Here is a 43058-nt window from a genome sequence, read left to right as displayed (position 1 = left end):
ACGGGCGCCTACCTCGTGACCATCGGGGAGGGGCGGCGGCAGGCCCTGCGGATGCTGGTGAAGCGCAAGGCGATCAAGCGGACCCATCCGGTCAAGGTGGTGGTGGACACCCTGAACGACGCCCATGAGATCAGCCTCGACGAGAACATCACCCGCGAGGCCATGCATCCCGCCGACCAGTTCGAAGCCTTCCGCAAGCTGGCGGAGGAAAAGGGCTACGGCCCGGAGGAGATCGGGGCGCGTTTCGGGGTGTCAGCCCATGTGGTGCGGCAGCGCCTGAGGCTGGGCGCTGCGGCTCCGGAACTCATGGCGGCCTACCGCGACGGGACCCTCAATCTGGACCTCCTGACGGCCTTCTGCGTCAGCGAGGATCAGGACCGGCAGCGTCAGGTGCTGGAACAGATGGGGCCCTACACCTCCGTCTTCGCCATTCGGCGCGCCATGACCGAGGCCAAGGTCCGCGCCGACGACCGTCGCGTCGGTTTCGTGGGGCTTGAAGCCTATGAGGCCGAGGGCGGGGCCGTGCTGTGCGACCTCTTCACCGAGGATGGCGGCGGCTGGCTGGAAGACCCTGTCTTGCTGGACCGGTTGGTCAGCGAGAAGTTGACGGTGCTGGCCGAGGAGGCGCGCCAGCGCGAAGGCTGGAAGTGGGCCGAGGCCTGCGCCGAGTTCGCCGACGTGGCCGACTTCGGCCGGGTCTATCCAGTGGCTATTGAACGGTCAGAGGCGGACGCGGCAGAGATGGCGGCCCTGTCGGAGGAATACGACCGGCTGATTTCCGAGACGGATGCGATGGAAGTCCTGCCGCCCGAAACGGACGCCCGGCTCGAGGCGATCGACAAGGCCTTGCAGGCCTATGGACCGGACTATGGCTACACACCTGACGCCAAGGCGCGGGCCGGGGTCATGGTCATGCTCGGCCATGAAGGACTGGCCCGGTTCGAACGCGGTCTGGTCCGCGCCGAGGATGCGGCGCTGGCGCCGCCTCCACCGTGGGACACGGACGAGGCGTCGGAGGGCGACGCGCCTGAGGACGCGGAGGCCGATAACGCCCGCGCGGGCGGGGAGGAGGGGGCGGATGACGGATTGGCGCCCCTGTCCGACCGGCTGCTCATCGACCTGACAGCCCACAGGACCATTGGGCTGCGGGACGCCGTGCAGGCCGATGTCGCCGTCGCCTTGGCGACGGTGGTTCATGCCATGGCGCTGCAGGTCTTCTATCCGGGCTACGGCGACTTCACGCCCTTGCAGTTGCGCCTGTCGGCGGGCGGGCTGGAGCGTCTTGCGCCGGGGGTAGGCGATAGCCCCGCCGGGCGGCGGGTGACGGACCGGCTTGAGGCGTGGGGCGCGCGGCTTCCGGAGCGGGCCGAGGACCTGTGGCTGATATTGGCGGATCTTCACCGCTCCGAGCTTCTGGACCTGTTGGCCTGCTGCGCCGGGGTCGGCCTCCACGCTGTGCGCGATCCGCACGACCGGCGACCCGGCGCATGGGCGCAGGCCGAGGCGCTGGCGACGGCGGTCGGGCTGGACATGACCGGAACATGGTCGGCCACCGCCGCCAGCTACTTCTCCCGCGTCCCCAAGGCGCGGATGCTGGAGGCCGTGACCGAGGCGGTCGGCGCCGAGGAGGCGGGACGGTTGGCAGGATTCAAGAAAGGCGACATGGCCGACGCGGCCGAGCGGTTGCTGGAAGGGAGGGGGTGGTTGCCGCCGGTTCTTCGAACCGCCGAAACCTTGCCGAGGAACCGGCGCAGGAAGGGGACGGCGAGGGTGTTTCCATTCCCTCGGCAGAAGAGGCCCACAGCTTCGCCGCCGAATAGGCCTGCGAGCTGATCGAAACGGACCGCGCGCCCTTTGGGGCGCGCGGTCTATTCTTTGTGCAAAGGCAGTCAGGAAAGGGCCGCGACGGCAATCCGGGCGGATCACGCTGAACCGACATGCCTCCCACTACATGTCTGCACGGTGGCAGCGGGCAGAGGTGGACCGGTTGTCGCTCCAGAAAACTGCGGGTTGCCGTCCGCCCGGTCGGGGCCTTAGATCGACCGATGATCCACTTTCTCAAGCCGGTTCGTTCACGATACAAATCCGCCTCGCTAAGCCTGCGTTCGCCCAGGGCCACGGCGGCGGAACTGTTGGGCTGGGTTTCCGGAATCGCGCTGGGCGCCGTGGTGACGCCTCCGGCGAAGACGGCCATTCTCGACCTTCTGGCCGCCTATCGCTCCACCGCGCTCATCGACGGGATCAATCCGCAGGCTCTGGGAGCGACCGTCTTCGTCCTCGTTTTCTTCGGATGCACGACCCTGCTCGGCCTGGGCCTTGGCGCCCTGCTCAAGGTCACCCTTCTGCGCGAGCGAATACGCCATTCCACGGCCAGCGCCCTCTATCCCGGGCCGGGTCTCAAAGGTCATCCCCGACTGTAGCCTTGGCGAGAGGCGGACGAGCGCCCGTCCGGTGCAGAGCCTCCCATTCGTTGGCACGCGATCTTTTTGTAGGGCTGGTCGGCGCATGAGCGCTCGGCCATCGCCGTGGGGCACGCGCGTTCAGGCCGCCTTGTCGAGGATGATCGCGAGCGCGGACGGCGGCAGGGCGTTCTGGGGAAAGCCCTGCCCAGGATTGCTGACCACATCGATGAAACGTTCGCCGTGATAGAGGCAGATGGTGTCAAAGCCGATCCATTGCTCGGCGACCGATGCGAGGGCGCGTACTGCGGCGGCGTCGTCACGCGCGCTCAGAAACTGAATCTCCCGCGCCGGAACGCCGGGCATATTCACAATACAGTAGTATGAAATCACGCTGCTTGTCCTCGATTGGCGCTCCAAACGAACCGGGCGTCAGTCGGTTCCCACCCTCACCAGATCGTCTTGAAACCTTGTCGCAGGGTGCAGGTTGTCCACAGTCCTGCGGGACCTGTGATCAACCGTCACGTCTCTCTTGTTCTCTTTTTGTTCCAGTGTAGGAGTCGGCTCGGGTCGGTGCTTGAGGAGATGGAAATGAACAGGAAAACCCTGGGGCCCGATGAGGGGTTCGCCCGCGACCTGGAAGATCTGGATCGCGCGCTTGAACAGCGTGAGCGTCCGGATGTCCCGCCGCCCACGGTCGATCTGATCGCCGGGCTCGTCGCCGGGCTGCGGCTCGTGGGGCGCCCCCAATGAGGGACGCGACGCCGACCCCCGTTGAACTGCAGGTGCTCCAACTGGTCGCGCTCTGGCGCCAGGGACCCGCCGTCCGGCATGATCCTGTTCTCGCCAACATGTTCGCCCGCCTCATGGCGGCGCTGAACCGGTCTGCGCCTGGCGTCGCCGCCAGGGTTCTGGGGACGCTCGAGGACATGCAGGCGAGGGGCCTGGGCCTGTTCGCTCGAGGCGATTGAGCATGAGTCGCTACAAGGGGATGTCGTCCAAGGGCTCCCTCACCGTGGAGGACCTGGTCGAACTGGTCGACATCTATCGTCGCCTCCAGGCCATGCACGCCGGACTCAACCCCGTGTCCACCCAGCGCTTTCCCGTCATGGCCGCCGCCGCCACGGTCAAGGCGGCCTGGGCCGAGGTCAGCGGCGCCGAACAGGGATGGAGCTTTCCGGCCGAGTACGTCGTCAAGCCGGGCGAAAGGAAGCCGACCGGCGTCTGAGGCGTTGGAGCGGAACTATGTGCAACAACTACCGCCTGCATGTTCCTGCCAACCAACTGGCCGTGCCCTTCACCGACATCGGCCGGAGGCTCATTCTGCCAGATGGCATACCGAACCTTGAGCCGACCGACTACCGGATCGGCGACCGCGCGCCTGTGGTTCTCGCCGGCGAAGGCGGCCTGCAACTGGTGATGACGCCCTGGGCCTGGAAGGGCCCGACCGGAAAGCCGGTCTTCAACTTCCGGTCCGAGGGCCGATCCTTCGCCGGATCGACCCGCTGCCTGATCCCCGCTGACGGCTTCTATGAGTTCACCGAGCCCAAGGTGGCGGGGAAGAAAACGAAATGGCGCTTCACCCTGATCGACCAGCCCTGGTTCTGGATCGCCGGGGTGGTGAAGGAGGGCGCCTTCGCCATGCTGACGACCGAGCCGGGGCCGGACGTGGCCCCCTATCACGACCGACAGATCGTCGTCCTGCCGCCGGGGGCGGGCGCGCACTGGCTCGACCTTTCCGCACCGGAGGAGCTGATCCTCAGACCCAGCCCCCTGGGCTCGCTCTTCGTCGAGCGGGTTTATCCATAGGCTAGACGACCGGTAGCAACCCGACTCAGCTTAACCGCGGCTCATGACCCCCGATCAATTGACCGCCGCCCTGGACGCCATGCAGCAGGCCGCAGGGGGCGACCCCGAACTCATGCCTGGCCTGATCACGGTGAAAAGTTCGGTGTGGTGCGACAGCCTCTACGCCATCGAACGCATCACCAAGACCCTGGATGAGGGCATTCGGCACCGGGGGATCAAGATCATGGTCTCATCCCTGTTCGAGACCAAGGTCCTGACCCGTGCCGAAGCCGCTGATCGCGGCGCGCCCTACTTTGACCTGACCTCTGGGGGCTGACCCCGGTCGCCCGCCATCGGCCTGCTCGCGCGGCTGGCGGGCAGGTCCTGAAGCCATCGCGTCATCGTCTGCAAACATGCACGCAGGCTGACATGGCGGCCGCCTTGAAAACGGTCTGAAGGGGATGGCGCCGCCGCCTGGGCGTCGTCGCCCGGCGCTCAGTCGCGCCGCGTCGTCAGCAGCGGCGGAGCTCTTCTCGCCATCCGTCGTCGCAGCGGGGCGCCGATGAGGTCCTCTAGAAATCAGATGGTCTGAACCTCAGAGAGGGTGACCCGCGCCAGGCCGGGCTGGTCAGCATTCCGAGCCTCCACCGGCGGCCCCTATCTCTGCAACCGCGAGCCTGGATCGGGCGCCGATCCTCATCACGGCCAGGTCGAACCCTTCTTTCCCAGGGCCTGGCAGGACCGACAGTTGCGGGACGCCTGGGTGAGTTCGGGCTCCGTAGCGGCCGGTCTTCCGGCTTTCGCGCCATCCGGCGCGGCCTCTCGATGTGGCGGATCTGACCGGGACCGGTCGGCTGGCGCAACCGTCGGACCGACTTTCTTCCCCGGCCTGCGGCCTTCCTCACGAAACAAGAAAGTCGCTCCCTCCGGTCCTCCGCTGCGCTGCGGGGTCTCGCTGCGCTCGCCCTGCGTGCCTTCCGGCCCCGGTCTCCCGATCGCCATCGAGGCCGCGACAGGCGTGGCCCGAAGCAAAGGAGAGACTGACATGGCCGCTATTGGAACCTTCATCGCCCAGGGCGACGGCTACACCGGTTCGATCAAGACCCTGACCCTCAACGTGAAGTCGGCGACCTTCAGGCCGAACGAGAAGAGCGACGACAAGGCCCCGGACTATCGGATTTTCTCGGGGACCACGGAGTTCGGCGCGGCCTGGAAAAAGACCAGCCAGCAGAACCGCGACTACCTCTCGGTCAAGCTGGATGATCCGAGCTTCCCGGCGCCGATCTACGCCTCGCTGGTCGAGAGCGACGAGGGGCACAGCCTGATCTGGTCGCGCAACTGAGAGCCCGGCGGCGGCGCCAGGGGCGCCGCCGCCATCCCCTTCAGACCGTCTTTCAAGGAGGCCGCCATGTCGCGCCCCACCGCTTCCGTTCGCCCCGATCCCCATGCCGAGATCACCGCCCTCATCCTCGCCGACCTCGAGACCGGCGTCCGACCCTGGACCCGTCCGTGGACGACACAGGGCGCAGTCTCCCGCCCGCTGCGGCATGACGGACAATCCTATCACGGGGTCAACGTCCTGACGCTCTGGGTCCGGGCCGCCCGCTGCGGCTACGCCCGCCCCGTCTGGATGACCTTCCGTCAGGCCCTGGCGCTCGGCGGTGCGGTTCGAAAAGGCGAAAAGGGCGCCCCCGTCGTCTACGCTGCGCCCATCTCGCTCGCCGATGACAGCGACGATCAGCCGGAAGCGCGGCGCGGCGGGAGCTTCCTGAAGCGTTACACCGTCTTCAACCTGGACCAGATCGAAGGCCTGGACGACCGCTATCCGCCGCCGGTCCGCCCCGATGTCGTCGAGCGGATAGATCATGCGGAACGCTACTTCGCCGCGACCGGCGCCGATGTCCGGGCGGGCGGCGACACCGCCTGCTACCGACCGGACGCTGATGCCGTGCACATGCCGGCCTTCGAGGCTTTCCAGGACCCGGAAGCCTTTTACGCCGTTCTGGCCCACGAACTGGTCCACTGGACGGGCCATCCCTCCCGTCTGGACCGCGATCTCACCCTCGGCCGCTTCGGCGACGAGGCCTATGCCCGCGAAGAACTGGTGGCCGAACTGGGCGCCGCCTTCGTCTGCGCCGACCTCGGCCTGACCCTCGAGCCCCGCCCCGATCACGCCGCCTACATCGCCTCATGGCTGCGCGTCCTGCGCAACGACACCCGCTTCATCGTCGCCGCCGCCGCTCACGCGGAACGCGCCGCCAAGTTCCTGGCCGAAAAGCAGCCGCCGCCCTGATGCGAGCGTCCTGACGTAGAGGGCGTGATGACGCGCGGGCATCGCCTGATGCCCGCGCGCGGACTGCCGCGGACGCCGGTTTGGCGAAATCCTTGGCCTGTCCCGCCGTCTACCGCCGACGGCGTTCCAGCCCCGCAAGGATTGCCGCCATGCACGACGCCCAGACCCCGATGCCGCCGCGCTATCTCCGCACCGCCGAGGCCGCGCGGCATCTCGGCCTGTCCGGCCGCACGCTCGAGAAGCACCGCTGCTACGGCACCGGTCCCCTCTATCGGAAGATCGGCGGACGCGTCGTCTACGCCGTCGGCGACCTCCAGGCCTGGGCGGATCGCGGCGTCAAATCCTCCACTACGGACCCGGGCCACGACAGAATTTCCCCCGCGCGCCGTCCGGATAGGGACGCGGGGCTATGAACGGCCGGGATGACGAGGGCGCTTCGTCGCCGCCCTATCTGGCCTATCACCGCGATCCTGTGGTGGTGATCGGCACCCCGCCGCCTTCCGCCGACCAACTGACCTGGGTCGAACTCGTCTTCGACCCAGGCCGCACGGAGCGCTGGATCCGCTTCGGTCAAGCGGTCGACCAGCGCATCGTCTCGCGCCGGAACCGTTTCGTCGCCTTTCGTCCCGGCGTCGTCTTCGCCTATGTGCGCTGGGCCGCCAACGCCTACGGCACGGTCGTGTCGCGCCTCGACATCCTCCAGGCGGCCGATCCGACCCGCGACCGGATCGCCATCCCCGGCGTCGTTCCCGGCGCCGTCAGCCTGCTTCGGCTGAGCGGCTGGCCGCGGGTTCGGCGCGCCCTTTATCTGATTGACGCGGTTGAGGCCGGCGGCTTCGAACCGGGCGAGGTCGCGCCCGACTACTGGCGCCACGTCCACGCGCGGATGACGGTCAGCCTGCCGCCCCTGGCCTATACCGCCGAGCGCCACCGGGCCTTTCGTCTGCGCCAGCAGGTCGCGTCATGAGGCGGGCGGTCGTGCTGGTATGGGCCGGCCTGGCGCTCGCCGCCCTCGCGCTGGGACCGGTCACGGCCCGCGCGCCGCGCCTGATCTGGAACGCCTCCGCGAGCCTTCCAATCGGTCTTTACCGGCTGGAACCGACGCGCGCGGCCGCCGCAGGCGAGCTTGTCGCCTACCGCCCTGCGCCGGAATGGTCGCGGGCGTTCGCGGCGCGCGGCTATCTGCCGGACGGCGTCCCGCTCCTGAAGCCGGTCGCGGCGACCGCGCCCTCCGTCGTCTGTCGCTGGGAACAAAGCGTCTTCATCGACGGCCGGAAGGTCGCCGACGCGCTGGAAAAGGACCGCGCGGGGCGGCCGCTTCCGCGCTGGAGGGGCTGCATCACCCTGGATCCGGAGGCCGTTTTCCTGCTCGCCCCTGACGTCCCCGACGCGCTGGACAGCCGCTACTTCGGCCCCGTCGACCGCAAGGAATTGCTCGGCCGCATCGTGCCCGTCCGCGTCGGGGAGGGGCGTGGATGAGCGTGCTGTCCTTCCCTGGTAGGCGCGCGAGGCGGGCGGCGGCGCTGGCCCTGGCGCTCGCCGCGACCAGTTTTCCGTGCGTCTCCATCGCGGTTCCGGCGGCTTCTGCACCGCGCCAGCAAGCCCCTGCCAGAAGCGCGATCGATGACCTGATCACCGAGGCGGCGCATCGGTTCGGCCTGCCTCCACACTGGATCCGGGCGGTTATGCAGCAGGAGAGCGGCTTCAATCCTCGCGCTACATCGCGCGCGGGGGCCATGGGTCTGATGCAGGTGATGCCCGCCACCTATGCGGAACTGCGGCGACGGCACGGCCTCGGCCCGGACGCCTACGACCCTCGCGACAACATCATGGCCGGTGCCGCCTATCTGCGCGAACTGCACGACCGGTTCGGCCTGGAGGGCATGTTGCCGGCCTATAACGCGGGGCCAGGGCGATACCTGCAGCATAGAGGTGAAGGGCGGCCCCTGCCTCTGGAGACGCGCGATTACGTCGCCCGGATAGGGCTTCTGGACCGGGCGGCCACCCCCTCTGACAGCGCCCGGATCGCGGCTAAAGAGCCGATCGATCCCTACCGGGGGCCGCTCTTTCCGGACGCTCTGCACCCTTCCGACCCTGCATCTGGCGGATTGTTCGTATTGCTGGTTCCAGCCTCCGACGCCGGTCCGGTTTCGCCCCGATGAGCCCGGTCAAAATACTGCAGAAGAGAGGGCAGGATAAAAGCCGCAAGGTGCGGCGGGGGTGGGGGAAGAATTTCACGCGTCATCTCAAGGGATTGTCGCAAGGTGCAATTCTGCTGCCTACCTTGCGTATTTGCCTATCACCCGGAAATGGCGACGATTTTCGCGCCTTTATCCGTCTGTCATGACCCGTGACGACGATTTTCGGGTCCGACCCGGGCGGATACGCCCCGCCTCGGGGCCGAGTGTCGACACGGCGCTGCGCCAGGTCAGGGTCGCCGTCGCCCGAGCCGGCGGTCCCTCCCAACATGGCGTCGGCAAGGGAGGCGCTCGCCCCAGCACCTTCGGGCGGGGAAGGGCGGCGCTGATCCGCAGTGTGCATGTGGGCGGGTGTCGGTCTGTCATCGTCAAGGCGCGGGTGGTGCGCCGAAGCGCTGGAGGCCTGGCCGCGCACATTGGCTATCTCCAACGCGACGGCGTGACCCGCGACGGCGAAGCGGGGCGGCTCTTCGACGCCCGGAGCGACATGATCGACGCCTCATCCTTCGCGACGCGCGCCCAGGATGATCGTCATCATTTTCGCTTCATCGTCTCGCCGGAGGACGCGGCCGAACTTGCGGACCTTCGCGCCTATACCCGCGATCTCATGGCCGACGTCCAGCGGGACCTGGGCGCGCCGCTCGACTGGGTCGCGGTCGATCATTGGAACACCGCCCATCCCCACATCCATATCATCTTGCGGGGGAGGCTGGATGACGGCGCCGATCTGGTCATCAGCCGGGACTATATCAGCCGGGGTTTCCGCGCGCGCGCCGAGGCCCTGGCGGAGCTTGAACTGGGTCCGCCGAGCCCGCGTGAACGCGCGGCCGCCCTGATGCGGGACGCCGAGGCCCCGGGCTGGACACGCCTCGATCGCGCGCTCGAGCGCTTGGCCGACAGTGAAGGCCATGTCGATCTGCGCCCAGCGAAGGGCCCAGGCGATCTGTTCGGGGCCCAGGCTCTGGTTCACCGGCTCAGGGCCCTCGAACGTCTTGGCCTGACGGATCCGGCAGGGCCCGGCCGATGGCGGCTCGAGAACGGGCTCGGGGAGCGGTTACGCAGGATCGCCCAAGAGACCGAGGTGGCAGGCCGTTTGGCGGCCGCGGTGGAGGCGCGCGGACTCGTCCGGGCTCCCGAACAATGGGCGACCTCGGCCTTGTCCGACGTCCTCGTCGGACGGGTCCTCGCCCGGGGACAAGACGATGAACTGCGCGGCACGGGTTTCGCCGTCATCGACGGGCTGGATGGTCGGGTTCATCACATCACTTTGGCGGACGCCGGCGCGCCCGAGCCCAGGGTCGACGCCATAGTGCGCGCCAGCCCGCCGTCGCGCGGCGCCCACCCGATGACGGTGACGGTGTCCGATCTCGGCCTGACCAGCCAGATCACAGCCAGGGGCGCGACCTGGCTGGATCGTCGCGCGCTGGATCCCAACCCCTTGCCCGAGGCCGGCGGCTTCGCCGGCGAGGTCGCGGTCGCCCGCCAGGCGCGCATTGATCATCTGGTCGCCGAGGGCCTGGCCGAACGGCGCGGCGTCGGCCTGCGCTTCGCGCCCGGCCTGCTGGAAACCCTGAAAGCCCGGGAGGTCGCCGCTGTGGCGGAGCGGGTTCGGAATGAGACCGGCCTCGTCTTCCGCCCGACAGCTGAGGGGGACGCGGTCTCGGGCGTCTACCGCAAACGCCTCGACCTGGCCTCAGGGCGCTTCGCCATGATCGACGACGGGACGGGCTTCTGTCTTGTGCCCTGGCGTCCGCCGCTGGAACGAAACCTGGGCCGCTCGGTCAGCGGTCTGGCCGGCGCCCGTGGCGAGATCGAATGGCGCCCGCCGCGCGCCCTCGGCCGCTGAGCCAGCCATCACAACCTCTCTCTGAACTGGAGGCAGCATGTCCGCTGGAAAGATTCTCTGGGGCCAGATCAGCCTGGTCTTCGGTCTCATCCTCGCCGGCGTCTGGGGCGCGACCCAGTGGACCGCCTGGCGTCTCGCCTATCAGCCGGCGCTCGGCGCGCCCTGGTTCGAGCTCATGGGGCATTCGGTCTACGCCCCGCCGAGCCTCTTCTTCTGGTGGTTCGTCTATGACGCCTACGCGCCGCGCCTCTTCCTCGAAGGCGGCGCGATTGCTGCGGGTTCTGCGCTCGTCGCCATCGGCGTCTCTATTGCTATGGCGGTCTGGCGTTCGCGGGAGGCGGCGTCGGCGACGACCTACGGCACAGCGCGATGGGGCGACGCCCGCGACGCCCGCGCCGCCGGGTTGATGGGCGAGGACGGCGTGTTTCTGGGCGAGATGGACGGCCGGTATCTGCGCCACGACGGACCCGAGCATGTGCTGTGTTTTGCGCCGACCCGTTCGGGCAAGGGTGTCGGTCTGGTGGTGCCGACCCTCCTCACCTGGGGCGGCTCGGCGCTCGTCCATGACATCAAGGGGGAGAACTGGTCCCTGACCGCCGGATGGCGCGCCCGCTTCGGACCCGTCCTGATGTTCGATCCGACCGATGCGCAGAGCGCCGCCTACAATCCCCTGATGGAGGTGCGGCCAGGACCGCTGGAGGTGCGCGACGTCCAGAACATCGCCGACATTCTCGTCGACCCCGAAGGCGCGCTCGAACGCCGGAACCACTGGGAGAAGACCAGCCACGCCCTTCTGGTCGGGGCCATTCTCCATGTCCTGCACGCCGAGCCCGACAAGACCCTGGCCGGGGTGGCTTCCTTCCTGTCCGATCCGGAACGGCCGATCGAGGCCACCCTTCGGCGCATGATGACGACGCCCCATCGCGACGGACGGCCGCATCCGGTGATCGCCGCAGCCGCTCGCGAACTGCTGAACAAGAGCGAGAACGAGCGGTCGGGCGTGCTCTCCACCGCGATGAGCTTCCTCGGCCTCTATCGCGACCCGATCGTCGCGGCGGTGACCGGGCGGTGCGACTGGCGCATCGCCGACCTGGTCGACGGCGAACGGCCCGTCTCCCTCTATCTCGTGGTGCCGCCCTCGGACATCAGCCGCACCAAGCCGCTGATCCGTCTGATCCTGAATCAGATCGGCAGACGCCTGACCGAGGATCTCCAGGCGCGGGCAGGGCGGCGCCGCCTGCTCATGCTGCTCGACGAGTTCCCGGCGCTCGGTCGCCTCGATTTCTTCGAAACCGCCCTGGCCTTCATGGCCGGCTATGGGCTGAAGGCCTTCCTCATCGCCCAGAGCCTCAACCAGATCGAGAAAGCCTACGGGCCCAATAACGCCATCCTCGACAACTGCCATGTCCGGGTCGCCTTCGCGACCAACGACGAGCGCACGGCCAAGCGGATTTCCGAGACCCTGGGAACGGCGACGGAGCTGAGGGCGATGCGGAACTACGCCGGCCATCGTCTATCCCCCTGGCTCGGCCATCTCATGGTGTCGCGCCAGGAGACGGCTCGCCCCCTCCTGACCCCGGGCGAGGTGATGCAACTGCCGTCGACGGACGCCCTGGTGCTGGCGTCGGGATGCGCGCCGCTTCGGGTGAAGAAGGCGCGCTACTATGCGGACCCTCAGCTCAAGGGGCGCGTGTTTCCTCCCCCGGCGTCGCGTGGCGGCATCCCGGGCGGAGCCGATTTGATCTGGACCGTCGCCTCGGCCCCTGCCGCCGCACAAAGACCGGAGCCGGGGGAGGCCGATGACGGCGGCCTGAGACAGGAACAGGATCCTGAAGCGCCGGACGTCCTCGCGCCCACGCCCGTCGTCGAAGACCCGTCGTACGATCCTCTGGGGCCCGACCTCGACGACGACGAGGGCGTCGCGGTTCTTCCGGACGACCTTGAGGCGCGGATGCGGCGCGTCGCGCGCCAGGCGGCGCTCGATCCTGACGACGGCATCGCCCTCTAGGCCGGCGCGATGAAGAAGCCCTTCCTCACCGTCTACCTCACGCCCGAACTGCTCGACCTCCTGGTCGCCCAGGCGAAGCGGCGGGGCGTGCCCAAGTCGACCGTCGCCGAGGCGGCCATCGCCAGCTTCCTTACGCCGGACGCCGCCCAGCAGCAGGAGGCCGCGCTTGGGCGGCGGCTGGACCGGCTCAATCGCCATGCCGATCGGTTGGAACGGGATCTTGAAATCGCCGTCGAGATGCTGGCGCTTTTCGTCCGGACCTGGATGGCCGCGACGCCCTCCCTGCCGGACGCCGCTCAGGCCGCGGCGCGTGTGCGAGGACGGGATCGTTACGAACGCTTCGTCGAAAACCTGGGGCGCCGGCTGGCGTCCGGACGGTCGTTCACGCGCGAGCTGGCGTTCGAGCTCGAAGCCGCGACGCGGGACGATGTCGTTGACCGGGCGTCTGACGTCAGCCGCAGCGACATAGGTGATGCGCGAGAGGAGAAACCGACGTCCTGACCTTCGCCCTGATCGTCCTCGGGCGAGGGGACGAGGTCGGTCATTCCGCCGATCGCCTGTCTTTCTACGCCTCGGCCCTACTACGCCCTTGGCCTTGTTGAACTCCCGCGATTTGCGGTTCTCTTGTCGCCCCCGTCCGGATCGCCCGCCGATCCGTCCTCGCCGACGGGACCTCCATGAGTATGCAAGCGCGCAGCCTGAAAATGCTCCGCACGGCCTTTGGCCCGGCGCTCCTGGCCGCCTTGTCGGATCCGGATGTGGTGGAGGTCATGCTCAATCCGGATGGCCGGGTCTGGCTGGATCGGTTGACGAGCGGGCTTGAACTGACGCCGCATCGCCTGGAGCCCGCCGAGGGCGAGCGGGTCGTCAGACTGGTGGCCCACCACGTCGGACAGGAGGTCGACGAGACCCGTTCCCGTATCTCGGCCGAACTGCCGGAAACCGGGGAGCGGTTCGAAGGCCTCCTTCCGCCCATTGTGCGCGCGCCAGCCTTCGCCATCCGCAAACCGGCCGTCGCCGTCTTCACCCTCGACGACTATGTCGCCGCCGGGATCATGGTCGCCGGGCAGGCGCAGAGCCTCCGCGACGCCGTCGCCCAGCGCCGCAACATCCTCGTGGTCGGGGGCACCTCCAGCGGCAAGACGACCCTGGTCAACGCCCTACTCGCTGAGATGGCGGGGAGCGACGACCGGATCATTCTCATCGAGGACATCCGCGAACTGCAGTGCGCGGCGCCCAATACCGTGGCGCTGCGCACCCGGGAAGGTGCGGTGACCCTGACCGATCTGGTGCGCTCCGCCCTTCGCCTGCGCCCGGACCGCATCCCCATCGGGGAGGTCCGCGGCGCCGAGGCGCTTGATCTGGTGAAGGCCTGGGGCACCGGACATCCGGGCGGCGTCGGCACCCTCCACGCCGGATCCGCGCACGGCGCGCTGCATCGGCTCGAGCAACTCATCCAGGAAGCGGTCCTCGTGCCGCCCCGCGCCCTCATTGCCGAGACCATCCATCTCGTCGCCGTCCTGGCCGGTCGAGGCGCCGAGAGGCGTCTGGTCGAACTCGCCGTCGTCGACGGCCTCGACGCCGACGGCCGGTACCGCCTTTCGTCGGCCCTCTCCTGACCCGCTGTCTTCATCCCCTCTGGAGCACCGTCATGATCGCCTATCAACGCCGCCTTCATCCGGCCGTCCTGCTCGCGCTGGCCGCCGTCTGCGCTTCGCCCGCCCTGGCCGGCGGCTCATCCATGCCCTGGGAGGCGCCGCTCCAGTCCATCCTGGAGTCGATCGAAGGGCCCGTCGCCAAGATCATTGCGGTGATGATCATCATCGTCACCGGCCTGACCCTGGCCTTCGGGGACACGTCAGGTGGCGCGCGTCGGCTGATCCAGATCGTCTTCGGTCTCTCCATCGCCTTTGCGGCCAGTTCCTTCTTCCTCAGCTTCTTTTCCTTCGGCGGCGGCGCGCTGGTCTGATGGCTGACCCGATCCCCGAGGACTTCGTCGCGCCCCTTCATAGGGCCCTGGTGGAGCCGATCCTCCTGGCCGGCGCCCCGCGCGCGCTCGCCATCGTCAACGGCACCATGGCCGCCGCCCTGGGGCTGGGCCTGCGGTTGTGGCTCGCGGGCGTGGCGGTCTGGATCGTCGGGCACGCCCTGGGCGTACTCGCCGCGCGTCACGACCCGGACTTCGTCGAGGTCGCGCGTCGTCACCTGCGCCTTCCGACGCTTTTGGACGTCTGATCATGTTCTCGCTTCAGGAATATCGCGCTCGGCCGCGACAACTCGCCGACTTCCTGCCCTGGGCGGCCCTGATCGCTCCGGGCGTGGTGCTGAACAAGGACGGCAGTCTCCAACGCACCGCCCGTTTCCGTGGCCCCGATCTGGATTCGGCGACCAATGCTGAACTGTCAGGCGTTGCCGGGCGACTGAACAACGCCCTGCGCCGGCTCGGGTCCGGCTGGGCGATCTTCGTCGAGGCCCAGCGCCACGCCTCGGCCGCCTATCCCGAAAGCATCTTCCCCGACCCGGTCTCAGGCCTGGTGGAAGAGGAGCGGCGCGCCGACTTCCAGGCCGACCGGACCCATTTCGAGAGCGCCTATTATCTGACCCTGGTCTGGCTGCCGCCGGCCGAGGATCGCGGCCGCGCCGCGCGCTGGCTCTATGAGGGGGAGGCGGAGAAGGGTGTGGACTGGCCGTCCCAGGTCCGCGGCTTCATCGACCGGACCGATCGGCTCCTCGCTCTCATCGAGGGGCTGATGCCGCAGGCGGCCTGGCTCGACGACGAAGCCACCCTGACCTTCCTTCACGCCACGGTCTCGACCGCGCGCCAATGCGTCCGCCTCCCGGAAACGCCGATGCACCTCGATGTGTTGCTGGCCGACAGGGCTCTGGTCGGCGGCCTGGCTCCGCGCCTCGGGGGCACGCATCTGCGGGTCCTGAGCGTCATCGGCTTTCCGACGTCGACCTGGCCGGGGCTCCTCGACGAACTCAATCGCCTGGCCTTCGACTATCGCTGGACCACGCGGGCGCTCTGCCTGGACAAGACTGACGCCGGGCGGCTGCTCGGCCGCATTCGTCGCCAGTGGTTCGCCAAGCGGAAATCCATCGGCGCCCTCCTCAAGGAGGTGATGACCAATGAGGCCGCCGTCCTGATGGACTCCGACGCCGACAACAAGGCGGCGGACGCTGATCAGGCCCTGCAGGATCTCGGCGCCGACGGCGTGGGCTACGCCCTTGTCACCGCCACCCTGACCGTGTGGGACGAGGATCCGGCGATCGCCGACGCCAAGCTCCGGCAGGCGGAAAAGGTCATTCAGGGACGCGACTTCACCTGTATCGCCGAGAGCCTGAACGCCGTCGAGGCCTGGCTGGGCGGCCTGCCGGGCCACGTCTACGCCAATGCGCGGACGCCGCCGATCTCCACCCTCAACCTCGCCCACATCATGCCGATGTCCGCCGTCTGGGCCGGGCCGGACTGGAACGCCCATCTCGACGGGCCGCCGCTGTTCCATGCGCGCACCGACGGCGCCACGCCCTTCCGCTTCTCTCATCACGTCGGCGATGTCGGTCACACCCTGATGGTCGGGCCAACCGGGGCTGGGAAGAGCGTGCTGCTGGCGCTGATGGCCCTCCAGTTCCGGCGCTATCCGGCATCCCAGGTGTTCGCCTTCGATTTCGGCGGCTCGATCCGCGCGGCGGCCTTGGCCATGGGCGGCGACTTCCACGACCTCGGCGAGGCGATGCTGGGCGGCGAGCGCGGGCTGACCCTGCAGCCTCTCGAAGGGATCGACGATCCGGGCGAACGCGCCTGGGCCCAGGCCTGGCTGATCGACCTCCTCGCCCGGGAAGGCGTGCCGATCGAACCGGAGATCAAGGACCAGGTCTGGTCCGCCCTCACCAGTCTTGCGGGAACCCCCGCCAGCGAGCGTACGCTTTCAGGCTTCGCCGCCCTTGTCCAAAGCACCGCAGTGAAGCGGGCGATGGCGCCTTTCACTCTGGCGGGCCCATGGGGCGGCCTGCTTGATGGGGATCACGAACATCTCGGCGTCGGCGCGGTTCAGGCCTTCGAGACAGAAGGCCTGATCGGATCGGGTGCAGCGCCCGCGGTGCTCGCCCATCTGTTTCACCGGATCGAGGCGCGGCTGGACGGACGACCGACCCTGATCATCGTCGATGAGGGCTGGATCGCCCTCGACGATACCGGCTTCGGTGCCCAGTTGCGCGAGTGGCTGAAGACCCTGCGCAAGAAGAACGCCTCGGTGGTCTTCGCCACCCAGTCGCTTGCGGACATCGACAACAGCGCGATCGCCGCAGCGATCATCGAGAGCTGCCATACCCGTCTCTTCCTGCCGAACGCCCGCGCCCGCGAGCCGCAGATCGCCGCCGTCTACCGCCGCTTCGGATTGAACGATCGCCAGATCGACATCCTCGCCCAGGCGACGCCGAAGCGTGACTACTACTGCCAGTCGCGTGCCGGCGACCGCCTGTTCGAACTCGGTCTCGGTCCGGTCGCCCTGGCCTTCTGCGCCGCCTCCTCGGCGACGGATCAGGCGTCCATCCGGGCGGTTCTCGACGAGGCCGGCCCTGCGGGTTTCGGCGCGGCCTGGCTGCGCCATCGCGGCCTGCCCTGGGCCGCAGACCTCCTTGCGACCGCCCCAAGCCAACCTTCCGGAGACCCGTCATGAAACGCCTGCGTTCGCCGATGGCCTTGTCGGCCGTCCTGCCTGCCGCTGTGGCCGCCGCCGTCCTCCTCTGCGGGGACCTCTCGGTCCAGGCCCAGGTGGTCGTTCATGATCCGACCAACCACATCCAGAACGTCATCCAGGCCGCCCGCGCCCTGGAGCAGATCAACAACCAGATCCAGTCGCTCCAGAATGAAGCCGCCGCTCTGATGAACCAGGCGCGGAACCTGACGAGCCTCCCGTACTCGTCGCTCCAGACCCTGCAGGCGCAAGTCGATAGGACCCGCGGCCTTCTCGCGGAGGCCCAGGCGCTCGCCTATGACGTGCGGGAGATCGAGGCGGCTTTCGACAGCCGCTACGGCGCCGTCCCAATGTCGGCGTCAGAAGGGGATCTGGTCGCGCGCGCTCGCGAGCGCTGGCGGTCGTCGGTCGCAGGCTTCGAGGACGCGATGCGGGTCCAGGCGGGCGTGGTCCAGGGCCTGGGCGCGACGCGGCAGGAAATGGACCGCCTGGTCGGCGCCAGCCAGAGCGCCGCCGGCGCCCTGCAGGCGACGCAGGCCGGCAACCAGTTGCTGGCCCTGCAAACGAGCCAGTTGGTCGAGCTCACGGCGCTGCTCGCCGCCCAGGGGAGAGCGGACGCCCTAGACGCCGCGGATCGGACCGCCGCTCGCGCGGATGCTCAAGCCCGCTTCCGCCGCTTTATGGGCGAACCGGATCAATGAGGGCCCTGTTTCGCCGCGACCCTCTGGGCGTCGCCGCCGTCATCATCGCGATCTGCGCCAGTGGCGCCGCTGTCCTGGCGAGCCCCGGTGCGCCGGCGCCGATCCCGGCGGCGAAACCCGTGACGAACGCGGCCTCGGCGGAACTCGCCCGATGCCGCAGTCTTGGCGAGGCGGGCGGCGCCGATGCGGGTTGCCATGCCGCCTGGGCGGAAAGCCGTCGACGCTTCTTCGGCGGGGGTGACCCGTCATGAACGACACCGGCGTCATCGACCGCTTCTTCGAGGTCTTCAGCCGCTACATCGACAGCGGCTTCGGCCTGCTGGGCGGGGAGGTCGCCTTCGTCGCGACGACCCTGATCGTCATCGACGTCACCCTGGCGGCGCTGTTCTGGGCCTGGGGACCGTCGGACGACATCCTCGCCCGACTGGTCAAGAAGACCCTGTTTGTGGGCTTCTTCGCCTTCCTGATCGGAAACTTTCAGCGGCTCTCGGAGATCGTTTTCGCCAGCTTCGCCGGCCTGGGCCTGAAGGCGTCCGGTTCCAATCTGTCGAGCGAGGACTTCCTGCGGCCGGGCAAGCTGGCCCAGGCCGGCATCGACGCCGGACGGCCGATGCTCAAGGCCGCAGCTGAGATGTCAGGCTTCCCGGGCTTCTTCGAAAACTTCGTCCAGATCGCCATCCTGATGGTCGCCTTCCTGATCGTTCTGATCGCCTTCTTCATCATGGCGGTCCAGCTCTTCGTGACCCTGATCGAGTTCAAGCTGACCAGCCTCGCGGGCTTCGTCCTCATTCCCTTCGGCCTGTTCGGCAAGACCGCCTTCCTGGCCGAACGGGTCCTCGGCAATGTCGTGGCCTCGGGCGTAAAGGTCCTCGTCCTGGCGGTGATCGTCGGCATCGGCTCGACCATGTTCGATACCTTCGTCAGCGACTTCGCCGGCCGGCCTCCCGCCCTGGAAGATGCTCTGGCGACCACCCTGGCCGCGCTCAGTCTGGCCGGACTGGCCATCTTCGGTCCTGGCATCGCATCGGGGTTGATCTCAGGCGCGCCCCAGCTCAGCGCAGGCGCAGCGATCGGAACAGGTCTCGCCGTGGGCGGGGTCGCCATGGCCGGCGCGGCAGGCGCTCGAATGGCCGCCAGCGCGGGCGCTGGGCTCGCGGGACGAGCGGGCACAGCCGTGGCGGCTGCCCGCTCGGGCTCCGCAGCCTCCGGCGCCGCAGGTGCAGCAAGCGGATCACCCGGCGGACGCGGCCCGGGGGGAGGCTCCGGCAACGGCAACGGTAGTGGCGGCAGCGGCGGCAGCGGCAGCGGTGGCGGTGGAGCATCCCCGCCGTCGGGGGGATCCTCGCCCCCGGATCGGTCGTCTGCCTCCCCCGGGACGGAAGCTGCGCCAGGAGCGGAAAGCGCCTCTGCTCCGGCAGGTTCAGAGTCTCAACCCGCGCCGGCTTCATCGTCTCGCGGAGGGCCCGAAAAGCCTGAAGGGGCTGGCGGGTCCAGGGAGGGCAAGCCCCGATGGGCCAGGGAGATGGAGCGCCGACAGGCCGTCGCCCACGGCGTCGCCACTGCCGTTCATGCGGTCCGGTCGGGCGACCACCACGGGGGCTCCGCATCCGTTTCTGTCAGCGAGGACCGTTCATGAACCCCTTCAAACGTCCCGGCGGTCACTATGGGCGTTCGCCGACGCCGGAAACGCCCTATCAGCGGGCCGCCCAGGTCTGGGACGACCGGATCGGGTCCGCCCGCGTCCAGGCGCGCAACTGGCGGCTCGCCGCCCTGATGGCGCTGGGTCTTTCCGGCGGCTTGGCCGCCGGACTCGTCGTTCAGTCCGCGCGAGGCGTGGTCACGCCCTGGATCGTCGAGGTGGACCAACATGGCGAGCCGCTCGCGGTCGCGCCAGCCCAGGCGAACTATACGCCAAGCGACGCGCAGATCGCCTGGCATCTCGGCCGGTTCGTCGAACAGGTGCGGGGCATCTCCGCCGACCCGGTCGTGGTGCGGAACAATTGGCTACGCGCCTACGACTACACGACCGATCAGGGCGCCGCCGCCCTGTCGGACTTCGCCCGCACGAATGATCCGTTCGCCGACGTCGGGCGCATCCAGGTGGGGATCGAGGTCTCCAGCATTATCCGCGCCTCGCCATCCTCCTTCCGTGTCGCCTGGACTGAGCGGCGCTTTGTCGATGGCCGCCTCGCGACGACCGAGCGGTGGACCGCGATCCTGACGGTGACGATTCAGCCGCCGAGGACGGCCGATGATCTGAGGAAGAATCCTCTCGGCGTCCTGGTTCACGCCTTCAACTGGTCAAAGGAGATCGACTGATGCGCCTCATGCCCTCGGGCGCCGTCCTGGCGCTCTGCCTTGCCGCAGCCCCCGGCGTCGGCCTGGCCTCAAACCCTCAGCGCGCGATGCGGGACGGGCCGCCTCCGGCTTCGCGCATCGCGGCCGCCAACGCCGCCGCGCGCGTGCAGCCCTCAGGCGAAAACTATCTCAATGCGACCCAGGTCTATGCCTATGAAGCCGGCGCCCTTTTCCAGGTCTATGGCGCGCCGGGACATGTCACCGACATCGCCCTCCAGCCTGGCGAAGCCCTCTCCGGTCAAGGGCCTGTAGCGGCTGGCGACACGGTGCGCTGGATCATCGGCCAGACAGAGAGCGGTGCGGGGGAAACGCGACGGGTCCACATTCTCGTAAAGCCCACCCGGAGCGACCTGAAGACCAATCTCATAATCAACACCGATCGCCGGACCTACCATCTGGAGCTCAACGCCCAAGCCTCCGCCTATATGGCGGGGGTGTCCTGGCGCTATCCTCAGGACGAGCTGATGGCGCTCGAAGCCCAGGCGGCGCGGCAGGCGGAGCGTGACGCCGAGCCAAGGATGAGGCTGGAAGATCTCAACTTCAGCTATCGGATCTCCGGTGCGCGGACGGCCTGGCGGCCGGTCCGGGTGTTCGACGACGGCCGCCAGGTCATCCTTGAGTTCGACGCCGCGATCGATCAGGCGACGCTGCCGCCCCTGTTCCTGCTCGATCCCGACGGCGGCGCGGCTCTGGTGAACTACCGCGTCCTCGGCCGCCGGCTGATCGTCGATCGCCTGTTCGATGTCGCCGAGCTTCGCCTCGTGTCGGGGCGGCGCACCCAGACCGTGCGGATCGAAAAGAGGAGCGCTGGTCGATGAGCGATACGACTGGCGGCGAGGATCCTGCGATCAAGGCGATGCGCCTCCGGGCCGACCCGCCCAGACCCCTTCGCCTGTCGCGCAAGGTGGCGATGGCCGGCGTCGCCGGACTGGCCCTCGTGGTCGCAGCTGCTGTCGGCGTCGGCCTGCTGAAGCCGGAGCCGGACGCGCCGACCGTTGAATTGACGCGGTCGTCCGCGCCGCCGCCCGACGCTGTGCGCGCGCTTCCCGGAGATTACACAGCGCCCCGGCTGGGGCCGCCGCTTCCGGGCGATCTCGGCAGGCCCATTCTCAATGCGCGCAACGCCGCAGAGGCCGAGGCGGCCCCTGTCGGTTCGCCTGCTGGACCGGGCTCGCAATCGCGCGAGGCAGACGCCCGCCAGGCTGAACGTGAGCGTCGTCGCGCCGAAGCGGATGCGGCACGGACCTCCAAGCTGCTGTTGATCCAGAGCGGCGCGCCTCTCTCTGAAGGCGTTCCGGTTCCGACCGGGCCGCTTGCGGGAGGCCATGCCGCTGCCGCATCCTTCGCAACCTCGGGCGGGACGCTGCTGGCCGGCGCCGTTATCGAAGCCAGTCTGGTGACGGGCATCCGGTCCGACCTCCCCGGCCCGGTGCTGGGTCAGATCACGGCAGACGTCCATGATACGCGGACCGGTCGCACGCTGCTCGTGCCCAAGGGCGCGCGGCTGATCGGAACCCACGCGGCTCAGGTCGCCCAGGGCCAGTCCCGCCTGCAGGTGATTTGGACCCGCATCATCCTTCCAAACGGTCGATCCATCCTTTTGGAGAACCAGGCGGCGTCCGATCCCCAGGGCTATGCGGGACTGGAGGACCGGACGGACCAACGTTGGGGAGAGCGGTTGAGATCGGCCGCGCTGACGACGCTGCTGGCTGTCAGCAGCGCGGCGGTGGAGGTGGATGAGGCCGATCGATTGGCGCGCGCGATCCGCGATGGAACGAGCGACGGCGTCGATGCTCTGGGGCGAGGCCTGGTCGAGCGCGGGCTCTCCATTCCGCCAAGGCTGACCATCCGGCCGGGTTTCGCCTTTCGGATCATCCTTACTCACGATCTCGATCTTCAACCCTATGGAGACTGAACCATGTCCGCGCTCAAGCTCGCCGGCCTGCAGGACGACACGCCGGTCAAGATGACGATCGAACTGCCCGCTGATGTTCACCGCGATCTGGTTCTCTATGCGGAGATCCTGTCTGGTGCCGGAGACAGGATCTATGGGCCAGCGCAACTGGTAGCCCCCATGCTGACCCGCTTCATGGCGACTGACCGGTCGTTCATCTCGGCTAGGCAACGCTCGGGCTCGGCGTGAGCGCGCGATAGATACGGCAAGCTTGGCCGTGCAACCTTCAAGTTTCGTTGGTATGACGAGGCATGCCTGAGGTTGAAGAAGAGACTGAAATGGATCCCGTCACCGCCGCAGGCGCTGCCAAAGGTCTGATGACGACAGCCAACTCAGTGACCAAGAACTCACTTTTTCAGGCGCTGTTCCTCCCTACAGCCAAGGCCTACGGAGACCATTGGGGAGCGGAAACGCGGGAGAAGCTGCAACAGGCCAAGGCCGCCAAAAAGCGGTCCAATATCGCCTCTCACCTTCAGGCGGTGCAGCCGCAGATTTCGGTAGAGTTCAAGCCTGATCCGGAACTGACAGAGGCCTGGATGTCGGGCGCCGAGGACATCGACCCGGTTGACGAGGAATTGTCGCGCGCATGGCGAGCCACCCTTCTGGCGATCGGGGAGGCCAACCCCCATCGCAAGCGCATGCTGGAAACCGTCAGAGGGATGTCTGCTGAAGAGGCGCGGGCTTTTGAAGCAATTTTCAGAGGCGTCCGTCGTACGCCGCTGGCGACTTCGTTCTACGGTATCGGCCGTCAACATCCGGCTTCGATATCGGAACATCGAGGTCGTCTGGAGAGCCTGGGTCTCGTGCATGGCCGCTGGCACATGCTCTTCAGTCCATACGGTAGGCAGGCGATCGCAATGGTCGGCTTCCTGGTGGCGACTGGCCTGCTGGTTGGACCAATGTTCTCGGTGATCAGAGGGCAGGGCGAACTGGTTCGCATATGGAGCGAAGCCGTCACGCCGTTGATGCTCAGCCTAGCCTTTCTCCTCGGGTTTATGATGCTCATGCGAATGATGATGGACCTGTCTCTCACAAGTTTCGGTCATGCGCTTGCCGCAGCGATAGCTCGGCTAGGCGACATGCCATCAGGCGAAGCTCATGTGACGGAACCGGCTATCGTCGAACCTGTTGTCCCGGATCCGACGAAACCAAAGAGGCCCGTCCGGAAGGCCGGCGCTCGCGGGAAGCCCGAAGAGGCACCCGCTTCGGCAGCATGACGATGCCTTACCAATTGAGACCTTCAACAGTCAGTGGTGGCGCGCGGAGCTGACAAAGCGCCTGAGCGCTGGATTGTCGTTGCGGTGGTACCAGGCCGCTGCGAAGCCGACTGTCAGATCATCACCCAGGTGCAGGGGGCGGTGCACCAGGGCACCGGGAAGCGCAGCTTGCTCAAGCGCGCCTGAAGCGACGATCGCGAGCCCGGATCCCAACTGGGCCTGCGCCAGTAGTATCGACAAACCGGCCTGAACCACTTTGAAAGTTATCGAGGGAGAGGCACCAAGCCTGGTGAGAACATCGAGGCCGAGGTCACCTTCGCTGACCAGAAGCGGTGTGTCGGAAAGGCTCGCCAGATCGATTCTCTGCTCTGAAGCAAGAGGGTGATCTTCTGGTAGAACCACGTGCAGCGCCTCTCGCCAAAGCTCGGAAACGTCGAGCCCCGTTACCCTCACTCCTTCCGGCAGGACAGCGATGTCTATCCTGCGATCTGCGACGGCCGAAAGGTGATCAGCGGCGTGGCCCGAGACCATCTCAATCTGGACGTTTGGATGGGCGCCATGAAACCGGTGCAGAAGGCCGAACAGGGCCTCGGAAATGAAAGACGGCGTCAGTCCGATTTTCAGCCGACCCAGGTGGCCCTGGCCTGCCTCGCGGGCTTCTGCGACCGTGTCGCCAAGAAGATCGAGCGCGTGCTCAACGCCCTTGACGAAGGAGACCCCCGCGAAGGTGAGCGTTGCGCCGCCGGGGTTGCGATGAAACAGGGAGACGCCGATTTCGTCCTCCAGCCCCCTGACACGCCGGCTGAGGGCGGACTGTTCGACGCCGAGGGCGTCGGCCGCCTTGCGAAAACCGCCTGCGCTGGCCACGGCGAGGGACCACCGCAGGGAGGTGAGATCAAGCCTCGGGGCCGATCCCGGTTTCACCCGGCGCCCGCCTGAACCTGTTCCGCCTCGGTCAACAGGGGGGCGGCGCTGATGCGCCGCTCGTGAAAGTCGCGAAGCCGCTCCGCCGCCTGCGGCTCCTGTCCGTTGGCCAGCAGGTCGGCGACGGTTTCCAGGGCTGTCGGCATGTCGCCGAGCAAGCGCGCCTCCGCCCGTGCGAACCGTTCGATCGTCGCCTGGACGCGATCATAGACGGCTACCAGGGCGGGGTCTGCCGCGGCGGCGACGATATGGCGAAACAGCTGCGTCGGGTCCTCATGGGGCGTGGCGTTGATGCCCGGCACGGCGCCCTCCAGCCCCTTTTCCAGACAGTGCAGCCGCAGTCTGTATCGGCCCGCCAGGCCGGCAGGGTCGAGCCTTAGTCCCGCATAGCCGCCGGCCGGCGCGCGCTCGATCAGACCCTCTCCGCCGAGCCAGGCCAGAGCTTCGCGAATGGGCGTCGTGGACAGTCCGAGGGATTGGGCTTCATCGAGAATGATGATGGGCTTGCCCGGCGAGAAGGCGCCGGCGATCGCGCGCTCCCTGAGCGTGCGCAAGGCGCTGGCGAAGGGATCGCGATTGCGCGCCATCCGATGACTCCGTTGCTCCGAATCATCAGACTCAAGACTTCTTGCCTCCGTTGAAAGCGACGGGGTGCTGAATGCGACATATGTTCGCGCCCGGATGAAAAGCCCGCGCGGCCGCGCGATTTTTTCGCGCGTGGCTCTCTTTGCACATCCAGAAACGCTGACTTCTGTTGATTGAACGACGTTAGCCGCTCACACCTGTCGCGGGGAGGTTGTGAAATGACGCCACCGGACCAATCGGAGCTTGAAAGCGATAGCGCGGTGCTCTCGGCGACGATCCGCGGTATTCGACGCCTGCGCGGCTTCTCTTCATCGGAGACGGCTGCCGGAATGAACCTCGTCCTGCGCACCTATCAAGACTTCGAGGCGGGGCGAGGCCGCTTGAACGTCGACTACATCTACCGCTTCTGCCATTTCGTGAATGCTGATCCCGACGCCATCTTTGCGTCCCTGTCGATCGGGTCTCCAGATTTTGCACTTCGCTGCAGTTCCAACAAACTCATGAGCATCGTCATGATGGGCATGCAGCAATTGAATCAGCAGTCGGGTGACAAACTCGCTACTCTGGATGTCCGCACGATCGTCAACGCGGTGAACGCCCTGGTGCGCGAACTGATCGACAAGAGCGCTGGCGGCGAGGAGGTCGACTGGCTCAAGGCCGCAGAGGAACAACTTCGTCGTGCGCGCCCCAAGCCGGGCCGCTGAATATACCGAGATATAGTTTGCCACGGCGTCGCGAGCGGCCGTCCATGGAGACGCCGCAATCCTGCGGCCGACCAAGGAGACTGTGATGCAAACCTCAATCTGCGTTCGCCTGGTTCGTCTGGGCGAGGCCCGTACTTTGACACGTGGCCAATGGCATGTCGGCGTCCTGGAACTGGACGGCACCTATATCCGGATGGCCTGAACGAGACCCGGCAGGCGTCGGCGTCAGGCCGGCGCCTGCTTCCTTTGGGCAAGGGAAATATACGGCAATATAGCTTGCTGCTATCCGCCCGGAGTCGCCTCCTGATGAAGCCGCGTTTTGCGGCGATCCAGAGAGGAGAGACTGAGATGACCCCCACCAAAACGATCCGCCTCATCCGCCTCGGCGAAGCTCGCGAACTGACCCGCGGCGGCGCCGATGACGGAGAGCTGGAAATCGACTTCACCCGCGTCAAGCCGCAGGGTTGAGGCCGGGGGCCGTCGGCTTTGGCCGACGGCCTTCGCCTTCGCGCGACCGTGATTTCGCCCGCCCCCTCCATCCATGTGGCCTCGATAGAAGACGACCTGGTCGCCCTCGATCTCGAGAACGACGCCTACTTCTGCCTCCCGGGACTTGGGCGGCATCTGGTTGACGCCGGCGACGGCCAATGGACGGCCTCGAACGCGGTGATCGCGGACGGCCTTCTCGAGACGGGGCTTTTTCAAACGGCCGTGTCGCACCGGTCGGCGCCCGCTCCCTCGTCGGCGGTCCAAACTTCCAGACGCTACGAGGGACCTAGTCCCGGCCGCATGGCGGTGGTGACCTTGGCGACGATCACGGCGAGGAAGGCCTGGCGTATCCACGGACGCCCCTTGAAGGCGCTCATCGCGCGATCCCCGAACCTGCCTCTGCGTCATGAGCAGACCGCCGAAGCGATGGCGGACGCCCGTCTGTTCGATCACTGGATGCCCTGGGTCCCGGGGCAGGGGCAGTGCCTCTATCGGGCCTATCTGTTGCGTGCGTTTCTTGCGTCACGCGGGCGCGGAGCCACCTGGGTTTTCGGTGTCAGGACCTGGCCCTTCTCCGCCCATTGCTGGCTGCAGATCGGCGACGTGCTCCTTGATGATGACCTGGATCGGGTCGCGCTCTATACACCCATCATGGCGGTCGGCGCATGAGCCGCTTTGTCGCCGTGCTCGGGGCGGAGGCCGATGCCGGGGCCTGCCGGTCGTTGAAGGAAGCCGCTCGCCAGCGGGGCTGGACCATCACCGAGGTAGGACCATCCTTCTGGATCGCCGCGGAAAGGGCTTCGGTCACAAGCCGGACTCTGGACATCGGCGAAGTCGTCCTGATCGGTGAAACCGTTGCTGGATCGGCGACGTTGGACGGCCGCATAGACAATATCGACGACGCCTGTCTGGATCTGACGCGGAAGGTCTGGGGCCGATACGTAGCAGTGTTCCTGACCCGCGAAGGTCGTCTGTCCGGCGTTTTCCGCGACCCGTCCGGGGCGATAGACTGCGCCGTCTCGCGAAGCCGATCAGCTTGGTTGATCGCGAGCGATACACCGGACTGGCTGGTCGACGACCATGAGCACGCCGGCCTTTCATGGGGTGCGGTCGCGACTGTCCTGCAGGACCCTATCACCCTGTCGACCGCCGATCTTCTCCAGGGCTGGAGGACGGTCTATCCCGGCGCACTACATCTGCCGGACGGTCGAAGCCGGACGGTATGGTCGCCAGCACGGACGGCTCGTCAATCGATAACGATGACGCCAGACGACCTTCGCGACACGGTCGACGGGGCGGTCGCGGGCCTCACCCGTCGACGATCTTCGCTGTTGGTCGAAGTCTCCGGAGGGCTGGATTCTGCCATCATGGCCGCCAGCCTTCGAGCCAGTGGGTTCGACGAAAAGGTCCTCTGGCTCAACACTCATGGCCCCTATCCGGAATCTGATGAGCGCGCCTACGCCACAGCGGTTGCCGACGCCCTGGGCGTGCCACTGACAATCCTATCCCGATCCGCCCATGATCTGGCCAAAGGGCTGGCGCTTGAACACCCCCGGTCGTTCCGGCCAAGTCTCAATCGCCTGGACGCGGCCTATGACGCCCTGCAGGCGGACCTATGCGAGGCGCATGGCGTGGAGGGCGTGCTCACCGGCAAGGGCGGGGATGTCGCCTTTTTGCAGACCGCCAGCTCCAGCATTCTCGCCGACGAGTTGCGCGATCGAGGTTGGGCCGCACTGCTCGGCCGGACCGCGCCTGTGCTGGCTCGGCGGATGAGACGGTCAGCATGGCGGAATATGCGAGCGGCGATCGTCTCTGCGCGACGGCCACGTGAGTATTCGCCATCCGCAAACGCCCTCCTCCACCCTGACATCCGCGGCGCCGAAAGCCCGCCTCATCCCTGGCTTGTCGACATGGACGGCGTCGGTCCGGGCAAACGACAGCAGATTGTCGGCTTCGCGAGCAACCTCGGCCTGCACAGCCTGTCTCGGCGAAGTGAGAGAGCGGATCTGCTGCATCCAGCGCTCAGCCAGCCGGTCATGGAAGCGGTTCTGGCTACGCCGTCATATGCGCTGACGAGGGGAGGGCATGATCGCCTTCTGGCCCGTGAAGCCTTTTCGGACCGACTGCCGCAGGCCCTGGTCCATCGCCGGTCCAAGGCCGAACTCGGCGGCTACTACGGCCGTGTCGTCGCCGCGAACATCGACCGCCTGCGTCCGCATCTCCTCGAGGGACATCTCGCCCGTCAGGGTCTGGTCGACCGCGAACAGATCGAGGCCGCACTCCAGGTTGAGCACCTGATCTGGCAGGGCGGCTATCTGGAACTGATGATGCTGGCTCTGGTCGAGAGCTGGGCCAAGGCCTGGCTGCGCTGAGACCAGATTTGAGCGCCCCGGTTTCAGGGCCTCATGTATTGGCCCATGGGCCTGTCAGACGGCGGCGTTACAGGATATCCAAAGCGTGACCTTTTATGTGGAGCGCTAACTTGGACGACGCCATGACGCCCGACCGGGATCTTCTCGACATGACCGCTGACATCGTCGCGGCCTATGTGACCAACAATAAGATCGACGCCGCCGCGCTTCCCGGCCTGATCACCTCGATCCACACCGCCCTGGGTTCGACGGGTTCGGAACCCGTGGAAGAGGTCGAGCCGGTTCAACGGCTGACGGCTGCGCAGGCCCGCAAGCTGATCACGCCCAACGGCATTATCAGCCTGATCACCCAGAAGCCGTTCAAGTCGATGAAGCGCCACCTCACGATTCACGGTTACACGCCGCAATCCTATCGTGAGGCGTTCGGCCTCCCTGCCGATTTCCCGATGGTTCATCCTGACTACGCCAAGGCGCGTTCCGACCTCGCCAAGGCGATGGGGCTCGGCGCCGGCGGACGTCAGGCGGCCAAGCCGGCGCCCAAGGGCAAGCCAGGCCGTAAGCCGAAGGCCGGCTGACAATGGCGACGTGGCAGATCGCGGCATTGCTGTTCCTCGGGTTCGGCAGCCTCGGTCTACTGCTGACGATCAGCAAGCAACTCGACCGGCTGATCAAGGAGGTCAGCCATCTTCGGATTGAGCATCGCAAGGCGACCGGCGTGGAACCCGCAGGAATGACCTTGGCGCGCGAGCGGGGTGAAGAGAGCCGCTGGTCGGAAGACGAGGGCGATCGCTGACTGTCGCTCAGGCTCTGATGATCGGCTCGCTAGAGCCTGAGCGTGTTCAGTCCATTGCTCCGCTCAGGGCGGTCAGCGCTATGGAGACCTCACTGTTTGTCCATGGCCTGGGTCGATTGAGGACGCTGCAGAACCTCATCCAGCCATGCCCATACGGTGTCGTAGAAGTCGCGAATGTTGGCCGGACTGGAAAGGACGTGTCCTTCTCCCCTGTAGGTGACGAGGACCACATCCTTCTGCTGCCGATAAAGGGCTGAAAACAGTTCTTCCGCCTGGCCCGGCGGCACGTAGTCCCGGTCGGCCGTGAACAGCAGGACGGGGGCTGAGATGCGGCCTGCGGCCAGGGCGGGACTGTTGCGCACATAGCGGTCGGTGTCCGCGAAGGGCGGAGACCCGAGCCCGCCTTGGCCCGTTTCGACCCAGCCCGCTCGAGATCGAACCGGCAGTCCGTCCTCCGGCGAAAGGGATGGCTTTAGTGAAAACTGGCCCCAGGCGCTGAGCAGATTATAGGGGCCGTTCGCTGCGATGACGGCGGAGAAGCGGTCGGATTGAGTCGCAGCGGCGACGGCCGCAAAGGCGCCAAAGCTGTGCCCCCAGAGGACGACCCGGTCGGGGTCAAACGCCTCCAGAGGCGCCGCCGCATCTACCGCCCTCAGGATGTCGTCCGCCATGCCGATGGCGGGTTCGCCACGCCGGTCTGGTCTCGGGAGGCTCGGGATCAGCACCGCATAGCCGGCGGCGGTCATCAGTTGAGCGTTGGTGATCACGTTATCGTCCGCCCAGGCCGGCGCATAGGCGGGGCTGCCGGGATAGGGAATGACGATCAGGGCGGGCTTGTGATCGCCCGTCTTGAGCGGGCGATAGAGCCAACTCACGAGAGGGCTGCCGTCCGGAGCCTGGTGGGTCACCGCCTCTGCGCGGGCGAAGGCGACTTCGGAGAGCCGGTCGTTCAATCGGATCATCGGCGGTTCGCCGTCGAGGGCGAGCGCATCGTGGTTGTGGTCATCCCGGGTCGCGACGACGGCGCGCCGTTCTCCCGCAGCTAGGATCCGAGGAGACACCTTCATCCTGGCGCCGATCGTGGCGCCTGAGGCCGTATCGACGCGCCATGTCTCGTCGCCGTCACCCGTCAACGTCCAGTCCCGTCGTGGCGGGCTGTTGAAGGAGAAACGCTGCCCCTGGCTGACCAGGGCCGATGTGACGCTCGGTCTGGGGCGGACCGTCCTTCCCAGTCGTTTTGCGCGACCATTCCGATCGACGGACCAGGCCCCGGCGCCGGATTGCACCACAATGCGGTGTGCGGAAATCGCGACAATGGAGACGGCAGGCGAGGTCAGATCGGCGGTGAGCACCTGCGGGCCAGCATCGGAAAAGGCGACCCAATCGCGCCGTTCGCCGTTCTGAACGTAGAGGATCGGATTTTCGCCAAGCCAGTCTGCGCTGACGACCTCGGTACGTAATCCCGTTTCGATCCGCGCCGGTTTGAAGTCGCCGAGCTTCGTCGGGGTGGCGGTTTTCCGTTTCGGATCGATCTGCATCAATCTGCCGTCCGACCAGGGCTCGCCGTCCTGCCTCGCCCAGACCAGAAGGCGATCGCCGGAGGGCGACCAGGCCAGGAGCAGGGGGGATATGTCCTGTCCCGGCAGGGGCTCCCAGGCTTCGCCGCTCTCAAGATCGACGAGAGTGAGTTCGCGCCTCTCCGAGAAGTCGCCCTGAAGGAAGGGGATGTCCGGATCGAACGGACGGTCGCCTGCGAACCTCACGGCGGCCGCGAAGCCTCCGCCGGGCGCGATTTCCAGATCGTGGAAACGACCTGACGCCAAGGTCCGTTGGTGTCCGTTGTTGGCGGACACCAGCACCAGCCGGGAGGCCGCCGGTTGGGGGTTCAGGCCAAGAAATGCGCCGCCGCCGATCAGGGTGCGGCCGGGCTCCAGCCCCTCGCGAGTAGACCGCCATAGCTGGTTCATCCGATCCTGGACGTGGAAACCCTGCCGTAGCATCGGGGGGAGTTCACTGTCGGCGCGCTGGATTATGACCAGGTCGTCGCTGTCGCGCCATTGGGCCGCTCGGCCCCACATGGCGCTCTCCGGCGTTCCGGAAAGCCATTGAACCTCGCCGGTGACGGTGTCGGCGATCCCGGCCGTGAAGGTACGGTCCCGGAGACGGTAGATCAGCAGCCTGCGGTCGTCGGGGGACCAGGCGCCGATGACATGGCCCTTGCCCTCGATCTCAGGCAGGAGCGGGCGCGGCGCGGTGTGGCCGTCGGATGGCGCGACCAGAATTTGAGAGCGCAGCACCAGGTCCAGGGCGTCATATTCATAGGGGCCGGCGCCGAGGGTTGGACCGATCCGCTCGAAAGCGACGGTCGTCTCCTGAGGTGACAGCGACACCTGCCCGAACTGTTCGATACGGAGCATGTCTTCGAGGGTGAAGGGCGTGGCGAGAGCCGGTCCCGATCCGCAGATCAGGACCGCGCTCGCGGCGGCGAGCACAATGCGAAGCATGGCGGACCTACCAGCGCTTGGTCAGTTGCAGCGCGAAGGTCCGACCCAGGGGATCGGCCTGCCCGGCGTCGAAGCCTATGCCGGTTATGGCGTCATAGAAGGGCGGGTCCGCATCGAAGACATTCCGCACCGAGGCTGTCAGGCTGAGCCCTTCGCCCCATGAACCAGAGGGCGTCCATCCGACCTGCATGTCCGTCGTCGTCCAGGAGCCGATCCGGGACTCCAGGAGGTCGCGATAGCCGCCGACATGGTTCACCGCCACCCGGAGTGAAACATCGTCCCGCATCCATCGCCCGGAGACAGTGCCGCGCAGGTCGACCGGGAAGCCGTAGGTATCGACGATATCGACGGTCGGCGCGGTGGAAGTGGTCCGACGCTTGTAGTCGGTCATGTAGGAGGCCGTCGCTTCCAGGGTGAGTTCGCCGCCGGCCAGGTCCAGATCGTAGGCGGCGTAGCCGTCGAGGCCGCGCACCTCCACCGACGAAGTGTTCAGCCAGCGCGCGTCGACGATGACGCCAAAGGCGTCCGCAGGGAGAACTCCCGGCAGTAGGAAGTCCGGGCTATTGATCAGGGCGTCCACGGCCGCCCGATCGGCGGCCGAGTTGCGGTCGATCCTGCGCACAAAGGGCGCGAGATTGGGATCCAGCAGGACCTGGGAGAGATTGTCGCGTGCGGGGCTTCCGATCTGATCGGAGAAGACGATGTCGAACCAGGTGGCGCCGATCCGGAAGGGGCTGTCCTTGGGCCGATAGTCGAAGCCGAAAGTGAAGGTGTCCGCCGTTTCGGGTTTGAGGTCCGGATTTCCGCCGCCTTCGAACAGGGCGACCTGCTGACCGACCGTGTCGGCGACGAAGGTCGCAGAAATGTATCTGCGTTGCGCCAGTTCGGTCATGGCCGGCGCGCGAAAGGACGTCCCCCAGTTGGCGCGGATCTTGAGATCATTCGCCGGGGTCCACATCAGGCCGATCTTGGGATTGGCCGTGGAGCCGATATCGTCATAGTCCTCCAGACGCCCCGCCAGCGAGAGTTCCAGTTTTTGTACGCCAGGGATGGCCTGGTCGGGACCGATGAGCGGCGCGCGCACCTCGATGAAGGTGGCTGTGACCTTGCGTTCCTTGTCGGGGGATCGAGTGGAGAGCGGGGTGAGGCCGGAGGTGAAGGTGACGCCGCTGTTCTTCAGCGCCTCCGTTCGGAACTGGGCGCCGACCGCGACCTTCAAATCGCCTGCGGGAAGCTTGAACGCCGTGCCCTGGGCGATGAGGTTGGCGGAGGCCACCTCGCTTTCGTCGGTATAGCGCCTCCAACCGCTGGAGATAAAATCCAGGACAGGGCGAGAGTTCGCGGCGCCAGCGCCAAAGAGGTTGAGGTAGCCGTCGCGCGGCGCGGAGAATGCGGTCGCCGGATTGTCTGCGGTGTTTCCCAGAGCTTCCTGAAGATAGGTGGACTGCAGCACGCCGCGGCTTCCGTCGACGGTCCGCTCGGTTCCATAGGTCAGAAAGGCTTCGGCTTCCCAGTCAGCGGGCAGGAAGACTCGGGCGCCGAGGCTGGCGCCGAGACTGCGGGCCTGACCGGAGCGTCGCGAGGCCCCGATATCTTCACCGAAGGAATAGGCGATGCTGTGCGATGTCGCGCCGGTCGGAGACACGAAGTGCGGATTGGCCGTCGTGACGGTCGCGATGGCGGTCGGGGTAATGCTCTCGGTCTCGAACTCGCGCTGGCTGAAGCGGAGATCACCCGTGAACTCCAGGTGCGCGCCGACCTGCTGCCGGGCGTAGAGATAGGCCGCGTGGCGATCGAACTCCGGGACGAGCGCGGCGCCCACGCGGGTGTTGCCATAGTTCTGTTGGCCTGCTGCGAAATCCGCCGCTGAACTTGCGACGCCGCCGGCGCCCGGGCGGATGGCGTGGGTGACCACATAGCTGCTGCTGGCGTTGTCGAAGCGGACGATATTGCCCGGGACCGCGTAGTAGGTCCGGTGATCCGTGCCGCCGAAGGGCCTGAGGTCGCCCGTCGCTGTGTAGGGGCGATCCATGGTGCTCAGCGCGTTCTGACGCTCGAACTCGTAGGATAGAAGCGCTTGGCCGGTAGACCAGGTCCGGCCGATGGTGTGGGCGGCTATGACGGACTCGCCGCCGCCTTTCGAGGCGCCGACGCGCAGGCGGCTTTCCTGACCGTCGAAGTCCCGCCGAAGAATGATGTTGACCACGCCGCCGACGGCGTCGGCGCCATAGAGGGCGGAGGCGCCGTCGAGCAGCACATCCACGCGTTCGACGGCGGCGGTAGGAACGGCCGAGACGTCGGCGAAATCACCCCGGCCGCCGGCGCCCGCCATGCGGCGGCCGTTGACCAGGACCAGGGTGGAGTCCGGCCCGAGACCGCGCAGGTTTACCCCGGTAGCCAGGCCCGAATTGCTCTGCATCGGATCCGATCCGACCAGAGCCGCCGTCGGCGTGCCGCTGCCGGCATAGTTCTGGGGCAGGGCGGCGAGGGCGTCCGCGATGGTGGCGCGGCCGGTTCGGTCGAGATCATCCCGCCGGATCACCGTGACCGGGGAGGGGGTGTCGCCGGGGCCGCGCAGCAGGGTGCCGGTGACGACGACGTCGTCGACCACCACGGCCTCCGCGAGTTCATCCCTGGACCCGCGTTGAAGGACCCAGGCGCCGCTGGACGACTGGACCGCCACCAGTCCGGAGCCGGCCAGAAGCTGGTCGAGCGCGGCGTCGGCGGTCATCCACCCGCTGAGGCCCGGCGTCCGACGACCCGCGACCTGGTCGGAGGTGAACATGAGTTGGCGGCCGGCCTGGCTGGCGTAGGCGTTGAGCGCCGCCGCCAGAGAACCGGCCGGAATGGAAAAGTTGATTTGAGCCGGCGTCGGGGACTGAGCCTGGGCGGCGCCGGATATGGTCAGTATGGCGACGCCCGTGAACAGGCTGGAACGATAGGCGGTCATGGTGTCTTCCCCCACGACGCAATGGCGCGTCGGGGAAGAGACGGTTTAGGCGGGGGCTGACCCTCACCCCTGCGCATTATTCCTTGAGCTGACCAAACGAACCTTGCCGTCAGCTTCTCGGATCGCCTTCAGATTGAACAGGTGGGCCGCGGCCGAAACAAAGGCCGTCCGGTCTCCGCTGCGGAAAACGCCGTTGATCGGCGTGTTCGCCGCGGCGGGCGCGTCCAGGATAATCGGGGCGGCCAGGTAGCGATTCACCTCCGCGACGGCCTCGGCCAGCGGCGTGTCTACGAAGGTCAGTTCACCGGTGGTCCAGCTCGTCGCGGTGTCAGCGTTCACGGCGGAGACCTTGGCTTTGCCGGCTTTGATCGCCGTCTGTTGGTTTGGTAGCAACCTTTGAGGCGCGCTCGGAGTAGCGGCCTGCGCCACATCGACGGCGCCAGACACGAGAACGACGCGGGTTTCTGACCCGACTCGACGCACCTCGAAGACGGTCCCGACCGCCGTCACGGATGCGTTTGTGGTCATGACCACAAAGGGGCGGGCGGGATTATGTGCCACCTCAAAGAAGGCCTGGCCCTCGGCAAGCTCGATCCGCCGTTCGCCATCTGTGAAGCGGACCCTGATTTTGGACGCGGTATCGAGGCGGACGCGTGAGCCGTCCGCCAGTTGCAGGGATCTCTGCTCGCCGACTTCGGTCGCGTAGGTGTCTCGGATTTGCCAGAAGAAGGCCCCTGCCGCTAGTGAGGCTGCCAGTGCGGTCGTGAGGCTGCCGGTGGCTATCTGTTTGACGCTGAAGCGTCGGGGGCGTCGGCCCTGAGCCTGTGCAAGGGCCGCCTGGATGTCGGGATCGTCCGCCAGCTCACCCGTACGAGACCAGAGCTGCTCCGCGCGCCGATAGGCTTCGGCGTTCGCTGGGTCCTCACGCCATTTGGCGAATTCCTGGATGGTGGCCAGCGCAATGGTGCGCGTGCCTAGCCGCGCAATCCAACTGGCCGCCTGGTCGTCGGCGGCAGTCCGTGTCTGTACCTCAGCCGGCATTGCAGCCCCTGGACTAGCGTCGGAGTTGTGCATCGACCTGTTTCAGCGCGCGCGTGATACGGCGCTCCACGGTCTTTACCGACAAATCTAGTCGTGCTGCGATCTGCTCGTTTGTCAAACTTCCGAAGCGGCTGAGCATGAAAATATCTCGCTCGGGTTGCGGAAGCTTGAGGACCAACTGCTTCAGAAGGACGGCTTCGGTCTGGGTTGGGGCGTCGGTCCAGAGGGGCGCGGTGGCGGCGTGGCGACGTTGTCTTTGAGTGCGACGGCCTTCTTCAGCCACGAGATTGGTGGCGATCCGGAGCAGGAGGGACTTGGGGTGACGGACCTCGCCGCGCGCCTGGTAGGGGGCGATGCGGAGGTAGGTTTCCTGGACGACGTCGTCCGGGCTTTCTACGCCTAGGTGGCGGAGGCGCGTTGAGAGCCACTTTGAGTGGCTGCGATAGAGCTCGCTTAGGGTGACCTGACTGGGCCCGTGTGAAGCGTCTGATAATGACAAGCCAACAGCCCCTCTCACCTATAGGCAATATATTGCTAGCAAGTTATCACCTTTCATAGGTGGTCGCAAATGACGACACCTCTCTCATGGATGGGAGAGGTGTTCTCGGTCGCAATGTCCTCCACTTCCGATCTCTTCGGAAGTGGAGCCAGCAAGATTTGGCTGGCGAGGCGGCGCTTTCTCTTCGTTACCTCGCAGGTATTGAGCGAGGAGAAGAGAATCCATCATTAGCTACAATCGTTGCAATTTCTTCCGCTCTCGGTGTTCCGGTGTGGGTTTTACTTCATCCGGACAGTGAAGTGGCGGGTCCTTTCATCTAGCAATATATTGCTAGTAGTTTAGAACCTTTCACAGGATCGTCCTCAAGTGTTCCACTCTGTTGATGGATTGGAAGATTTGCTTGGGGCAGAACATCCGGCGCTATCGCGCTGACAGGGCGTGGTCGCAGCAGACGCTCGCGGGTGAAGCAAACCTGTCTTTGCGGTTTCTTGCTGGCATCGAAAGAGGCGAGGAAAACCCAAGCCTAGAGACGATTGTGGCAGTCGCTGAGGCGTTGGATGTGGGGCCGGCGCGTCTTTTGGAGGCGCGGCGATAGCGTAGTCACTAAAATGAACCGTCGGGTTGGAAGCTTGGTGAGGTAGCGATCGTTTGAAGGCGGGGTGACGCAACTCTTCTTGGCCGTACGTTCGCATCGTCAGAAGGATCGCCGCTTTGGGGCGGCCGAAGAACCGATTGGCGGAATTACCATACTTGCCGAAACGAGCTGCGTGCTTTGCGCGCGGGTTGGTCTCGTCGTAGAAGCCGGATTGGGATTCATCTCAGCCGTTTCGCCTGGCGTGGTAGGCCTTCTGCAGATCTCCTTGGCGATCCGAAGCGCGCCCAGCTCGGGATCACGCGCAATTTAACAGTTTCGTCCGCGTTACAGACGAGGCAAGGCATCGGTTCTTCTGGGTGTTTTCGCTGCGGTGCCGCTGGGTCATCATGATACGACAGCGTTGCCGTCCGGTTCACCAACCGCTAACTTATGGTTGACGGACCGACTCTATGCTTGCGTGCGGGGAGAGAGTCGCTGGGGGCTGTGCCGTCGTGGGAAGTCAGATCGGTTTGAGACAGGTTGCAGAGCTAACCAGCGATTGGGGAGAGTGGGAAGCCGTTTCCCTCTACCTTGACCGGTGCCAGGTCGACACGCCAGATGCCTTGGTAAGGGCCACTTGGGCACACGTCGGCGACGCGCGTGCGTCGGTAGGGAAGGTATTGGACTTCGGCGCCGGTGACGGTCGGTTCGCACATCACGGCGAATATAGTGCCTACCTCGGCTACGAAATTGACCAAGATCGGTGTCAAGGTGCCGCGCTTCCGAACAACGCCAGTCTCGTCAATCAGTGCGCATTCCAGGACGTGGTTGAGGACGCCGATGTTTGCATTGGCAATCCGCCCTTCGTGAGGAATCAAGATCTGCCCTTGGGCTGGCGAGCTCATGCTTCTCAGGTTCTCAAGAACAGGACGGGTTTGAGTCTCTCCGGTTTGGCGAATGCCTGGCAGTATTTTTTCCTTCTCTCTCTGACCAGTTGCAAGGCCGATGGCTTGGTCGCACTCGTCATCCCGTATGAGTGGGTATCGCGGCCCTCTGTGCGCGATTTGCGAGATTACATCCGGCAGAAGGGCTGGCGCGTTCGTGTCTATCGGCTGGTCGATACCACCTTCGACAGCGTTCTCACGACATCCTCGATTACTATCATCGACAAGAGCGTCTCGGACGGCGACTGGCGGTTTTTCGAGGAGACGGCCGATGGCGCATGGGCGGAGATGCCCTCCGAAAGCGGGTCTGAATCTGGCGTCATCCCCTACCGACGTCGCGGTGACATTGAAGCTGATGCTCCGCGAGCCATCCGTGGGTTGAGTCCTGGAACGCAGAAGGTATTGACCCTCACCGAACCGGAACGAGTTCGGTTCGGCCTCGAGATCGACACGGACGTCGTTCCGTGTGTGACCACGCTGCGTTCCGTGCCTAGTGAAGTTTCGAGACTCGACGACGTTGTCTTCCGTCGTCACTTCCGAGACGCTGGCCAGAAATGTTGGTTGATCCGGACAGACGCCCAGCCCGGCCGAAATCTATTATCCTATCTGAACAGCGTTCCCGCAGCGGACTATCAGACCGCGACTTGTTTAGAGCGTGCTGTGTGGTGGCGCTTTAACATGCCGCCTATCCCTGATGTGCTGATGGCACAGAGCTTCAGGGACTTTTACCCTAAAGCGATAGTCAACTCGGTCAACGCTCGCGCCATTGGAGGAGTTTGCGGGGTTCACAATCTGGGTCCCGCGAGGGCTGAGGCGTTGGCGACCGGCCTTGACGGTCTGAATCTAAGAGATCGCGTGGTGGCCCATTCCAATGGCCTGCGGAAGATTGAAATCAACCAGATCAATGCGATCCTGTTGGATGTCTTCGGCCGAACCGCTGCGGCTTCAGCATGACCCGCGCGCCTGACATCGTTGAGGAAGGCACCCTCGGCTTCACCATCGAAGGTCGGGTGCTCCGTGAGCTTGGAGAGAGGCTGGTTAAGCAGCCAGAGGTGGCGATCGTCGAACTGGTGAAGAACGCCTACGACGCCGACGCGACAGACTGCACCATCACCTACATCCCGAACCGCTCGATTATTGTGGAGGACAACGGGGTAGGGATGACGTTCGGTCGTTTCCGAGACGGCTGGATGCGGATCGGCACCAGTTCGAAAGAAGGTGCCCGACTAACCGATCGATATCTCCGTCTCATTACCGGCGAGAAGGGTATTGGGCGCTTCGCCGTCCGGTTCCTCGGGCGAGGTTTGCAATTAGATACCGTCGCCGACGATCCGGATCGGGGCTATCGAACACGTCTCTCTGCGACTTTCGATTGGCCGCAGTTCGACAAACACGCTGACCTAGGGACGGTGAAGGTTCCCTATTCGGTCGAACGCGTCGATGGCGACGAGCCGCTGGGCACTTCGCTTACCATCACGAAAATACGTTCCGAGGCGCGCCGGCTGGACCTAAAAAAGGTCCGTAGCGGCTCCATCGACATTCTCACGCCCCTCCGCTCCATGTTCCGTGACGCGACAGGGGAGAACATCGAAGGTGGCATTGACGTCGGGTCGCGTGACCCAGGCTTCAGCTTGACCATTCAGGATGTCGACGACGTCGTCGAGGATGTCGCCAGTGAAATCTTGGAGGCCTACACCTTTCGAGCCGTGCTCGACCTGAAGGGGGAGCACCTCGACCTGAAAGTGTTCAGGCGTGGTTACAAGGCCCCATATCTCAAGATCGTCGATACATTCCCCAATGGTATCGGGAATGCCTACGCGGACATACGGTTCTTCCCTCGCCGTGAGGGGGCCTTTGCAGGCCTGTCAGTCGATGGGAGGTACGCCTATAGCTGGATCGTCGCGAATTCAGGCGTTGCTGTTTTCGACCGCAACTTCCGGGTCCAGCCATACGGCGGGACGAAGGACGACTGGCTTCGGCTCCAGGCTGACGCTGCACGAAATCGGCGGGACCCCCGATCGTCCCTAGCGGCGAAACACTTCCCGATGTCGAACGAGGTCCGAGCCGCGCCGTCGGAAAACTGGATGATCCGGCTGCCTCAATCCGCCCAACTTGTGGGGCTTGTGCAGGTTCAGGGAAAACGGAACGCAGAGCTCGAAGCCGAACATACCGCTGACGAAGAGGAGCGGGGACTAATCGCATCGGCGGACCGTGAGGGGTTCGTCGAGAATGAGACGTTCGAAGAGTTCACTGACGTCATCCGGGGTGTCGTCGAAGCGATAGCTTTTGCCGACCGCAAGCTCCAACAGGAGGAAGAACAACGTCGGCGGGACGAAAATGCCGCTAGCCTCAAGCGGGACACCCAGTCCGCCATCCGCGAGATCAGAGCGGATCCCAATATCGCCGCTCCGACAAAAGAGCGGATCGTCGCCGTTCTAGCGGACCAGCAGAAGCGCGCGGATGTACAAGAAGAGACGTCCCGCGAGCGTGAGCGGCAGCTGGAGGTGATGAGCCTGCTAGGCGTCGTCGCTGGCTTCATGACGCACGAGTTTGGGGTTGCCATCCAGGAGCTTGAGACGACCCACCAAGAACTAATTGAGCTGGCGAAGGACAATCCACGCTTCGATCCGGTCGTCGCCAGCTTTGCGACGCACATCGGCAGTTTGAATGAGTTCGTGAAGTATTCCTCTGGCTATATCCAGGGGACGAAGATTCTACCCACGGCGGCCTACCCGGTTCGTCCTCGTCTTCAAAGGGTCAAGCGTGTCTTTGGCCGTTACGCAGAGGAGAGGAATATCGATGTAGAGATCAGCGCTGAGTCGGATCTTTTAGCGCCTCTCGTACCGGCATCATTATACGATGGTATCGCGCTTAACCTCTATACTAATGCCCTTAAGGCTGTGACTGGAAAGACGAGTGTGGAGCGGGGGGTCATCGCGTTTCGGAGCTGGAACGAAGGTAGGTGGCACTATCTTGAGGTTTCTGACACAGGCGTCGGAATCCCGGGGCCGCTACAGAGCAAGGTCTTCGATCCGCTATTCACCACCACAGCGTCGCGCAATGATCCCCTGGGGTCCGGAATGGGGCTCGGCTTGGCGCTAGTACGCCGCGGCGCGGAGGCATTCGGCGGCAAGGCGGAACTCACGACGCCGCCACCCAATTTTGCGACCTGCATCCGCGTTCGGTTGCCCATCAACTTGGAGCGCACCTCGACATGACCGCCCCCCCTTCCATTTTGCTAATCGATGACAACGAGCAATTGCTGGCAAGCTTGTCCGCTAAACTGCGCGAACGGCTCGGAAATGAACCGGTGGAAATAGCGCTGTGGACGCCGGCGACCGTCGACGAGGATCCTGAAGCTTCATTCAAAAATCGGATCGATGAAAAGACCGTACTTGTCGTCACGGATTACGATCTGACTTCCAAAGGGCTGCGCGGCCTGTTCGGCGTCAGTATTGTTGCTTGGAGCCAAATGGCGGCGGTGCCCGTCGGCGACTTCTCTCGCGGTCATCGTGACTCGCTTCCGAAGGAACCCAACTTATTCGCACTAAAGGTTCCTAATAATGATGAGGACGGAGCAACCTTTATTGCGGCGATCTACGCTGGCTTCCGCGACCTAGCGAGCGGTTTGGACGCGCAGCCTGACCTTTTGAAGGACAAGAGAAGTCTCGCCGGGGTCTTGGCGGCTTTGATGGGCCGACCGCATCTCGAAAGTCAGTTTGCCCTCTACATGTCCCGGCTTGGCGCTGCCAATGCGGGCCTCATAGAGCGGTTGCGTACGATGAATGCCGACGGGGGCGACGACTTGCAGCCGATGCAGAAGCTGATGACCTATATACTTGGCCACGTACTCGCAAACTCGATCTTGAAATTTCCAGGACCGATCCTCAGCGACAATGCATTGGCCGCCTATTGCGCGACGAGCAACAACGAATCTGACGCTCTTGCAGAGTTGTTCCACGATGCACGTTACGGCGGTCCATTTTCCCAGGTGGGGCGGTTCTATTGGCGGGAAGATGTTGACGGGATCATCGACGCAATGAGTGCGGATGTGGCGGTCGATGGCGGAGCTGGATTCGCGGATTTCAACCGCGCGGTCGTTCAAGCTCGCTTGGCCAGAGTGCTGGCGGTGCACGAATGCGGTCGATGTGGCGGTGAAAAGGGAGGATTCTGGTGCCCATTTACGAAGCGGCCGGTTTGCGAGCGCGCTGACTGTTCGGTGCCATCGAGCAGCTGGATTCCGCAAGGAGCCCAACTCACCCGGGTAGAGCGAGATTTTTACGAAGAACTCGCCCCGCTGATGGGTCTCTGAGGCGGAGGGGGTATGAACCGGGAGGCTCATCGCGTTCAAAACCGGGTGCATGCTGCTTGGAGCAAGGCGCTACTAGGCATGCGTCAGATGGATCAGACATGCTCGATCCGGCCCGACAGCGCCTATGACGTCTTCAGGCTTGATCAGGCTGCGCCCAATGATGTCGTCAAACTCAATGTCGGACCAATTGTCTTGAATGTCCCGGAGCGCGCAAATCGAGGACGATCCGATTTGTATGTTGTCGTGGAAGGGTGGCTCGTCTTCGAGGGCGATTTCGCCGCCGCAGCGCCTTTAAAGACAAAGACCTACGGCACCAATGTCGCCTACTTCAAGCGTAAGGGCGACGATCTTGAGCAAGTCTACGGCGCTCATTACGACATGGACGAGGTTCGTTTCGGCCATCCGGTGTTCCATGCCCAGATCGGGACCAATCTTGGCCTTGCTCAAGCGGTCAAGGAACACTTTCGCTTGGATTTAAATGTCGTTTCCCAAATGGGGGCCATCTTGGGCAATGTGCGTCTTCCCTGCGCCCAGATGGACGTTTTTGCAGCAGTTACTCAGATATGCGCCGATCATCTGGTCGGCCAGAATGTCGCCGTCGAAGTTCGGCGCGCCTTCGAAGATCTAAGAGAAGCCAGTGATTTTCTGGTCGGAGCTGCGCATAGACTGGGCTATCTGAACGGAGCCGAGCCCGCCAACTGTTACCAGTCGAGACATTGGTACGCTTCGCCGATAGCTGTGTAGACCTATCCTGAAACTCAGATATTGTGCCTGATCGAATGGACGCCTGGGTCTGTTATGGTGTTCGGACTTTATCCTGCGTGTCGCGGACATTGTGACGTGCCCCTGAGAATTTCCTCCACGCGGAGCTAGAGTCCGGCCCTTGAAAGGACGGACGGAATGAAACG

General features: G+C 65.6%; 46 protein-coding genes. 39 read left to right on the top strand and 7 right to left on the bottom strand.

Going from position 1 to position 43058, the window contains the following annotated elements:
• On the top strand, window positions 1–1833 hold a 1833-nt coding region (locus HX774_RS15715; RefSeq protein ID WP_218650465.1), incomplete at its 5' end, for a chromosome partitioning protein ParB.
• A gap of 212 nt (window positions 1834–2045) precedes the next feature.
• Window positions 2046–2420, top strand: coding sequence for a hypothetical protein (locus HX774_RS15710; protein WP_178828303.1), 375 nt, complete (start codon window positions 2046–2048; stop codon window positions 2418–2420).
• Window positions 2421–2540: 120 nt separating this feature from the next.
• Here the strand turns inward: HX774_RS15710 and HX774_RS15705 are convergent, their stop codons facing one another.
• Complete coding sequence (locus HX774_RS15705) at window positions 2541–2792, bottom strand: hypothetical protein (RefSeq protein WP_178828301.1); 252 nt, start codon at window positions 2790–2792, stop codon at window positions 2541–2543.
• A 198-nt stretch (window positions 2793–2990) separates the two neighbouring features.
• Between HX774_RS15705 and HX774_RS15700 the strand changes: the two genes are divergently transcribed.
• The 26 genes from HX774_RS15700 to HX774_RS15575 all read left to right on the top strand — a co-directional run bounded on the left by HX774_RS15700 (window position 2991) and on the right by HX774_RS15575 (window position 23459).
• The gene (locus HX774_RS15700) at window positions 2991–3152 is read left to right on the top strand and encodes a hypothetical protein (RefSeq protein ID WP_178828299.1); all 162 of its coding nucleotides are present in this window, start codon (window positions 2991–2993) and stop codon (window positions 3150–3152) included.
• Window positions 3149–3370: a hypothetical protein gene (locus tag HX774_RS15695; protein WP_178828297.1), complete on the top strand. Its 222-nt coding sequence runs from the start codon at window positions 3149–3151 to the stop codon at window positions 3368–3370. The genes HX774_RS15700 and HX774_RS15695 overlap by 4 nt, the downstream gene beginning before the upstream one ends.
• A gap of 2 nt (window positions 3371–3372) precedes the next feature.
• The gene (locus HX774_RS15690) at window positions 3373–3627 is read left to right on the top strand and encodes a hypothetical protein (protein ID WP_178828295.1); all 255 of its coding nucleotides are present in this window, start codon (window positions 3373–3375) and stop codon (window positions 3625–3627) included.
• Between the two features lie 17 nt (window positions 3628–3644).
• Window positions 3645–4208, top strand: a complete 564-nt coding sequence (locus HX774_RS15685; protein WP_178828293.1) for an SOS response-associated peptidase — start codon at window positions 3645–3647, stop codon at window positions 4206–4208.
• A 43-nt stretch (window positions 4209–4251) separates the two neighbouring features.
• Window positions 4252–4524 (top strand): hypothetical protein, encoded by a 273-nt coding sequence (locus tag HX774_RS15680; RefSeq protein ID WP_178828291.1) that lies wholly within the window; start codon window positions 4252–4254, stop codon window positions 4522–4524.
• A 708-nt stretch (window positions 4525–5232) separates the two neighbouring features.
• The gene (locus tag HX774_RS15675; protein ID WP_178828289.1) at window positions 5233–5529 is read left to right on the top strand and encodes a DUF736 domain-containing protein; all 297 of its coding nucleotides are present in this window, start codon (window positions 5233–5235) and stop codon (window positions 5527–5529) included.
• 66 nt (window positions 5530–5595) lie between these two features.
• Window positions 5596–6480 carry an ArdC family protein gene (locus HX774_RS15670; protein WP_178828287.1) on the top strand — a complete coding sequence of 295 codons (885 nt, stop codon included), beginning with the start codon at window positions 5596–5598 and terminating at the stop codon, window positions 6478–6480.
• Between the two features lie 149 nt (window positions 6481–6629).
• Window positions 6630–6893 (top strand): AlpA family transcriptional regulator, encoded by a 264-nt coding sequence (locus HX774_RS15665; protein ID WP_178828285.1) that lies wholly within the window; start codon window positions 6630–6632, stop codon window positions 6891–6893.
• Window positions 6890–7447, top strand: a complete 558-nt coding sequence (locus tag HX774_RS15660) for a DUF2840 domain-containing protein (protein WP_178828283.1) — start codon at window positions 6890–6892, stop codon at window positions 7445–7447. Before HX774_RS15665 ends, HX774_RS15660 begins: the two co-directional genes overlap by 4 nt.
• Before the next feature lie 11 nt (window positions 7448–7458).
• Window positions 7459–7959 carry a S26 family signal peptidase gene (locus HX774_RS15655; RefSeq protein WP_325148040.1) on the top strand — a complete coding sequence of 167 codons (501 nt, stop codon included), beginning with the start codon at window positions 7459–7461 and terminating at the stop codon, window positions 7957–7959.
• Window positions 7956–8642 (top strand): lytic transglycosylase domain-containing protein, encoded by a 687-nt coding sequence (locus tag HX774_RS15650; protein WP_178828279.1) that lies wholly within the window; start codon window positions 7956–7958, stop codon window positions 8640–8642. Before HX774_RS15655 ends, HX774_RS15650 begins: the two co-directional genes overlap by 4 nt.
• Window positions 8643–9060: 418 nt before the next feature.
• Window positions 9061–10524, top strand: coding sequence for a DUF3363 domain-containing protein (locus tag HX774_RS15645; protein WP_218650464.1), 1464 nt, complete (start codon window positions 9061–9063; stop codon window positions 10522–10524).
• A gap of 37 nt (window positions 10525–10561) precedes the next feature.
• A complete protein-coding gene (locus HX774_RS15640; RefSeq protein ID WP_178828275.1) occupies window positions 10562–12532 on the top strand; it encodes a conjugal transfer protein TraG in 1971 nt (656 codons plus the stop codon).
• 9 nt (window positions 12533–12541) lie between these two features.
• Complete coding sequence (locus HX774_RS15635; RefSeq protein ID WP_255500484.1) at window positions 12542–13033, top strand: CopG family transcriptional regulator; 492 nt, start codon at window positions 12542–12544, stop codon at window positions 13031–13033.
• Between the two features lie 176 nt (window positions 13034–13209).
• The gene (gene trbB, locus HX774_RS15630; protein ID WP_178828273.1) at window positions 13210–14151 is read left to right on the top strand and encodes a P-type conjugative transfer ATPase TrbB; all 942 of its coding nucleotides are present in this window, start codon (window positions 13210–13212) and stop codon (window positions 14149–14151) included.
• 32 nt (window positions 14152–14183) lie between these two features.
• Window positions 14184–14501, top strand: coding sequence for a TrbC/VirB2 family protein (locus HX774_RS15625; RefSeq protein WP_178828271.1), 318 nt, complete (start codon window positions 14184–14186; stop codon window positions 14499–14501).
• Window positions 14501–14767 carry a VirB3 family type IV secretion system protein gene (locus tag HX774_RS15620; protein WP_178828269.1) on the top strand — a complete coding sequence of 89 codons (267 nt, stop codon included), beginning with the start codon at window positions 14501–14503 and terminating at the stop codon, window positions 14765–14767. Before HX774_RS15625 ends, HX774_RS15620 begins: the two co-directional genes overlap by 1 nt.
• A gap of 2 nt (window positions 14768–14769) precedes the next feature.
• A complete protein-coding gene (gene trbE / locus HX774_RS15615; RefSeq protein ID WP_178828267.1) occupies window positions 14770–17211 on the top strand; it encodes a conjugal transfer protein TrbE in 2442 nt (813 codons plus the stop codon).
• Complete coding sequence (trbJ, locus tag HX774_RS15610; protein WP_178828265.1) at window positions 17208–17930, top strand: P-type conjugative transfer protein TrbJ; 723 nt, start codon at window positions 17208–17210, stop codon at window positions 17928–17930. Before trbE ends, trbJ begins: the two co-directional genes overlap by 4 nt.
• Window positions 17927–18181, top strand: coding sequence for a putative entry exclusion protein TrbK-alt (gene trbK-alt, locus HX774_RS15605; protein ID WP_178828263.1), 255 nt, complete (start codon window positions 17927–17929; stop codon window positions 18179–18181). The genes trbJ and trbK-alt overlap by 4 nt, the downstream gene beginning before the upstream one ends.
• Entirely contained in the window at window positions 18178–19566 is a 1389-nt protein-coding gene (gene trbL, locus HX774_RS15600) for a P-type conjugative transfer protein TrbL (protein WP_178828262.1), read from the top strand. The genes trbK-alt and trbL overlap by 4 nt, the downstream gene beginning before the upstream one ends.
• Window positions 19563–20249 (top strand): conjugal transfer protein TrbF, encoded by a 687-nt coding sequence (gene trbF / locus HX774_RS15595; RefSeq protein ID WP_178828259.1) that lies wholly within the window; start codon window positions 19563–19565, stop codon window positions 20247–20249. The genes trbL and trbF overlap by 4 nt, the downstream gene beginning before the upstream one ends.
• Entirely contained in the window at window positions 20249–21106 is an 858-nt protein-coding gene (gene trbG / locus HX774_RS15590) for a P-type conjugative transfer protein TrbG (RefSeq protein ID WP_178828257.1), read from the top strand. Before trbF ends, trbG begins: the two co-directional genes overlap by 1 nt.
• Complete coding sequence (locus tag HX774_RS15585) at window positions 21103–22203, top strand: TrbI/VirB10 family protein (protein ID WP_178828254.1); 1101 nt, start codon at window positions 21103–21105, stop codon at window positions 22201–22203. The genes trbG and HX774_RS15585 overlap by 4 nt, the downstream gene beginning before the upstream one ends.
• Before the next feature lie 3 nt (window positions 22204–22206).
• Window positions 22207–22431 (top strand): DUF2274 domain-containing protein, encoded by a 225-nt coding sequence (locus tag HX774_RS15580; protein WP_178828252.1) that lies wholly within the window; start codon window positions 22207–22209, stop codon window positions 22429–22431.
• 62 nt (window positions 22432–22493) lie between these two features.
• Entirely contained in the window at window positions 22494–23459 is a 966-nt protein-coding gene (locus HX774_RS15575; RefSeq protein ID WP_178828250.1) for a hypothetical protein, read from the top strand.
• Between the two features lie 30 nt (window positions 23460–23489).
• Here the strand turns inward: HX774_RS15575 and HX774_RS15570 are convergent, their stop codons facing one another.
• Together HX774_RS15570 and HX774_RS15565 are read right to left on the bottom strand one after the other, a co-directional pair.
• Window positions 23490–24383: a LysR family transcriptional regulator gene (locus HX774_RS15570; protein WP_370523716.1), complete on the bottom strand. Its 894-nt coding sequence runs from the start codon at window positions 24381–24383 to the stop codon at window positions 23490–23492.
• Window positions 24380–24970, bottom strand: a complete 591-nt coding sequence (locus HX774_RS15565; protein ID WP_178828246.1) for a GntR family transcriptional regulator — start codon at window positions 24968–24970, stop codon at window positions 24380–24382. The genes HX774_RS15570 and HX774_RS15565 overlap by 4 nt, the downstream gene beginning before the upstream one ends.
• 216 nt (window positions 24971–25186) lie before the next feature.
• Here HX774_RS15565 and HX774_RS15560 point away from each other — a divergent pair, with 216 nt between their 5' ends.
• The 5 genes from HX774_RS15560 (at window position 25187) to HX774_RS15540 (ending at window position 29326) form a co-directional block, all read left to right on the top strand.
• Window positions 25187–25672 (top strand): helix-turn-helix transcriptional regulator, encoded by a 486-nt coding sequence (locus tag HX774_RS15560; protein WP_178828244.1) that lies wholly within the window; start codon window positions 25187–25189, stop codon window positions 25670–25672.
• A 486-nt stretch (window positions 25673–26158) separates the two neighbouring features.
• The gene (locus HX774_RS15555; protein WP_178828242.1) at window positions 26159–26830 is read left to right on the top strand and encodes a lasso peptide biosynthesis B2 protein; all 672 of its coding nucleotides are present in this window, start codon (window positions 26159–26161) and stop codon (window positions 26828–26830) included.
• On the top strand, window positions 26827–28533 hold the full coding sequence (locus HX774_RS15550) for an asparagine synthase C-terminal domain-containing protein (RefSeq protein ID WP_178828240.1): 1707 nt from the start codon (window positions 26827–26829) through the stop codon (window positions 28531–28533). The genes HX774_RS15555 and HX774_RS15550 overlap by 4 nt, the downstream gene beginning before the upstream one ends.
• A 110-nt stretch (window positions 28534–28643) precedes the next feature.
• Window positions 28644–29108 (top strand): MucR family transcriptional regulator, encoded by a 465-nt coding sequence (locus HX774_RS15545; RefSeq protein ID WP_255500482.1) that lies wholly within the window; start codon window positions 28644–28646, stop codon window positions 29106–29108.
• A 2-nt stretch (window positions 29109–29110) separates the two neighbouring features.
• The gene (locus HX774_RS15540) at window positions 29111–29326 is read left to right on the top strand and encodes a hypothetical protein (protein ID WP_178828236.1); all 216 of its coding nucleotides are present in this window, start codon (window positions 29111–29113) and stop codon (window positions 29324–29326) included.
• A gap of 89 nt (window positions 29327–29415) precedes the next feature.
• On the opposite strand, the gene HX774_RS15535 is transcribed toward HX774_RS15540, so the two are convergent.
• From HX774_RS15535 to HX774_RS15520, 4 genes are all read right to left on the bottom strand, one after another.
• The gene (locus tag HX774_RS15535; RefSeq protein ID WP_178828234.1) at window positions 29416–31830 is read right to left on the bottom strand and encodes a S9 family peptidase; all 2415 of its coding nucleotides are present in this window, start codon (window positions 31828–31830) and stop codon (window positions 29416–29418) included.
• 7 nt (window positions 31831–31837) lie between these two features.
• Window positions 31838–34780: a TonB-dependent receptor gene (locus HX774_RS15530; RefSeq protein WP_178828232.1), complete on the bottom strand. Its 2943-nt coding sequence runs from the start codon at window positions 34778–34780 to the stop codon at window positions 31838–31840.
• Window positions 34781–34843: 63 nt separating this feature from the next.
• Complete coding sequence (locus HX774_RS15525) at window positions 34844–35821, bottom strand: FecR domain-containing protein (protein WP_178828230.1); 978 nt, start codon at window positions 35819–35821, stop codon at window positions 34844–34846.
• A gap of 13 nt (window positions 35822–35834) precedes the next feature.
• Window positions 35835–36320 (bottom strand): RNA polymerase sigma factor, encoded by a 486-nt coding sequence (locus HX774_RS15520; RefSeq protein WP_178828228.1) that lies wholly within the window; start codon window positions 36318–36320, stop codon window positions 35835–35837.
• A gap of 86 nt (window positions 36321–36406) precedes the next feature.
• Between HX774_RS15520 and HX774_RS20420 the strand changes: the two genes are divergently transcribed.
• The 6 genes from HX774_RS20420 (at window position 36407) to HX774_RS15490 (ending at window position 42894) form a co-directional block, all read left to right on the top strand.
• On the top strand, window positions 36407–36640 hold the full coding sequence (locus tag HX774_RS20420; protein WP_178828226.1) for a helix-turn-helix transcriptional regulator: 234 nt from the start codon (window positions 36407–36409) through the stop codon (window positions 36638–36640).
• A 62-nt stretch (window positions 36641–36702) separates the two neighbouring features.
• A complete protein-coding gene (locus tag HX774_RS15510) occupies window positions 36703–36915 on the top strand; it encodes a helix-turn-helix domain-containing protein (protein ID WP_178828224.1) in 213 nt (70 codons plus the stop codon).
• Between the two features lie 659 nt (window positions 36916–37574).
• Complete coding sequence (locus HX774_RS15505) at window positions 37575–38792, top strand: class I SAM-dependent methyltransferase (RefSeq protein WP_178828222.1); 1218 nt, start codon at window positions 37575–37577, stop codon at window positions 38790–38792.
• Window positions 38789–41056, top strand: coding sequence for a sensor histidine kinase (locus tag HX774_RS15500; RefSeq protein WP_178828220.1), 2268 nt, complete (start codon window positions 38789–38791; stop codon window positions 41054–41056). Before HX774_RS15505 ends, HX774_RS15500 begins: the two co-directional genes overlap by 4 nt.
• On the top strand, window positions 41053–42150 hold the full coding sequence (locus HX774_RS15495) for a hypothetical protein (RefSeq protein ID WP_178828217.1): 1098 nt from the start codon (window positions 41053–41055) through the stop codon (window positions 42148–42150). The genes HX774_RS15500 and HX774_RS15495 overlap by 4 nt, the downstream gene beginning before the upstream one ends.
• 78 nt (window positions 42151–42228) lie before the next feature.
• Complete coding sequence (locus HX774_RS15490) at window positions 42229–42894, top strand: hypothetical protein (protein WP_178828215.1); 666 nt, start codon at window positions 42229–42231, stop codon at window positions 42892–42894.
• Window positions 42895–43058 lie beyond the last annotated feature (164 nt).

The organism is Brevundimonas sp. P7753 (assembly GCF_013386595.1).
GTDB classification, from domain to species: Bacteria; Pseudomonadota; Alphaproteobacteria; order Caulobacterales; family Caulobacteraceae; genus Brevundimonas; species Brevundimonas bullata.
Note: the sequence above shows the minus strand (reverse complement) of the source record. Positions and strands in the feature narration are given on the sequence as shown.

Coding starts and splice junctions, on each gene's coding strand:
- trbJ (WP_178828265.1), top strand. CDS start 17,208: ATGAAACGCCTGCGTTCGCCGATGGCCTTGTCGGCCGTCCTGCCTGCC.
- HX774_RS15585 (WP_178828254.1), top strand. CDS start 21,103: ATGAGCGATACGACTGGCGGCGAGGATCCTGCGATCAAGGCGATGCGC.
- HX774_RS15685 (WP_178828293.1), top strand. CDS start 3,645: ATGTGCAACAACTACCGCCTGCATGTTCCTGCCAACCAACTGGCCGTG.
- HX774_RS15490 (WP_178828215.1), top strand. CDS start 42,229: ATGCGTCAGATGGATCAGACATGCTCGATCCGGCCCGACAGCGCCTAT.
- HX774_RS15670 (WP_178828287.1), top strand. CDS start 5,596: ATGTCGCGCCCCACCGCTTCCGTTCGCCCCGATCCCCATGCCGAGATC.
- HX774_RS15640 (WP_178828275.1), top strand. CDS start 10,562: ATGTCCGCTGGAAAGATTCTCTGGGGCCAGATCAGCCTGGTCTTCGGT.
- HX774_RS15690 (WP_178828295.1), top strand. CDS start 3,373: ATGAGTCGCTACAAGGGGATGTCGTCCAAGGGCTCCCTCACCGTGGAG.
- HX774_RS15535 (WP_178828234.1), bottom strand. CDS start 31,830: ATGCTTCGCATTGTGCTCGCCGCCGCGAGCGCGGTCCTGATCTGCGGA.
- HX774_RS15500 (WP_178828220.1), top strand. CDS start 38,789: ATGACCCGCGCGCCTGACATCGTTGAGGAAGGCACCCTCGGCTTCACC.
- HX774_RS15530 (WP_178828232.1), bottom strand. CDS start 34,780: ATGACCGCCTATCGTTCCAGCCTGTTCACGGGCGTCGCCATACTGACC.
- trbB (WP_178828273.1), top strand. CDS start 13,210: ATGAGTATGCAAGCGCGCAGCCTGAAAATGCTCCGCACGGCCTTTGGC.
- HX774_RS15620 (WP_178828269.1), top strand. CDS start 14,501: ATGGCTGACCCGATCCCCGAGGACTTCGTCGCGCCCCTTCATAGGGCC.
- HX774_RS15565 (WP_178828246.1), bottom strand. CDS start 24,970: ATGGCGCGCAATCGCGATCCCTTCGCCAGCGCCTTGCGCACGCTCAGG.
- HX774_RS15635 (WP_255500484.1), top strand. CDS start 12,542: ATGAAGAAGCCCTTCCTCACCGTCTACCTCACGCCCGAACTGCTCGAC.
- trbK-alt (WP_178828263.1), top strand. CDS start 17,927: ATGAGGGCCCTGTTTCGCCGCGACCCTCTGGGCGTCGCCGCCGTCATC.
- HX774_RS15695 (WP_178828297.1), top strand. CDS start 3,149: ATGAGGGACGCGACGCCGACCCCCGTTGAACTGCAGGTGCTCCAACTG.
- HX774_RS15550 (WP_178828240.1), top strand. CDS start 26,827: ATGAGCCGCTTTGTCGCCGTGCTCGGGGCGGAGGCCGATGCCGGGGCC.
- HX774_RS15680 (WP_178828291.1), top strand. CDS start 4,252: ATGACCCCCGATCAATTGACCGCCGCCCTGGACGCCATGCAGCAGGCC.
- HX774_RS15700 (WP_178828299.1), top strand. CDS start 2,991: ATGAACAGGAAAACCCTGGGGCCCGATGAGGGGTTCGCCCGCGACCTG.
- HX774_RS15510 (WP_178828224.1), top strand. CDS start 36,703: ATGGATTGGAAGATTTGCTTGGGGCAGAACATCCGGCGCTATCGCGCT.
- HX774_RS20420 (WP_178828226.1), top strand. CDS start 36,407: ATGGATGGGAGAGGTGTTCTCGGTCGCAATGTCCTCCACTTCCGATCT.
- HX774_RS15665 (WP_178828285.1), top strand. CDS start 6,630: ATGCACGACGCCCAGACCCCGATGCCGCCGCGCTATCTCCGCACCGCC.
- HX774_RS15525 (WP_178828230.1), bottom strand. CDS start 35,821: ATGCCGGCTGAGGTACAGACACGGACTGCCGCCGACGACCAGGCGGCC.
- trbG (WP_178828257.1), top strand. CDS start 20,249: ATGCGCCTCATGCCCTCGGGCGCCGTCCTGGCGCTCTGCCTTGCCGCA.
- HX774_RS15580 (WP_178828252.1), top strand. CDS start 22,207: ATGTCCGCGCTCAAGCTCGCCGGCCTGCAGGACGACACGCCGGTCAAG.
- HX774_RS15560 (WP_178828244.1), top strand. CDS start 25,187: ATGACGCCACCGGACCAATCGGAGCTTGAAAGCGATAGCGCGGTGCTC.
- trbL (WP_178828262.1), top strand. CDS start 18,178: ATGAACGACACCGGCGTCATCGACCGCTTCTTCGAGGTCTTCAGCCGC.
- HX774_RS15575 (WP_178828250.1), top strand. CDS start 22,494: ATGCCTGAGGTTGAAGAAGAGACTGAAATGGATCCCGTCACCGCCGCA.
- HX774_RS15540 (WP_178828236.1), top strand. CDS start 29,111: ATGGCGACGTGGCAGATCGCGGCATTGCTGTTCCTCGGGTTCGGCAGC.
- HX774_RS15660 (WP_178828283.1), top strand. CDS start 6,890: ATGAACGGCCGGGATGACGAGGGCGCTTCGTCGCCGCCCTATCTGGCC.
- HX774_RS15675 (WP_178828289.1), top strand. CDS start 5,233: ATGGCCGCTATTGGAACCTTCATCGCCCAGGGCGACGGCTACACCGGT.
- HX774_RS15710 (WP_178828303.1), top strand. CDS start 2,046: ATGATCCACTTTCTCAAGCCGGTTCGTTCACGATACAAATCCGCCTCG.
- HX774_RS15625 (WP_178828271.1), top strand. CDS start 14,184: ATGATCGCCTATCAACGCCGCCTTCATCCGGCCGTCCTGCTCGCGCTG.
- trbF (WP_178828259.1), top strand. CDS start 19,563: ATGAACCCCTTCAAACGTCCCGGCGGTCACTATGGGCGTTCGCCGACG.
- trbE (WP_178828267.1), top strand. CDS start 14,770: ATGTTCTCGCTTCAGGAATATCGCGCTCGGCCGCGACAACTCGCCGAC.
- HX774_RS15650 (WP_178828279.1), top strand. CDS start 7,956: ATGAGCGTGCTGTCCTTCCCTGGTAGGCGCGCGAGGCGGGCGGCGGCG.
- HX774_RS15495 (WP_178828217.1), top strand. CDS start 41,053: ATGACCGCCCCCCCTTCCATTTTGCTAATCGATGACAACGAGCAATTG.